At 34.6% G+C, this 57,671-nt stretch carries 55 protein-coding genes (2 of these 55 only partly in view); 3 read left to right on the top strand and 52 right to left on the bottom strand.

Annotated features, from left to right (window positions below; translation table 11 throughout):
- The 6 genes from OO013_RS16990 to OO013_RS17015 all read right to left on the bottom strand — a co-directional run.
- On the bottom strand, positions 1-427 hold the 5' portion of the coding sequence (locus tag OO013_RS16990) for a hypothetical protein (protein WP_266058178.1). 128 nt of this gene lie to the left of the window's left edge; only the first 427 of its 555 coding nucleotides appear in the window; its start codon is at positions 425-427; its stop codon lies beyond the left edge, outside the window.
- A gap of 332 nt (positions 428-759) precedes the next feature.
- Positions 760-1,491 (bottom strand): hypothetical protein, encoded by a 732-nt coding sequence (locus OO013_RS16995; protein WP_266058179.1) that lies wholly within the window; start codon positions 1,489-1,491, stop codon positions 760-762.
- 317 nt (positions 1,492-1,808) lie between these two features.
- Positions 1,809-2,312, bottom strand: a complete 504-nt coding sequence (locus OO013_RS17000; RefSeq protein WP_266058180.1) for a hypothetical protein — start codon at positions 2,310-2,312, stop codon at positions 1,809-1,811.
- Positions 2,313-2,407: 95 nt separating this feature from the next.
- Positions 2,408-3,304, bottom strand: a complete 897-nt coding sequence (locus OO013_RS17005) for an SRPBCC family protein (protein ID WP_266058181.1) — start codon at positions 3,302-3,304, stop codon at positions 2,408-2,410.
- Between the two features lie 274 nt (positions 3,305-3,578).
- Positions 3,579-3,887, bottom strand: a complete 309-nt coding sequence (locus tag OO013_RS17010; protein ID WP_266058182.1) for an EthD family reductase — start codon at positions 3,885-3,887, stop codon at positions 3,579-3,581.
- Between the two features lie 255 nt (positions 3,888-4,142).
- Entirely contained in the window at positions 4,143-5,156 is a 1,014-nt protein-coding gene (locus tag OO013_RS17015) for a glycosyltransferase family 2 protein (RefSeq protein ID WP_266058183.1), read from the bottom strand.
- Between the two features lie 350 nt (positions 5,157-5,506).
- Here OO013_RS17015 and OO013_RS17020 point away from each other — a divergent pair, with 350 nt between their 5' ends.
- Positions 5,507-6,535, top strand: a complete 1,029-nt coding sequence (locus tag OO013_RS17020; protein ID WP_266058184.1) for an AI-2E family transporter — start codon at positions 5,507-5,509, stop codon at positions 6,533-6,535.
- Positions 6,536-6,894: 359 nt separating this feature from the next.
- Here the strand turns inward: OO013_RS17020 and OO013_RS17025 are convergent, their stop codons facing one another.
- From OO013_RS17025 to OO013_RS17130, 22 genes are all read right to left on the bottom strand, one after another.
- Positions 6,895-7,767 (bottom strand): alpha/beta fold hydrolase, encoded by an 873-nt coding sequence (locus tag OO013_RS17025; protein WP_266058185.1) that lies wholly within the window; start codon positions 7,765-7,767, stop codon positions 6,895-6,897.
- 102 nt (positions 7,768-7,869) lie between these two features.
- Entirely contained in the window at positions 7,870-8,430 is a 561-nt protein-coding gene (locus OO013_RS17030) for a Crp/Fnr family transcriptional regulator (protein WP_266058186.1), read from the bottom strand.
- A gap of 125 nt (positions 8,431-8,555) precedes the next feature.
- The gene (locus OO013_RS17035) at positions 8,556-9,617 is read right to left on the bottom strand and encodes a serine hydrolase domain-containing protein (protein WP_266058187.1); all 1,062 of its coding nucleotides are present in this window, start codon (positions 9,615-9,617) and stop codon (positions 8,556-8,558) included.
- 163 nt (positions 9,618-9,780) lie between these two features.
- On the bottom strand, positions 9,781-10,212 hold the full coding sequence (locus tag OO013_RS17040) for an ester cyclase (protein WP_266058188.1): 432 nt from the start codon (positions 10,210-10,212) through the stop codon (positions 9,781-9,783).
- A gap of 4 nt (positions 10,213-10,216) precedes the next feature.
- Positions 10,217-10,390, bottom strand: a complete 174-nt coding sequence (locus tag OO013_RS17045; RefSeq protein ID WP_266058189.1) for a hypothetical protein — start codon at positions 10,388-10,390, stop codon at positions 10,217-10,219.
- Positions 10,391-10,669: 279 nt separating this feature from the next.
- The gene (locus OO013_RS17050; protein ID WP_266058190.1) at positions 10,670-11,641 is read right to left on the bottom strand and encodes a hypothetical protein; all 972 of its coding nucleotides are present in this window, start codon (positions 11,639-11,641) and stop codon (positions 10,670-10,672) included.
- Positions 11,642-11,788: 147 nt separating this feature from the next.
- On the bottom strand, positions 11,789-12,199 hold the full coding sequence (locus OO013_RS17055) for a hypothetical protein (RefSeq protein ID WP_266058191.1): 411 nt from the start codon (positions 12,197-12,199) through the stop codon (positions 11,789-11,791).
- Positions 12,200-12,311: 112 nt separating this feature from the next.
- On the bottom strand, positions 12,312-13,523 hold the full coding sequence (locus OO013_RS17060) for a DUF6596 domain-containing protein (RefSeq protein WP_266058192.1): 1,212 nt from the start codon (positions 13,521-13,523) through the stop codon (positions 12,312-12,314).
- The gene (locus OO013_RS17065) at positions 13,507-13,869 is read right to left on the bottom strand and encodes a YciI family protein (protein WP_266058193.1); all 363 of its coding nucleotides are present in this window, start codon (positions 13,867-13,869) and stop codon (positions 13,507-13,509) included. The genes OO013_RS17060 and OO013_RS17065 overlap by 17 nt, the downstream gene beginning before the upstream one ends.
- A gap of 123 nt (positions 13,870-13,992) precedes the next feature.
- Complete coding sequence (locus OO013_RS17070) at positions 13,993-15,990, bottom strand: amidohydrolase family protein (protein ID WP_266058194.1); 1,998 nt, start codon at positions 15,988-15,990, stop codon at positions 13,993-13,995.
- A 621-nt stretch (positions 15,991-16,611) separates the two neighbouring features.
- Positions 16,612-18,219, bottom strand: coding sequence for a GAF domain-containing protein (locus OO013_RS17075; RefSeq protein ID WP_266058195.1), 1,608 nt, complete (start codon positions 18,217-18,219; stop codon positions 16,612-16,614).
- Between the two features lie 314 nt (positions 18,220-18,533).
- Positions 18,534-19,499: an NAD(P)-dependent alcohol dehydrogenase gene (locus OO013_RS17080; protein ID WP_266058196.1), complete on the bottom strand. Its 966-nt coding sequence runs from the start codon at positions 19,497-19,499 to the stop codon at positions 18,534-18,536.
- A gap of 412 nt (positions 19,500-19,911) precedes the next feature.
- Positions 19,912-20,439 (bottom strand): hypothetical protein, encoded by a 528-nt coding sequence (locus tag OO013_RS17085; RefSeq protein ID WP_266058197.1) that lies wholly within the window; start codon positions 20,437-20,439, stop codon positions 19,912-19,914.
- Positions 20,440-21,111: 672 nt separating this feature from the next.
- Positions 21,112-21,642: a DUF421 domain-containing protein gene (locus tag OO013_RS17090; protein WP_266058198.1), complete on the bottom strand. Its 531-nt coding sequence runs from the start codon at positions 21,640-21,642 to the stop codon at positions 21,112-21,114.
- Positions 21,643-21,983: 341 nt separating this feature from the next.
- Entirely contained in the window at positions 21,984-22,856 is an 873-nt protein-coding gene (locus OO013_RS17095; RefSeq protein WP_266058199.1) for an SGBP N-terminal domain-containing protein, read from the bottom strand.
- Positions 22,857-23,123: 267 nt separating this feature from the next.
- Positions 23,124-24,065: a hypothetical protein gene (locus OO013_RS17100; RefSeq protein ID WP_266058200.1), complete on the bottom strand. Its 942-nt coding sequence runs from the start codon at positions 24,063-24,065 to the stop codon at positions 23,124-23,126.
- Positions 24,066-24,312: 247 nt separating this feature from the next.
- Complete coding sequence (locus OO013_RS17105) at positions 24,313-25,182, bottom strand: sugar phosphate isomerase/epimerase family protein (protein ID WP_266058201.1); 870 nt, start codon at positions 25,180-25,182, stop codon at positions 24,313-24,315.
- A gap of 555 nt (positions 25,183-25,737) precedes the next feature.
- Positions 25,738-27,105, bottom strand: a complete 1,368-nt coding sequence (locus tag OO013_RS17110) for a hypothetical protein (RefSeq protein ID WP_266058202.1) — start codon at positions 27,103-27,105, stop codon at positions 25,738-25,740.
- 243 nt (positions 27,106-27,348) lie between these two features.
- On the bottom strand, positions 27,349-28,041 hold the full coding sequence (locus OO013_RS17115) for a DUF5995 family protein (RefSeq protein WP_266058203.1): 693 nt from the start codon (positions 28,039-28,041) through the stop codon (positions 27,349-27,351).
- Positions 28,042-28,143: 102 nt separating this feature from the next.
- Complete coding sequence (locus tag OO013_RS17120; RefSeq protein ID WP_266058204.1) at positions 28,144-29,472, bottom strand: cytochrome P450; 1,329 nt, start codon at positions 29,470-29,472, stop codon at positions 28,144-28,146.
- A gap of 268 nt (positions 29,473-29,740) precedes the next feature.
- Positions 29,741-30,757: a zinc-dependent alcohol dehydrogenase gene (locus OO013_RS17125; RefSeq protein ID WP_266058205.1), complete on the bottom strand. Its 1,017-nt coding sequence runs from the start codon at positions 30,755-30,757 to the stop codon at positions 29,741-29,743.
- A 130-nt stretch (positions 30,758-30,887) separates the two neighbouring features.
- Positions 30,888-32,621: an amidohydrolase gene (locus OO013_RS17130; RefSeq protein WP_266058206.1), complete on the bottom strand. Its 1,734-nt coding sequence runs from the start codon at positions 32,619-32,621 to the stop codon at positions 30,888-30,890.
- Positions 32,622-32,805: 184 nt separating this feature from the next.
- Here OO013_RS17130 and OO013_RS17135 point away from each other — a divergent pair, with 184 nt between their 5' ends.
- Positions 32,806-32,940 carry a hypothetical protein gene (locus OO013_RS17135; protein WP_266058207.1) on the top strand — a complete coding sequence of 45 codons (135 nt, stop codon included), beginning with the start codon at positions 32,806-32,808 and terminating at the stop codon, positions 32,938-32,940.
- A gap of 4 nt (positions 32,941-32,944) precedes the next feature.
- On the opposite strand, the gene OO013_RS17140 is transcribed toward OO013_RS17135, so the two are convergent.
- The 8 genes from OO013_RS17140 to OO013_RS17175 all read right to left on the bottom strand — a co-directional run bounded on the left by OO013_RS17140 (position 32,945) and on the right by OO013_RS17175 (position 38,852).
- Positions 32,945-33,874, bottom strand: a complete 930-nt coding sequence (locus OO013_RS17140) for an alpha/beta hydrolase (protein ID WP_266058208.1) — start codon at positions 33,872-33,874, stop codon at positions 32,945-32,947.
- Positions 33,875-34,011: 137 nt separating this feature from the next.
- The gene (locus tag OO013_RS17145) at positions 34,012-34,470 is read right to left on the bottom strand and encodes a DUF4440 domain-containing protein (RefSeq protein WP_266058209.1); all 459 of its coding nucleotides are present in this window, start codon (positions 34,468-34,470) and stop codon (positions 34,012-34,014) included.
- Positions 34,471-34,497: 27 nt separating this feature from the next.
- Positions 34,498-35,226 (bottom strand): hypothetical protein, encoded by a 729-nt coding sequence (locus OO013_RS17150; protein WP_266058210.1) that lies wholly within the window; start codon positions 35,224-35,226, stop codon positions 34,498-34,500.
- Between the two features lie 109 nt (positions 35,227-35,335).
- A complete protein-coding gene (locus OO013_RS17155; protein ID WP_266058211.1) occupies positions 35,336-35,794 on the bottom strand; it encodes a DoxX family protein in 459 nt (152 codons plus the stop codon).
- 64 nt (positions 35,795-35,858) lie between these two features.
- Complete coding sequence (locus OO013_RS17160) at positions 35,859-36,425, bottom strand: Crp/Fnr family transcriptional regulator (protein ID WP_266058212.1); 567 nt, start codon at positions 36,423-36,425, stop codon at positions 35,859-35,861.
- 190 nt (positions 36,426-36,615) lie between these two features.
- On the bottom strand, positions 36,616-37,518 hold the full coding sequence (locus OO013_RS17165; RefSeq protein WP_266058213.1) for a sterol desaturase family protein: 903 nt from the start codon (positions 37,516-37,518) through the stop codon (positions 36,616-36,618).
- 46 nt (positions 37,519-37,564) lie between these two features.
- Positions 37,565-38,146: a sigma factor-like helix-turn-helix DNA-binding protein gene (locus tag OO013_RS17170; RefSeq protein ID WP_266058214.1), complete on the bottom strand. Its 582-nt coding sequence runs from the start codon at positions 38,144-38,146 to the stop codon at positions 37,565-37,567.
- Between the two features lie 97 nt (positions 38,147-38,243).
- A complete protein-coding gene (locus OO013_RS17175; protein ID WP_266058215.1) occupies positions 38,244-38,852 on the bottom strand; it encodes a DUF998 domain-containing protein in 609 nt (202 codons plus the stop codon).
- Positions 38,853-39,163: 311 nt separating this feature from the next.
- Between OO013_RS17175 and OO013_RS17180 the strand changes: the two genes are divergently transcribed.
- Positions 39,164-41,422 (top strand): DUF748 domain-containing protein, encoded by a 2,259-nt coding sequence (locus tag OO013_RS17180; RefSeq protein WP_266058216.1) that lies wholly within the window; start codon positions 39,164-39,166, stop codon positions 41,420-41,422.
- 11 nt (positions 41,423-41,433) lie between these two features.
- Here OO013_RS17180 and OO013_RS17185 read toward each other — a convergent pair whose 3' ends face one another.
- The 16 genes from OO013_RS17185 to OO013_RS17260 all read right to left on the bottom strand — a co-directional run.
- A complete protein-coding gene (locus OO013_RS17185; protein ID WP_266058217.1) occupies positions 41,434-42,162 on the bottom strand; it encodes a hypothetical protein in 729 nt (242 codons plus the stop codon).
- A 73-nt stretch (positions 42,163-42,235) separates the two neighbouring features.
- Positions 42,236-42,892, bottom strand: a complete 657-nt coding sequence (locus OO013_RS17190) for a hypothetical protein (protein ID WP_266058218.1) — start codon at positions 42,890-42,892, stop codon at positions 42,236-42,238.
- A 133-nt stretch (positions 42,893-43,025) separates the two neighbouring features.
- Positions 43,026-43,493: a GNAT family N-acetyltransferase gene (locus OO013_RS17195; RefSeq protein WP_266058219.1), complete on the bottom strand. Its 468-nt coding sequence runs from the start codon at positions 43,491-43,493 to the stop codon at positions 43,026-43,028.
- A 521-nt stretch (positions 43,494-44,014) separates the two neighbouring features.
- Positions 44,015-47,197: a S8 family serine peptidase gene (locus OO013_RS17200; protein ID WP_266058220.1), complete on the bottom strand. Its 3,183-nt coding sequence runs from the start codon at positions 47,195-47,197 to the stop codon at positions 44,015-44,017.
- Positions 47,198-48,458: 1,261 nt separating this feature from the next.
- The gene (locus OO013_RS17205; RefSeq protein ID WP_266058221.1) at positions 48,459-48,863 is read right to left on the bottom strand and encodes a hypothetical protein; all 405 of its coding nucleotides are present in this window, start codon (positions 48,861-48,863) and stop codon (positions 48,459-48,461) included.
- Between the two features lie 94 nt (positions 48,864-48,957).
- Positions 48,958-49,242 (bottom strand): addiction module antidote protein, encoded by a 285-nt coding sequence (locus tag OO013_RS17210; protein ID WP_137091705.1) that lies wholly within the window; start codon positions 49,240-49,242, stop codon positions 48,958-48,960.
- Positions 49,243-49,548 (bottom strand): type II toxin-antitoxin system RelE/ParE family toxin, encoded by a 306-nt coding sequence (locus tag OO013_RS17215; protein ID WP_266058223.1) that lies wholly within the window; start codon positions 49,546-49,548, stop codon positions 49,243-49,245.
- Positions 49,549-49,967: 419 nt separating this feature from the next.
- Positions 49,968-50,837 (bottom strand): hypothetical protein, encoded by an 870-nt coding sequence (locus OO013_RS17220; RefSeq protein ID WP_266058224.1) that lies wholly within the window; start codon positions 50,835-50,837, stop codon positions 49,968-49,970.
- Positions 50,834-51,553: a hypothetical protein gene (locus tag OO013_RS17225; protein ID WP_266058225.1), complete on the bottom strand. Its 720-nt coding sequence runs from the start codon at positions 51,551-51,553 to the stop codon at positions 50,834-50,836. Before OO013_RS17225 ends, OO013_RS17220 begins: the two co-directional genes overlap by 4 nt.
- Before the next feature lie 807 nt (positions 51,554-52,360).
- Positions 52,361-53,026, bottom strand: coding sequence for a helix-turn-helix domain-containing protein (locus tag OO013_RS17230; RefSeq protein WP_266058226.1), 666 nt, complete (start codon positions 53,024-53,026; stop codon positions 52,361-52,363).
- Positions 53,027-53,238: 212 nt separating this feature from the next.
- Positions 53,239-53,775: a hypothetical protein gene (locus tag OO013_RS17235; RefSeq protein WP_266058227.1), complete on the bottom strand. Its 537-nt coding sequence runs from the start codon at positions 53,773-53,775 to the stop codon at positions 53,239-53,241.
- 224 nt (positions 53,776-53,999) lie between these two features.
- Positions 54,000-54,590, bottom strand: a complete 591-nt coding sequence (locus OO013_RS17240) for a hypothetical protein (RefSeq protein WP_266058228.1) — start codon at positions 54,588-54,590, stop codon at positions 54,000-54,002.
- A 186-nt stretch (positions 54,591-54,776) separates the two neighbouring features.
- On the bottom strand, positions 54,777-55,916 hold the full coding sequence (locus tag OO013_RS17245; RefSeq protein WP_266058229.1) for a serine hydrolase domain-containing protein: 1,140 nt from the start codon (positions 55,914-55,916) through the stop codon (positions 54,777-54,779).
- Positions 55,917-55,988: 72 nt separating this feature from the next.
- A complete protein-coding gene (locus tag OO013_RS17250; protein WP_266058230.1) occupies positions 55,989-56,438 on the bottom strand; it encodes a hypothetical protein in 450 nt (149 codons plus the stop codon).
- Between the two features lie 67 nt (positions 56,439-56,505).
- Entirely contained in the window at positions 56,506-57,498 is a 993-nt protein-coding gene (locus OO013_RS17255; RefSeq protein ID WP_266058231.1) for an alpha/beta fold hydrolase, read from the bottom strand.
- Positions 57,428-57,671, bottom strand: partial view of a WG repeat-containing protein gene (locus tag OO013_RS17260; RefSeq protein ID WP_266058232.1) — the final stretch only. Its footprint extends 353 nt past the window's final position; the window shows 244 of its 597 coding nt (coding positions 354-597); the start codon falls outside the window, past its right edge — the gene reads right to left on this strand; the stop codon is at positions 57,428-57,430. The genes OO013_RS17255 and OO013_RS17260 overlap by 71 nt, the downstream gene beginning before the upstream one ends.

Below are 57,671 nucleotides of genomic sequence, written 5' to 3' on the forward strand. Positions count from 1 at the left end.
CTTTTATAGTTAAAAAAATCAGGCCTGTTAGTAAAATTGAAAGGATTGAGAATTGCCTCTTGTTTATTTTCGATATTACGACCAGGTATGAAATCGCATAAATAATTTGAAAGCTCAGCCAGCATGAGAGCATAACTTTATTTGAATAATAAGCATAAAAGTTTCTTAAATAGAACATTATAGCAATAGTTCCAACTATTGTGATTAAACCGGAAATCACAAGGTATCTATTTTCAGTGGTTTGTTTTGTGTTTTCTATGCCAGCAGCTGAATGCATCAACCCTGAAAGAATTGCACTAACTCCCAATATGTAAACAAAGTAATTGTAACCGGTGCGATTATACTTATAAATAATAAATGCAATAAGGAAAAGTCCTATACTTTTAATGAGATTATATTTATACTTTTTGATTATAATGCTATTCATTTCTTTAAACTGTTCAATAATTTAATCATCTTCTGCAAACCACTTGCTTCAATGGCAAAGTCCTTAAGTTTTAAATGGTTTGTAACGATGTACTTTAAAAAATTTAATTTATATACCTTTTGATAGTTGTTTGTAACCAGGTAAATCGTGCGTTATTAAATAGCATTAAACCAAATGACGTACCATTATTGATTGGAATTTGAGATGAATTAGGATTTATATTATCCATTGATCCCTTTTGTTTTATAGATCTTAGTACTGATGATAAATATTATCATTTTCAATTTAGGCTAAAAGCACATGCCTCAGCTTTTCTAATAAAAGGACAAGCATTATTTACTATTATTTACCTTTTGCTTTAACTCGTTTAGAACCTCATCCAAATAGGCATTAAAATTGGAATTACCTGCTGATGTCATTGTAGTATCCATATAAAACATTGAAAGCGCCATGTGGATATCTACTAGTGCGGCACTATCTTGTTGTGTGAAATGTTTCATTGAGCTGGTAATAAGTAACAATTCCTTTTTTCTATAAACATTGGATGGTATAGCCGCTAAGCTATCAGCTATTGACAGGGCTTTTAACCGTTCGGTTTCTGCCGCTTTGGTATTACCTTCTGCATCATAGTGATAAGCTTTTATTCTGTGAAATTTGCACCAGAAATCGGGATCATCGTTGTATAACTGATAAATTAATTCTGCAGATTCCAGCTTTGTCGTCATCTTATCATTATAACTTGAAGCGGACAATTTTAATTTTGGTAATTCATTTTTTATGATTTCCAGAGTATCCTTTCCAAAAGTCTTTTTAAAGTCCCACATAAATGCCGAGTAATTACATTTTTTGCAGGTATATAGACTATATGTTTCAGTAGTCGGCCAATATATATATTCTAATTTTTCAGGCCAGTCATAAATATAATTACCGTAACTACTTATCACTTGAAACTTATTCTTTTTATTACATATTTGACATTTGATTTTCTCTGTACGCCATGTAGTTGCGAGTAAAACTCCCAGTGTCAATCCAATAAAGGCAAAAATTAGTAATCCTTTTTTCATAATGATAATTTGACCTCGACTTTTATTCTTGTATGGTGAAGTAAAAAAAGTCCTTTTAATTGTTAAATTCCTTAAAATTTAAAAGTAGCTACATCAATCTCAATTTCAAATTTTTTCTTATGCTTTAGCTGTTGATAAAGGTGTTTCCCTATAATAAATTACGCTGTTAAGTTAAGTTTAACCAGTCAGGGGCATGATGAATAATATTTAAATTATCCAATGTTCCGATCTTCTTGTAAATCTTAATGTCATCCTTTCAATTCAAACTAAAAGTACAAGAGTAATCTTGATCTGGTGTAACAGACTTTCTGTTATAATCATTTACTATTCAATCTATTAAATAAGCCAGATATTGCTTTTAGGTTTGATATCATCAAAAATCCGATCAGAATATTTATAAATCTCATAATCAAATGGACATAATCTCCTCTTTCTTGTTCTATTCCAATGATGTCATATCTAAATGCCTTATATGCCAGAGTTATCAATGCAGAGGCATTTTCTATAATTAAAAGTCCACCTAGTATAAAAACTGATAATTTCAAAATCAATTCTGCATCTAATGAATTGAGATCTATTCTGTCATCTTCAAAATGTTTATCAAGTTTTAACAGGTCTACTATTTTATTTGCTTTGAAGGTAATTAAATAAAAAAATAGTACAACTACACCAGCAGATAGCAACCCCATAAATATTGTTGCAATATCACCTTGATATAGAACTAAAGAAAGAACTGATGTCACTGTAGAAAATACAGTTGATATTAAAATATACAGGCCAAATATCTTGATGATTAAGATAAAAAAATCTCTTTTTGTCATATTAAATTTGATTTTTGTGATTGTATTAATTTGTTTTTTAACGCAATTTTTCAATCATAAAATGAACAAGATCGAGCATGTACTTAAGTGATGAATTACCCACCGTATCTATTTTTTAAGTCTTTTTTCAAATTGCTGAATACGTATTCATGCTCCTGTTCAATTCCGATTTTTTCTAATGGTTTCCAATAAAATCTCGGATATAGTTCGGAAGTATAAGTTGTGATTCTTGTCATTTTTGTCTGGCCATTTTCTAACTCGTCAAAATAATAAATTGCTTCATTAAAGCCGAGCCATTTTCTGCCGGTTAGCTGATAGTCAATAACATCCATTTTCAAAATCTTACCTTTTTCAAGCTCGGTAATCTTTTCAACTATTAGACCACCCTCAAAATAGCAGGTTCTAATTCCGCCAACTTTTTCTTCTTCAAGAATACACTTTTGTGGTATTGGCAGATCAAGTTTCATCAGAAAAGGTTTTTCTGCATCAAGGGTATCCACAGATTTTATTGTCTCATAGACTTGAATGGGAGAGTAGGGGAGAATAATCTCTGATTTAACTTCTATTACGAACTGATCATTTTTTGTCAATTCTGTTTCAATAAATGCTAAAGTAAGGAAGAGACAAAACGGTAAAATTGAACTTTTAATTAAGTTGTCTTGTTTGTCCTTGTTCCGATACCGCTTAATCCCATGCTTTACCACTGCGCCAATGGCGATAGCAATTAATATCAAAGGCATTGACATTAATACACATACCATTCCTTCAAGATTTCCACCTAAAAGTAGAATAAAGAATATGGCAAGAGAAATAGTCAGTCCCCACAAGCTCATTGATTTAAGTGTCGATTTACCTAAAATAAATCCCAATGTAAAAGGTAAGAACACAAAAAAAGACAATCCATATCCAATTAATTCGAAGTGAAGTAATATGAAGCCTAAAGACAAAAATGTAAGACTTATTATTATTGATATAATAAATTCTTTTTTCATAAGACAGGTAAAAATTGCAAATAAGTCCCAATGCGATTGTTGTTCGCTAAAGAATTATAGCAGTTTATATAGTTAATAAATCCTAAGTTTGATACTGACGATGCATAAGCATGTCAGTATCTGTGGCAATAATAGCTGTTTCTCTCTCAAAATCAAATAGTGAATAAAATTCTTAGGGCAAATACTCCTTCTGACCAGGATTCAATTCCTTCATTTTATTATAGGTCCGAAGACAGGCTAACTCAAACTCCGGACCTTACTACCTGTAATTATTTTAATTTTGTTGCCCGATTAATATGGTTGGTGCACCACCTGTGGATATTCGATTGGCATCTGCAGCAACTTCCTGCATGCCTTGAGATGCCAAAGCCTGCTCAAGTGCATCTGCAGAATCAAAAGGCATAACAAACATTTTATAGTAAGGTGGATTTCCGCCTGGCCCAGGTAAAAATTTAGTTACGGTATATGGTTTTTCTTCATTTGGAATGCCCGTTTTCTCATGCAGTAGCTCAAGATGATCAGTATAATCAGACTCAAACTTTTCTACATCTGTAGGCTGGGGGTAAAGGACTATTAAATTCATAATTGTTCAATTTGTTTTATGCCTATTCTTTCAGGGTTGCGGCTTACCCGTTTTAACTAACAATTATACTTTCCGTTAATAAATCCTATGTTTTATGCTGAAGTTCTTAAATGTAAGTGCTTCTTTTATTAGTTTTTTTATAACTAATAATCGATATGATAATAAATATACTTGATGCCCGGGATATAATCCCTTAATTTTATAAAAAGTCAGAGTGTATGCTTTTGCTAAGCATCTTCTTAATTGATCTATTATTTAAGAAAAAAACCAGAAGTCATCGATTGGTTTTTTGTCCCATAATTTGAGTTGCTCTTCGATCTCCTTTTTTCCTGAAGGAGATGCAACAGCAATTAAGATTTGAGTGTTTTCCTTGGTAAGGACGTCCTCGTAATGTTCTATTCGAACGTCATAAATATCTTTTCCAATTTTACTCTCATTATCACATACCCAATGAAATTCCTCTCCGTAGCTTTGTAAAAGCTTGGCCATATCCTTACCATTTCTACCAGCACCCCACAACACCAATGGACGGCTTGAATCTCTGTCTAGTTCATAGAAAAAGCGCAGCTTAAGATCGAAGTATCTATTGTCCTCATATTCTTCCCAGGTACGTGAAATTCGGTCAGATCGATCTCTCCAGAAATGTAAAATCTTATCTATTCCAATTATGTTTAACCCCTGCTTGTAGAAGCGAAAGCACAGATCATAGTCTTCCGGATAAATGTTCGAATCAAATGCTCCCGCTGCATCAAAATCATCTTTATGTATGAGCCAACAGTGTGATGGGATGACACACTCTCGATAAATTTCCTGGTAGTGCAGACTGTTTTTAGCAACTTTATTAAGCCAGTTTTCATATTTAATGAATCCATCACCCACCTCGCCTTCATCAACAAAATGCTCAGTTCCGCCTGCTATAACTGTCCCTTTTCCATATTTTAACCACTCTTCAACAAGGACCTGTATTTTATAATCCGGCATTTTATCATCAGAATCCATTCTGTTGATCAGCGTTCCCTCCGCTTTTCGATAACCTTCCTGCAGGGTTGGAATTAATTTTCTTCGACTGCTATTATAAAATCTGATTCTTGAATCTTTTTCTGCATATTCCTTTAAGATTTTCGGGCTATCGTCTGACGAGTGATCATTTACAGCTATCAGCTCCCAGTTTTCATAAGTTTGTGCCAAAACGGAATCCAGACAAGTACGTAAATAGGGAGCAGTATCCTTTACTGCCATTATAATCGTCACAAGTGGTTGCTTTTTCATTTTTATCAAGTCTTTTTCCCGGAATACGGTATTTTATCTTTCAATTTGATTACCCATGATCCGGTTTTACAGCCCTTTAAATTGACAGGCTACTTTTCAATATCCTGCTTGAACTGTAAACTATTAAATTTTATATGGCTTTTCCATTTCTGACCAGGTAAATAAATGATTTGATTCATTTTCTACTAATCTCAATACTCAATTCAGGTCCTGGCACGCTACTGTTTTATATTTGATAGGTATCAGAAAAAGAAATATAATTAGTGCATGAACTAGTAATCCGATTTGTTTTATAACTTTATTATATCGATGCTAAACAAAATCAAATTATCAGATAAAGAATATGTCTTATGAGTGATTCTAAAATTGAGATTTCAGGGAGTTATTTGATCAAGACCTTGCTTATTGTGGGTGGGGTTACTGCTGTTTTATATATAGCTGCTGATCTTTTAATGCCTGTCTTGATTGCTGTCATTATTGCTATTTTATTAGATAAGCCTACCACTAAATTTAAGGAATGGGGAATGCCAGACTGGCTTGCTATAACTTTATCTGTTGTATTGATGATAATTATTTTTTCGCTTCTGACCTGGTTGATCGGCTGGCAAGTCAGTACCATTACTGATGATTGGCCAACGATAAAAGACAAGGCAACAGAAAAATTAAACCGTTTTACAGAATGGGCTAATCAGACGTTAAACTGGAATATTAAAGATTATTTTGAGAATAATAAACGTTTGGTTGACAAGCTGGAAAGCCTGGCGGGTGTTTTCCTGTCATCGTTTACAAGTTTATTGTCTCAATCACTCCTCGTACTTGTATACATTGTACTTTTTTTGATGCAGAAACAGACTTTTATCAGGTTTTTTATGAAAAGTTCTTCCAATGAAACTGCAATGAAGTCTCTTTTAAGTAACTCTTCAGGTACCATCAATAACTATTTGCTGGGTAAAAGCAAGGTTATGATCTTTCTGTTTGGTATTTACTATCTTGGTTTTACAATCGGTTCGGTTCCCTATGCATTATTTTTAGCTTTGTTTGCCGCTCTTTTTTCAATAATACCTTATGTAGGAAATATTATCGGTGGTGGTATCGCCGTAATTTTATCATTTTTATACTCTGGAACTACACCGGCACTGATTGTAATCGGAGTGATGACAGTTGCTCAATTATTTGAAAGTTATGTTCTTACGCCGTGGATTATCGGTGATGAAATTAATTTAAACCCATTTATAACTGTTTTTTGTATTGTTCTCTTTTCTATACTCTGGGGGATTGTAGGTGCAATTATTGCGCTTCCAGTCACAGGAGTGTTAAAAGTGATTTTTGAACACACAAAAGGCATGGAAGCGTATGCATACTTACTCGAAAAGAAGTAGAGGAATAGCAGAGAATTAATATCTTTTTAATCTTATAAAATTTTTTACCTCTTATTTCCCGTAAGCGATATCTTTTGTGAATCCCAATCATCATCAAAAACGAAAAGGGTTACTGCTTTTGCCTCTTTATATATAATTCCATTGTTTTCGTTAATTACAACATTTATTTAAGCGCCGATATATCCTGACTTGTTTATAATATCGTCAAACCTAAAATCAAAAACTTTGTCAATCATCTCCCACATTTTCTTTCCTTTTCATCACATGCTAATCCATCGACAAATCTTCCAGCTTCATCGCCGGGACTATAATTTCTCTCTTTGTGTTTTTTAAACCGGATGTTTCATTTTTTTATAATCCTAAGTCATAAAGTTATCAATTGCTATCATTGATTCTTCCGGTTTTTCTTCCTGAATAAAATGACCGCTATCTACCTCGATTGTTTTTGCATCAGGAATTCTGTCTTGCCATTTTCTTAAATATTTGCTGGTAATAAACTGGTCTCGTATTCCCCAAATAATCAGCCATTGCTTGTTTGCTAACAGGTTAATCTGCCCCCATTGCTCTTCGTACCACTTTGAAGACCCGGCCAATGCTTTGGCAAGGTTTAACAGAGACATTCTCGATTTTTTTGTTGGAAAAGGTTTGATATACTGTTGATGGATATTTTTTGGTAGAAACTGCTTGTTTTCAAATCCTTTCTTTAGAAGAACTCTGGGTGAAAAATTTAAGTTGAGATATAAAAACCTACCTAGCCAACTGTTGACTATTTTGTCAATTCTTTGGATTTCTTTCTCCTGATCAGTAGCCCACAGCCATGAGTTATACAAGACCACTCTTTTAATTCTATCAGGGGCATTTATACCTGCAGACAATCCTATTGGTCCACCAAAGTCATGAACGACTAAGGTTATATCCTTAAGATCTAATCTTTTGATAAATTCACTAAGATTATTTGAGTGCCACTCGGGCGTTCCTGGGAAGGATGCTGATTTTTCCGATAAACCAAATCCCAAATGATCAATAGCTATGCAGCGATATTTATTCGATAGCTTTTTAATTAAATCCCTGTATAGGAAAGACCATGTGGGGGTGCCGTGAACAAAGAGGATGGTTTCTCCTTTTCCTTCATCAATATAATGCATAGTGCCGGATGCTAATTGCAGGAACTTATTGTCAAAGGGATAAGCTGTAGTATCTAACCATGGTTTTGAAAGAGAAATTGTTTTCATAATTACGAAGATTTAAATGTTAATTACCTGTTATATTTATTTCTTAATTTGAAACAAAGTTCAGGTACTTATACCAAATTATTTTTGGTATAAACCAACATCCTAAATCTTGATTGTATTATACAACTTGCTAAAGTTGGTTGAGTCGATGCGTAAATAGGAGGCGATGTCTCTGTGAGGAATTAAACTAAATAAGTGAGGGCTTCTTTTAGCAAATGATTTAAATCTTTCAGAAATATCAAAAGCCATTAATTCGTAGTGGCGCTGTACCATCCCTATTAAAAAATACTCCGCAGCTTTTCTGAACAAGGTTTCTATTTCGCGATGATCATCCATCAGTTGCTGGTGCTTTTCAAATGAAATCCTAAGAAATGAACTATCGGTAATAGTTTCAAGGTAGTACTTTGATGGTGTTTGGGTCAAAAATGATTCAGGAATCCCGCTAAACGAAGGGGGATATGTGAATGCGATAATGTGTTGTTTGTTTTTATTAAGGTAATAAGACTTTTGGACCCCTTCGAGAACAAAATACATAAATCGCTCTGTTTCACCCGGAGCTGTCATTATTGTTTTCTTAGATACATCAAATTCAGTCCAATGTGAAATGTATTTGTCGAGAATATCCTGATCTATCGGGTGTATTTTATTTAAAAAGTCTTTCATTTCTCTGGTTAAAACCAATGGGCAAATATATGGATTTTAGTTATTTAATGAGATATTTATCACTCTTGCTGACATTATTATAAACAGAGGATAGTGGTTTGGGTTTTTATCTAACAAGCCAGGCATTATGACAGAATATTTAAGTGGTTGGTGTCCAGGTGGTCGAGTAATCTTTCATCTTTCATACCCGAACTATTTAGCATAATAACACTTCCACAATTCAATGAAGGATAAAGCCGAATCTCGGAATAATAGCCTGCACCACCGCCTGCGTGACAATAGTATTCTATATCTTTTATTTTCCCCTTAAACCAACCCAGGCACATGTTGGTGCTTTTGCCTCTCGATGTTAGTTGTTCCGTTAACATTTCACCTGTTTTTTTTCTTGATAGTAATACTCCATTCTCGTTAAGTAATGCCTGACAATAGGACATGAGAGCCTTTGGAGTACTAATTAATCCTCCGTAAGATGCACCATTAATAAAAAAGGGATTAAAACCATTCCAATCATGATTTGCTTTGTACATCATTTTCTTTTTATTAATTAAAAGCCCAAGCAATAAATTTTGAATCCAGGAATTTGCATGATATCCCGTGGCGTGATTCACCTCAGGTAGATCAAAACCTATGTATTCATCCGTATTCAGATGATCCAATATATTTCTTGAGATATATTCATTATATGTGAGGCCACTAACCTCTTCAATCAATCTGCCCAAAACAAGATAATTAAGATTGGAGTAACTATACTTCCTGCCTGGTGAGAACTTTAGGTTTAAGTTGTTTAAGATAAGTGTATCTGAAAATACCCTGTAATTAAAGTTTTGATGCTCATTTTCCAAATGTGTCCATTTAAGGGGGATAGGATTTTTAATTCCGGATTGATGACATAATAGATGCCGGATCGTTACTGGTTCTGAAAAGTCAAATGCTGGAATATATTTGGTTATGATGTCATTTAGATTTATCAGGTTATTTTCAACCAGTTGTAAAATAGCTACTGTAGTAAATGTTTTGGTAGTAGAAAAAGCATGAAAAGATGAATTGTCATTTAAAGGATACATTTTTTCTATGTTTTGATACCCGAAAGTAATATCATTAATTATAGAATTGGAGTTAAAAAAGATGTAGTGAAATGCAGGTGCAGAGTGTTTATCCTTTGTGATTTCTATTAATGTATTATTCATTATGAGGACTGAAGATATTTACTGGTTATAATTCACCTGGAATAGTTTTTAAGGTCAACATTTCCAAATAAGTTAATTGTTTTTAAATGCTTTTTAATAATCGCCGGATATTTTTTTAGCCCTGGCTTACAATTGGCTTGCTGGCTATGGAGCTAAACACCTCTTATTTTTTAACGATTTGTATTGCACCACTTTTGATCAATGGTTCAAGAAGATTTGCTGCTCCACAATGTTCTACTATCTTATTATTAATAACCTTATCAAGATTGATACCATAGATCATAATTTTTTCATTTGTGGGTTTAATATTCATCCACTCACCTTGATGAGTGCCATTCATAATATAATAGGTCGCTACCCAATTCCCCTCGCATATCTGTTTCTCAATCTTTAATTTCAAATCAGGGTAGGTTTCACGAACTCCTTCGACATGCTTAATAGCCCCGCTAATTCCCAGAACATATCGTTGTCCATTATATTCTTCTGTATAATCTTGTGAAATAAATTCAGTGATATTCTGTATTTGGCCTGTATTAATGACATGTTCTATGTAATCCTGAACTAATTTCTTTTTTGAATTTGATTCTTCATTCATCTCTTTATTTATTGTTGTATGTTAATTTAGAATCCAAATCTGTGTGGGTAATGGTTTTTAAAGGGAATAAATATCCTGACATTCCATCATAGCTTATTTTATTAACCATTTGCTCAGGTTCTGATTCAGGAACTCTAGGATCATTTGAATTTTGTAATACAAATAAGCGTTTTATCATTTTTTTAACATCCGTTGTATGTGAAATTGTTAATAGATAGAATGAGAAGAGCTTTCATAGATTTAATTTTTTTTAGACTAGAAAACACAGTTAAATCGGTTATTAGCTACGGTTTTAATGAAGGGCCTTCAATAAATCTCACAGTTAATAAATTATTAAAAATTTATATTAATTCAAATAGGAATAATATATACCATTTTGATAAATCTTGAAGTTTGAGGGAATCTGAGGCCTGTTTATTTTATACAGTTTTTATTGAGTTTTAACCTAAATTGAGTTTTAATTTTCGATTATTATTTTTCCATTGACCCAATCGGGTAAAAAGAAATTCATTCCGGTTTCTGATTCGATATCGACTAGTTTATTTCTTAACTCAACACTTCTCAGACCAATTAACTGGCGAAGTTGATTGGTCTTTGCTAGGCTTATTCTTTTCGGAGAATTAAGAAAGCCATATGAGGGAGCGGATCGATTTGATATTACAGCCTTATGCCAATCATCGATCAAAGCAAATTCATAGGGTGAGATGTTCCCTTTTTTAATTTCTTCTTGTAATTTTGGTCTTATGAAATGATAAAGAGTGTCCTGTTTGACATATTCTTGAGTAATTGAATTGTGGTGGCTGGTAATTGTAGACATCCAGTAATTATTCCCAATTAACCGCTCTCCGGGGTATCCATTTTTATCCAGGATTTTAATCAACATTTGCATTTGTTTTTCGCTATGGGGAGCAAACTTTCTGATCGCATATCGTTCTTGTGCTCCATCGCCAATTCTAAGTAATGCTCCAAATGCTTTAGCCTGGTCTTTCTTAAACATTTTGTGTGTAATCTCTCTTGTCGTTTGATCAATCCTTTCCAGGTATTTTTTGTGATGTTCCGGGTATGAATTTTCTAATGACTTCCAGATCACATCATCTTTAAGATCGGATAAGAAAGGATTTTTTTTAATTTCTTTCAGGGTCCATCCGGCTTCCATTCCTTTTCTAATATATTGCTCTAACCCGACTCTGTCGTTTAGAAAATAGGCTAACTGTGAAGAGATCTTATATTCTCTTAGAAATACAAAATCATAAGTTTGAAATAGATTGTTGTAGATTTCTAATGCTTCAGAAAATCTCCTATCACTAATCAGAGTTTCTGCAAGAATTGTCTGATTATGATAGTAAGAATAATCTTGCTTTAGATTGCTTCCTGAAATTAAATGTAAAGAGAGAAAGATCGTTAAAATTGAATGAATGCCTGGTTTCATTAATTTGATTAATTAAAATTTCAACACAATGTAAATAGTTCAAATCTTAATGCTCTGTTTAAAGCAGGTAAAAATTGTTAAAGGGTATTAATGAAAGTAAAGAGGGGGGATATTAATTACCATCTTATTGGTGAAAAGTCTGGATTTTTACGGTTTTATACCATTTCTTTCAGTAACATACAATTTAAATTCGTCTGTGTTTTTAAATGTTTTTCCGGGAAGACCCTGTTCGTAAAACTGAACTTCACAACAATGTAATCCACTGCAAAATTGTCTTTCGCCATTTGGGTATTCATAAATAGTGCCGCCAATATCAGAGGTTAAATGATGAGTTACAAACCAGAATTTTATCTGTTCACCATTTTGAAGATGAATCAGTCCATACTGAATATTCTCTTGTAAATCAGCACTGATGCTATCGTTTCCCATTTTCAACCGGGTAAAATCGAATTCTTCATTTTCGACCTTTGCAATAAGTATTCGCTCCGATTCAGATGTGCAGGAACTAAAAAATCCTAATAAGCACACAACTAATATGTATAGGTATTTTGATTTCATTTTAAGTGTTATCAATTCAATTTTAAATCTTTTCAATTAATAATACTTGATTTTAACTAAATAATGCCGGAAAAATTAAAGAGGAGAGGAGTATAGAAGCCACGATAAAGTTTTATGGTGTGATATACCCTTTTTCCAATAAGTATTCTTTCCTGATATTTTGCTCCATTTTATCAATGACAGAAGCCATTATTTTGCCGGATTTTTCAGGTTCTGTATCTTTTGAAAGTTCAGCTTTCACCAAAGAAAAATATATGTGCCCTGATGGTATTACATTTTCAATTTGACCCATTAGTTCTAATGCTTCTTCTTTTCTCTGTGCTTTATACAAACTATAACAAAGATTCAATTTTATAATCTGGGAGTTATGATGCTCAATGAGTAATTTGTAAAGTTTGACAATTTCCTGCCAGTGTTCGTTATCATAAGACTGAGCTGTCATATATTTAGCAGCTATTAAAGCCTCAATATAGAAACGGTTTAATTTTTCAGGCTTCTGTAAATAGCTGAATCCTAATTCTATAAGTCTTTTATCCCATTTAGCCTGATTCTGTTCTAAAAAAGAAACAAGTTTTCCATTAATGACTTTTGCAGGTATTCTTGCAATGTGGAAACAGAAAAGAGCAAGCAGGCTTCTTGTAGTTGCCTGTTGGTGTTCTCGAAGTAATAATTTGGTAAGAGCTAAAGCTTCCAGACACAGGTCTTCATTTATAATGGATTTGATTTTATCATCGAAAGAGTCGAAACCTATATTAAAGACAGCATATAAGATTTCTTCAACGGTGTCAATTTCGTTTTTTCCTGCCTGGTTAGTGATTGAATGTAGTTGTTTGTTCTCGAATTCAATTTGCAGGTTTTTCTTAGCTCTATTAATACTTTTGTATATCGCATCCTGACTTAGTAAAGTGTTTTCACTAATCTCACGGATGTTAAGACCAAAAACATTTTTTAAAATGAATATTATTTTTGCTTGCGAAGAAGCTGTTTTTGAAGCAGAAAGAAACAAAATGGTTTGAAGTCTTAAATCATTTTCTTCTGTTATATTTTCTTCCTCTTCATTTAAAAGAATTCCTGAACTTGACTTGTTTCTTCTTTTAATCTGATTTATGACATCATTTTTAGCTACTATGAAAAGCCAATTCTCTTGTTTATCAGGGATCTTGTTTGTCTGCCAGGTCTTTAAAGCCTTATAGAAGGAATTTTGAATGGCATCTTCAATCTCGTTGACATAGTTCACGCCAAACTTGCTGATAAGGGCAGAGAACAGCTTTCCATATAGTGCCCTGTAGTTGGATTCAATTGATGAATTAACTTTCTTGTTCATAATCTTCCATATCCATAATTGGACGAATTTCGGTCGTTCCTCCCCAGAGGTGACAAGGACATTCTTTGGCTATTTCAACTACAGTATTCAGATCATCTGCCTGTAGAAGGTAATAGCCTCCAATCAGTTCTTTGGATTCTAAATACGGACCATCTTTGATAACACATTCTTTTCCGGTGATGAGTACGCCATTCTCATTCAAACCATCTCCGGAAATTAAATGTTCTGTTTCAGCAAGTTTAGTGGCCCAGGCCATATGAGCATTTGTTAATTCTTCCATTTCCCTTGGTGACAAGTCACTCATTTTTTGAATATCTTCGTGCAGTAGTAATAAGAATTTTTTCATTGTGTCTAGTTTGTTATTTAATTAAAGACATTAGCCATTATTGATTTTGGACATTATTTCATTTTTTTATTTTGAACTACTGCAATTGTGTTGTCCACTTCGAAACATACATCCGACCAATTCCTAATTAAAGTGCTTTACCCCAATAGATTTATACATCTTTTCAGGGTTATAGATTTTTCCATCTTTAATGGTAAGTACAACTCGTCTTATATCGCTTATATTTTCTAGCGGATTGCCCTCCACAAGTATTAGATCTGCCAGCTTGCCTTCTTCAATTGAACCTAATTGATCACCATATCCAGTTACTTCAGCTGATCTGATCGTAGCCATTTTGAGTACTTCTGATTCTGGAATACCAGCCCTGACGTAGTTTTCCAGTTCTTTATGTAACGCAAAACCAGACATCGCATCCGTTCCCGGAACAATAGTTACTCCTCCATCATAAAGAGCTTTGATCATTTCTAATAACTTATCGTAGGATTGTTTGTATTGCAACTCTTTCTCTTCAGGTATCGGTAGTCCTCCGGAATAAAATCCTCTTCTAATCTGTATAGGTAATCGATCAAGTATCTCTACAAATTGTGGATTAGGCTCTCCGACTTTACTAGTCAGCATTCTTTCAAAAATTCCAACTGTCGGATCAACTACGATATTTTTTGTTTTGAGTAGAGATATGAATGATTGAAATTCTTCACCCTCGGTATCAATCGTATGCGCCAGTTCCCCAATCATAGAAAACCGGAGTGGAGTTCTGGTATCAATTGTATCTGGCATGAAATTAAGCGCAATCATATTTATGTGCTGGATTTCATTGTACCCGTCTAAAACAGCCTGTTCTGCATGCATATAGGCTGGAATGTGTCCTGAAACTCGCAAACCTAATTCATGTGCTCTGTCTGCAAGAGGCTTTACCCATGTCGGATCTATTGAACTATAGAGTTTGATTTGATGATAGTTATTTTCTTTATAGTAATCAATTGCTTCGAGTCCTTCTTCCAGTGAACTGACTATTTTACCACTCGGTCCTGCATATGGTCCTGCCTGATCTATAAAGCCACTCATTATCAGGATCCTTGGGCCTAAGACGGTGTTTTGATTAAAATCATTTTTTACTTCGGGTAATTCGAAAGAATTGGCAAGATCTCGAACTGATGTGACACCAGCTGCCAGGTTCAGAATTCCCTCAGACCGATCCAGATGAGTATGCATGTCAAAAAGCCCGGGCATTAAGGTGTGATTGGCACCTTCAATGATTTGAGATACTTCAGGTAGTTCCTGAGAACCATCCAGAATTTGTTCAATTTTATTCCCATTAAAAATGATATGCTGATCCTTTATTATTTCTCCTGTATTTGAATCGAAAATATTGGTGTGTGTAATTGCTACTCTTCCATTGGGAGTTTGTGTGTTTTCCTGTGCCGTTTTCAGATAGTACTCTTTCTCCTTTTTTGTTTGCAGATTATAGAGTTGGGGAGAAAGAGATTCATATCCGTTTCGGATCATCGAAAGCCAGGAAGATGGTGCTGCAAAAAGTCGATTGTCAGTATCAAACCAGAGATAATATGGAGAGAATGAAAACCCGGTTACTTCTATCAACTGAAGGTTAAGCGTATCATTAATTGTTATTTTTTCAATATCAGATATTGTTACCTTCCCACTAGGATACAGATCTATAGTTTTTTTAGAATTATTCAACATATTTCTAATTAGCAATTCCGTATTTCCAAATGTGCTGTTTACTCCAACATAATATGCAGGCTGGTCAATTTCCTTATTTTCATTTTCAGATCTGCTTTGCCATTTAGCGACTTTCCCATTAGATGAGAATACCTCACTCACGGTATCTTTCAAATAATTATGACCTAGAATCTGAATTGATCGAGGAAATCCATTTTCATCTAATAGGATTGTTTCTTCCAGATAAGGCCCTCTACCGCGATCGGTATATTCAAAAATGAATTGGTATGAGCCATCTGTTAATTGGGAACTCGTTAGATATCCGGCTTTTTTCTCTCCAAAATACAAGCTGTAATCAATAGTCTTAAAATTATTTGGTTCTTTTTTTGAACATGAAATTATGACTATTAGGGTAAGAAGCGTAGTAATAAGGTGTTTCATAGGAGGTTGGTAATTAAGTAAATAGGAGGAATAAGTGTGTGATCCTACTGCTCTTTATTCATAAATGGTTTCGGTGATTAATAATTAACAGTTTTATGACGATTTCACACTTGTCAGGGTAATTACATGACAAATCAAAAACTGTTCGAACTAAAATAGAAGTTTTCCCGGCTAAATCAAATGCTTTCTTTTAATAATACAGTTTTCAGAGGCGGTAAAGTAGATTGCAATCAACAATAAATTTTGAAAACAATTGATTAAGAGTAGTGGTGAAATATTTTTTGCCAGAAATTAGCCCGCATTAATGGGAGCCTATTCGTATTTGCCTGATATCAAATAGTTTTCAAATAAAAGAATTATTTGACACTCGTTCTATTATAACTTTTGATACAAGTGCCTGGTAACAAGCACTTGTTTCAAATTGTTCATAATTGTTATTGTCTGTTTGCAATCAGATGGAAGACAAGATGTCAATTTTATTGCAATAACATGTTACTGCTTGACATATGAAATTTACACACTAAATCAATCTTTATGTTTTGCAATCTGAACTATAAAGATTATCAGCAAGTAAATTGGGACTGTAATAAAGAATGTTTAATTAAGCCTCAATTACAGCATTTACTTTTGAGCCAGCTTTTCCTCAAGAATTGCAATTTTATCCAGCAATTCTTTTTTCTGTCGTTCTAGTTCTTCCTGTGTAGCCTGTAGCTCTTCCATATTTTGTCGCATTTCCTCTTCCTGCGATCGCATTATTTCTTCATTTTCCTTGCTTGCTTGCAGCAGTTTTTTAGTTAAAACATTTGTTTTGCTCGAGGCTACTTCTGAGCCTAATGTTAAAGAAATCCGTTCTAAAAATTCTATGTGGTGCTCTTCATAGAGTTCAAAAGAGGCCATCTCAAGAGCTCCCAATTTTTTTTCATCAGTTTTTATGGGTACAATAATCAAATTTCTTGGCAGTGCCTCACCAAGACCAGAGGTGATATTAATATAATTGTCAGGGATATCTTTATATAAAGCTATTTCACCTTCTCTGAATGCCTCCCCAATTAACCCAACACCTATTGGTATCCGCTGATTTTCAAACTTTTGTTTGTCATACGCATACAGGCTTGTTAATTCTAAAAAATCTTCGTCTTCGGTATCATTTAAAATATAAAGTCCTCCCTGATTGGAATTAGTATATTTTACTAAGAAGGAAATTACTTTTTTTGAAAGTGTATCAAAGTCTTCTTTATATTCCCGAACCAGGTCGGAAAAATTTGCAACACCCTCGGTTATCCATTGACGTTTTTCTTCCGCTTTTTTTACTTCAATGAGTTGGTCTCTCATTTGGAGAAGCTGACCTGCTATAGTGCCGGAGTTTTCAGCACGAGCCTGTTCGTCCATGCCTTCCCATTTTACATCAAGATTACCTTTGGTGATATTCTGAATAAATGAAGAAGCCTTTTTTAGATTAGCTACGATCTTTTCTATTATTAATCCCTGTTTAAGAATGTTTTTACTGCTTTTAGAGGTGCCATTTTCTTTATAGATATAGCGTTGATTACTTTCTTTAAGATTCTTAAACAATTTCAAAATCCTTCTTTCCTGACGAATTATTCTTATCAGAGCGATAATTAAAACTGGTATACCCAAGGCAACAGTAAAAATCTGTGATGCCGTAGTATACCCTTTGATACGATTGTAGCGTGCGGTTGCTTCAACATTCATATTGGTAATATACCCCTCAATACTTTCAATAATTGGACGGGAAGAAGTGTATAGCTCGAAGCCCGGATCTGATTCAAATAACCTGACAGCCTCTTCATATTGTTCACTTTTGACATAATTGATGCCACGGGTTATTAAGCCGGCATATCTTTCGGTCTGTTCCTTAAGGGTTTCAACCTGATCCATATGTGGATAATCAAGTTCCTGAAGTTTATTTTCCAGAGAAATGAAATTGTCTTCATATTGCTCCATAGCAATATCGTAAGGCTCAGCGAAGTTTTCTTTTTTCATCATATAAATACCCCTTAAGCCTAAATCCATGAGGTTGATGAAAAGGGTACTGGCATCAAGCATTTCATTAACCTCGCGGTATGCCTGTTCAGTTTCATGTTTCTTCTTTAAGGCCTGTTCACCGTAAAAAGTCATTAAAGCGTTCTGGACAATCAAAAGAGCCACAATTACTATACTTACTGTGAAAGCATATCGAATAAAAAATATCCTTATTGATTTAAACATCGAATTATACTTGTGGTTAAGGTATTTATAATTTTAAAAATATGACAATTTAGCGAATAATCTGAAAGTTCATAGATTATGCTCAGTGAAAAGTTTGGTGCTGTAATAAAATTCCCCAACTTCCTGAATTTTCTATCTTCAAATACAATCAGGGAGGATTGCTTAAAAATATTTATTTCCTGCCAGTTTTAATACTGATTATTTAACTAAGATATAATTCCTAAAAAGTTGAGTGATAAAAAATATTTGAATAATTCATCGAGATTGATGTCCGGGCCTGTAGGTAGAAAATGATTGAGCTATGGAAGAAGATTTTATATTTCGACTACAATCTTTCCTTTATGTTTCCCCTCACCTAATAATTGAATCAAATCCGGGATTTCATCAAATTGATATGGCCCGTCAATTACAGGCTTTATTTTCCCCTCTTCCACTAGCCTGGAAATCTGGTCTAATCCTTTATTTGGTATTAGGCTAAGAACACTTAATTGTTTGTCTGAAAATATGGAAATGATTGATCCAAACAATTGTATTTCAAATAGTCTGTTTAACATTCCACCAACAGTAATGTAACTGCCATTTTTATTTAGAGAACGCGCATATTTAAATGCAGATCTATTCGATTTTGTATCAAGTATATAATCATATTTTTTTCCGGTTTTGGTGAAATCAACTTTCTTGTAATCTATTACGTGATCAAAGCCCACTGATTTCATCATGTCGAGTTTTTCTCCGGTATCTACTCCTGTTACTTCTACTTCAAATTGCTTTAACATTTGGATTGCTAAAGTCCCAACTCCTCCTCCGGCTCCATTTATCAAAATTTTCTGACCAGCCCTTAGCTTACCTTTATTCATAATTCCCTGATAGGCAAGTAAACCTGCATGTGGAATCGCTGCGGATTCATTAAAGCTTAGATTAACAGGTTTTTTTGTGATAGATTTTTCCGGGATACAAACGTATTGAGCGAATCCTCCAAAACCACTGTCCGAAAGGTCACAGTATACTTCATCACCAATGCTAAAGGAACGTACTTTATTGCCGATAGATTCGATTTTCCCGGCAATGTCCACACCAGGAATTTTTATTTTTGGATTTCGTAAGCCGTATAAAAGGCGAATAATAAATGGTTTGCCTCTGACTAGGCCCCAATCCCAATCATTTATGGATGCTGAATGAATTCTAACCAGTACTTCGCTGTCTTTTGGATTGGGAACTGAAACTTCCTCTATCTTTAGATTATTCGGTAAGCCATACTTTTTTAATATAATCGCTTTCATGAAATTAGATTTCGAATTTTTATAATGAATTATGATTAATGAATTAGCGAAATGCTTTTGCTTCTATTATTAATAAATGGTTTACCCGGTTGTATAAATTCATTTCACCTGCATGTCAGGGATAGAAATAAGTAAAAGACCATCAGATCTAAAATAAATGTTATAATCCCTAAATCAAACTTTTTCTACCTATATACTTAGTGAAAGGCAACCGAAAATTGATTTGTATTTAATTTATATTATTTGTTCAGGATTGTTTTTATGCTATTCTATTCATGAACCTTTAAAATAGCAAAGGAGAGATTAATTTTCCGGTAATTGAATTTTTGGAGGTCTCTACCAGGGAGATGAAACGAGCGTGCAATATTAATTTTATGCACGCTCGAACAAAAAAGGTGATTTTTTAATATTTCTACTGCTCTTCAGCGAATGATAAAAAAGTATTATAATAATCCTGACTGAAATGCTTTTGAAGCTGAGGCAATACACCGGCCTTTGCGTCATCAAAGGATTGGTATTTTGTCGGAAGATATAAAAATCCCGATTCAGCATCCACTATTTTGCTTAATGGATTTTCAGCCAGCTTGATGACATAATTTCCTGCTGCTGTGGGTTGCTTTTCAAATACCAGGTAGACTGAAGTTTTTGAAGGATCGTATATAAATGGAATATTATTTGAAAATAATTTCAACATCTTAAAAACATCATTATCTAGTTCACTGATATCTCCAAATGGGAAATATGCGACTGGGTTTTCCTTTTTCCTTGTGAAGAATTCAATACTTGAAGCAGACAGATCCTTTGGTCCACTAAGATTTTGGGTTTCTAATAGAGCTCCGTTTGTATTAAAAGAAGTTGCAAATAAAGGATCTTCACTTTGGGCCTGACTATTAAATAAAACAGAAAAAAATAAGATAATACTTAATTGTAATCTCTTCATTCTTAAAAATTGTTTAGTTGATGATTTAAAAGATGCTAAGTTAATAACAGTAGGAATATCAGGATAGTTAAATACCTTGTTTTATATAAATAAAGGTTAATTATCTATAAACTGTTTTATAATGTGGATTAAGAAGGAGAAATAATGAAGATATAATTTTTATTGAATCCTCTGTTTATATATGAAGTGTATGTTCTTCTTCATTTTTGCCTTGACCCGTGACGAAGCAAAGCTTTTCATGAAAGGTGTCAGTATCCGAGAAACGAACCCATGACGAAAACTGTCAGGGCAGAACAAAAAGGTCAAGACAAAATTGATCCTTCTTGCACAAATAATCTTCCCACGGCCCGAATTTTATCATTCCTGCCGCGCCCTTCTAAGTGACATATTAATTGGATTTGACTATTGTTGTGCTATTTAATCTCGTGTCCTAACCAAATTGTATTATCAATTTTCTCTATGATCTCTGAGTTCCCATGACGACCTTCTATTGTCGGTGTCAGGGTTTTCAACTCTGTGGTGAAAATTAAACAGCTCGCTGTTTTTCTCTTGACAACTTTCAGTGTCAGGGTCTATCGATCTGCGGTGTGTTTTTGTTTTTTATACGAGTCAAGAACAATCCAATCATCTAATTATCTTTAAAATCTTAGTTCAGACAATTAAATAATTCAATTATACTTTTCTTTTTACGTCTCTGAGAAGGATTTCGTCAAATGGTTCATTTGAATCAGCTGAACTTTTATGGAGTACTGTAACTTCCCCGGTTGTTTCAAGGACTACTGCTCTTACCTGGTCAAGGTTCATCACATTCGCCTCCCTGAGCTTGGCCATTAAATGATTAATATGAATGCCCTCGTGCTCAAGGTTTTCATGTAAAATTTTGTTACCATCCATTAATAATATCGGATCATTAGCTACTGCCTTATTAAGAAAGTTGAATTTTCTCTGGAGCTTAGACGTGATCAAGGTCAGAATTAACAAACCGAAAATCGCTACAGTACCATGAACAAAAGAGGTTGAAGATGTGAGGATTGTTGCAATCAGGCTACCTACGGCAACTGTAAAGGCAAAATCATAACTAGTCATTCTTGAAAATGAAGTGAGACCTATGATCCTGGATACTATTATAATCATCACTAAGATCAGAATGCATAAAATTAAGGTTTCTAAAATCGGATCAGAGGTTGAATAAATCCATTCCATAAATAGAAAGTTTATAAGAATAATAATTACCGTCCACATATCGATTTGAACATCCTCCAAATAGAGGTAAAACAGATAGTGGATATAAATAAGTTACTCTATATATTTTCGGGTCTGATATTTTTATTGAGAAATATGTATTATTTGTTTTATTGGAGTGGTAGGGGAGTTATTTGTTTGGCTCCAGTAACAAGGAGAAACCTGCTTGTGTAAGGCAGTATTTAATATAGGATTCGAGTCAAATGCAATCCAGTAAATCCTTACTGACGATAAGTGTCAGCATTCTAAAGATTCAGACAATTTTCTGAGTGGAGATCATTTTCCAAGTCCAATGGTTTCTGCTATTCACAGGTCATCCCCACTCCAGTATAAATTGTAGTGCCATATTCTGTCGACATTGCACATATCTCACCCGGAATTATTGAAAACCCATTTCCATTGATAAACAGGTTTTGCAGATTAGATAGCTGACCTATTTCCCTGGGAATCGATGTTAACGATGGATTGTTGTCGATCCAAAGATTTTTAAGGCTTCTCAGCTGACCGATCTCCGGTGGTACGGAACTTAAGTAATTATTAATGCCTACACTTAAACGCTCAAGGTTTGTGAGTTTTCCAATTTCCGGTGGTAGCGATGCATTATTATTCATGTGTGTCATGAGCACCTTTAGATTTTTAAGATATCCAATTTCAGGCGGGATCACCTCAAGTAAGGAATTGTGAATTCTCAATTCAACAATTACTCCATCAAATAAAAAAACGCCATCCCATTGAGAAAGATCCGGCTCGTAAAGGTTCCAACCCAGATCGTTGGAAGAATTGGCTTCATAGATCGCCACTAAGGCATCGCGCTCGTTAACCACCCTTACCTCATATTCCTCTGAAGTTCCATCTTCTGCAGTGATAGTATAGGTCACCGGTACAGAAAAATCCTGCACGCCTATAGGTGTAACTGTAGCTCCAGTAGAGGAGATTACTGCTGGGACTAATGCTGTTTTAAGTGAATTGCCAGGCAGGACAGCAAATATGGTATTTGTTTCATGATCGATTTCTCCAATTACATTGGTGCTAATGGAATTTTGACTCATTAGGAATTGGAAGGATAGAATTTCTTTTTCCCGGTTCAAGGTCGGATCATCATCTGAACAGCCGGTAAATAATATTGAACCAATGAGGACAATAACCAACGGAAAGATTTTATTAGTAAGGGGCATAATAAAAAATGGTTTTGATTGAATTTTTATCCAAATAATAAAATAAAAGTGATTTTGTAAATAGTTAGAGCAGGTTTTTTAACTGGGGGGGAAGGATTTTTCACTGGCACGAGTAGCCCGTCATCATTTCGATCGCCTTACGCTGGTATGTGAGAGGCTCAGCGTCTAGGAGAAACCTGCTTGTGAATGCAGTATTTAATATTGGATTCGAGTCAAAGGCATTTCTGTTAATCCATAAATCCAATGAATCCTGATTCAGACAATTATTTATTCTACAATCCACGAAATAGAATTTTCAGACATTTTTCTGTAATTATGTCCTACGCTTCTAACGGTGTCAATTTCCCAGTTAAATGTCCAGTTGTGTCGATTGGTTAATTGCTGATTCATTTGATAGAAATTAGTTCCACGCTCTAATCTGTGCGCTCCTTGCTTCATTGCTAATTCAGTGGTTCTGAAAGTCCCTAAACTTGGATCATTATCTAGCTCACCTAATAAAACAATCAATTTCTTTTTAAATGATTTTTTCAGATCTTTTTCTAAACTGATTCCGGTATTTTTAATTCCATAAGGATATTCAAGGTTTTCATCAGGTAGAGTATAGAATCCGGCATTTGCAGCTACAGCCGTTTCTATTCTATTGTCGGGCATTAAGATGATCATTCTATGAACAAATTGTCCACCTGCTGAATGTCCAAAAATATCATAGTGCTCATTACTAATGTTGTTCGTCGATTTGATATGGTCGAATATATTTTCAACAACTGTATAAGCCCATTCACTTTCTGGATTGCTGGAGCCAAAAAAGGTGAACAAGTTCCCTTCCTGGTAATCGTTAGTTGTATAGTTAGAAAACTTATTTTCGAATTCTGGTGCTACTATCAGAAGATTATTTTCTTCAGCAATTGTTGTCCATGCATCCAGATAATCGTCTGCATTACGGCCTCCGCCATGCATTACAAAGACTATTTCATCCTGGTCTTTCCAGCTTTCTGGTTTGTAAGTCCACACTCTGATAGATTTCCTCGTGCTTTCTTTGTACGCATACATAACGAAGGAATCATTTCCTGTATCGATTTTATCTTCTTCTGTGATTTCAGGTCCCTTTGGAAGTATGTAAAGATAAACGTAACCTGTGATCGCAAGGATTAAAAAAACAGAGAGGGTAAATAGGATTACTTTCTTTAAAGTTGAAAAAGTCTTATTCATTGTGGAGTTCTTTTATTTTAAGTGGATATCAAAAACTAAAGCTAAATCAATCCTTTACTTTCTAACATATTTGAGTTTGGTTAAAAATAATTCCAGCTTTAGGTGACCAATCCATATTTGTGTTGATCTTCAATGCCTGGAATTGAAAGCGAAATTAACTTACTCTGGATAAATGGCAAACTTTTTTAAAGAAGAGGAGGGGGAGTTTTTTTAATGGCTTAAGTAGGTGTTTAATGGTTGATTAATTTTATTTATACCCAACGTTCTTTAGCTCTTTATGGCTTATTTCAATTGCTTTTAGTGGTGTCATACCTTCATAGGTCTCATCCTGTTCGACAAAATAGTATTTCATTCCGGCAATTTCTTTTTTAGATAGGTATCGGGCGAAATCTAACTGACCTTCTCCAACTGGAGCAAACCGTCCCTGATTATCCATGTCTTTTAGGTGCCAGGCCTTAAATCGACCGGGATATTTTTCGAAATATTTCACAGGATCGGCCCCTGCTTTTTCTGCCCAGTATAAATCAATTTCAAAATTCACTAAAGTTGAATCAGTATTTTCCAGTAAGTAATCCATCGGGATAATACCGTTATCATTTTCTTTAAATTCAAAGTCGTGATTATGATAAAGAAGTTTCAATCCGGCTTTATTACATTTTTCGCCGAATTCATTTAAAATTTGAGCTAAACTATCAACACCTCCAGTCATTCCCATTGTACCGGTTTCATTATCGACAGTAAAGCGTCCCATTGGAGGTATCGGAATGACCAAATATTTATATCCCACCGTTTTGACATCGGCAATGATCTGGTCAGCGTTATCAAAGGTAATACCACCCTGGTGGGAACTAACAGGAACTAACTTCAATTCATCCAGATATTCTTTAAACTCTAAAGGTGTCATCCCATAGAACTTACCATCAACATATCCGGCATCTTCTATATTTTGGTATCCAACAGCTTTTATATTCCTGAGAACTTCCTTTGGGTTAGACTTTAGTTCTTCTCTAAATGTATATAAACTAATTCCTCCAAAATTTTCTGATCCTTTTTGCTTACAAGTAGAAACGGAAATTATAATTATGACCGCTACTAAAATCTTAATTATAATTTTCATAATTTTTTTGATGTAGTTAAGAAAGATGGTTTGGTAATTGTGGATCAAAATCTACTGTTATTTAAAAACACACATAGCTCGCCCCAAAGATAGCAGTCATGCATTAAAATAAAAATAGAGTGGTATAGGTGTATGAATCGGGATAGACAAGGAATAATGTTGTCCTATTCTTTCCATTATTTTAGAAATCGCCACTGATCAGAGGTGTTAGCATTTCAAAATTCAGATATCTTTTATTGTGCCCGGGAAACAATCCCTTCATTTCATTAAAAGTCTGAAGTTACGCTGAAGCTAAACTCCAGACAGCGGGGGAAGGGTAATCTTTTAATTCTGTAAATCCCGATTCAGATAATTTTATTAATTATAGGGCACACGTTATGCTGAAAAAGCAATGCGCACCAGTGTAGCGAAGCTAAGGCTTGTCAGGGTCTAAGGATCTGTGATCCCGACGATCTCCTGACGTCGATGTCGGAGGTTATCGATTTGCGGGGTGTTTATGTTTTTTTCGAGTCAAGCGTCTTAATAACCTAATAACTAATAACCTAATAACTAACCTTACTCTTTACCATGCCAGTCTCTAAAATGATTTCGTTGCAGGTCTGATAACGCATCTGGTTTGTAAAAATGATCGTAGAATTCTGTGTCCACATGATTAACCTGAAAGCCAAGCAAAGTTCGTAACGGAGGTTGATATACTGGGAAGCGCTTGTATCTATCATAAAGGTAAGTACAATAAGCTATAGTCGATTCAACTGCTTTTTCACTGACATTTGGTGCTGAATTGCTGATTTTTGAATGGTTTTTCCACGCCCCAGTGGCTGCACCTTTATTAAATATTCCTTTCTTACCCCATTTTAACTCTACAACTGCATAAACAGCCTCCTTCATAGATGGGTAGTTTGGAGGGCAAAAGGGTTTAATCAACGAAGTGCCATCTTTGTCATCCAATCCTGTAACGAGTGGCACAGGTTGATCCTTATTCAATAGCTTTGCCATAATGCTATGAAACCATCCCATTCCGAGGTATTTGGTAGAATTCATTTCTTTCATTTTAAATCCAAGCACTTTAAACCAGCTATAATAGTGCGCTGCCCAATGTGGAAAGCCTCCCAGACCTAATGCCTGGGTCATCAGTCCCAGGTTTTGAATGATCATACCGGCTTCGGAGGTAACAAACTCGGTAACCATGGTTTCGAGTTGCTGTATTGTGATTGTGTGTTCCTTTTTTGGGTCGTCTACAAGATGACCACCCCGGCTTTTTGCAAACTTTTTAATACCTGCCGGTCGATAAGCTGCACGTTCATCTCTCACATAAATGCCATTATGCTCATTAAAAATTTCAAGCAGGGCGTTGATGTATAAAAGTGTGAAATCTTCAATAGGAAGAAAATAGGTAGCAGAAGGATCATAGAGAGACCATCGGTTACAATTAATATTGAAGAATGGTTCTAATGGAGGGTTTGATCTGCCGTCCCGGATTTTCACTCTTGTTCGCTGATATAACTCAAGATATTTTTCCTGTGCTGCCAAAGTAGCTAATTCAGAAACTATATCAGCCTTGAAGTCACCAGGCTTTTTGATATAATAGCAAGCTTCTGGATTCATTACAATCAAAGATGAGGTTTGAATAGCATCTCCGCTTGGTATTGTACGACCTGCCAGTCCGGCCATAATTGTGCCGCCTTCTCCTTTATCATAAACCAGATCTCCCAGAGCAGGTCCGGTTATACCACAGGCAGCGAAAGTTAATAAAGCTTCTTCTTTTTCTGAAAGCGGTAAACCCTGATGACGGCTTTTGTAAGCCATCGGGCCTGTTCTCATCTCCATTCCCAGGCCAAATCTTCTGGAACGCCGTTCACGAAGAATATTATATAACACCTTCCAGGGCGGTGACTCGTTTGGGGTTTGGCTGGTACCGCTCATAGTATATTTTTGTTAAATTCTAATTCTGAATTGCTGAGCCTTCTTATAGAAAGAAAGCATAGGTTGTTTTTAGTTGTCTGATTCAATATAACTTTAGATGTTTTAAATCACAAAATTAGACATATCGTAAAATCATTTTTTTGACAGGGGTGGAGCTTAAAAGATTAATATATTTCTGTGGAGTAAAGTGTAATTAGCTATTTATTTATAATAACCTATTGGATTAGAGTTAGTTGTATTCTTTTAAATTACTTTAATTATTTGTCGGTTTCTATTCAGAACCTTAGCTTCCTGTTGTAGCCGAATTATTTCTCTGTTGACAGGGGTGTTTGCCTGTAGTAAATTTTGGGTGACATCCCAGACTTCACTACGCCATCCCGTTAATAATTTGCTTAACAACCATTCGTCCATACGACCTAAAAGTATATCGAAAAGAGCTGAGGCAGGTGATAATGGAGCAATTATATCATCTTGTACATCATCTATCGTATTGGCTATAATTAAATTAACCAATTCATAATCGTGCTTTCTGCTTTCCCTCGAATCTTCATTTAATGATGGCCATTCTTTTTGCAAACAATCATATAATGCCAATGGGAGATCGTAATTGATATGTGTATTTACACCTATTAACAAATTTTGCAGGACGTGAAGATTTTTATGAGTAGTGCTATCGTGTACTTGTCTCCAGACTTCCGGGGTGTTTGGAGATAATTCTTCATACTTTTCAAGTGCCTCAAAGTAGTATTCTGAGAATCTAACAATCAAATGAGCGATCCAATTTGCATCGTAAAAATCTCCCCGCAGGACTCCGTTTTTCATATTCACACTCATCATAGTATAACATCTCAAAAAGAGTTGTCTGCTGTCTGAAGTTTTTTCCCAGCATTCGATGTTATAATTCATACGATCAAGTAAATCTTCTACAGAGTGCATGTTATAAATATAAAAATATAATGTTTAAATAAGAAAATATTTATAAACATCCTGATTTAAAAGGTTATAAAAGCTTATTTCTTTTATGCTTTATAGAATTAATTATTTACGAGGACTAAATCTAAGTATAGCGTTTTTGGGCTTCAGTGTTATAAGGGGTTGGATTTGGATCTCTTTTTTTACTTCTGAGATTTGATATCTCGATACAAGTTCTGCTATTGTAATGACCATTTCATACATGGCGAAATTATTTCCTATGCATTTTCTGGGCCCCGCACCAAATGGATAGTAATTTTCTGTTCGTGATTCATTAAACCTTTCCGGATTAAAAGTTTCCGGATCAGTCCAATTGTCTTTATGCCGGTGAATTTCATAGAGAGAAATTAATATATTCGTTCCAGCCGGAAAAGATTTTCCCCGGAACTCATCATCTTCAATGTTTACCCTGTCGAGGAAATATGCCGGTGGATAAAGTCGCAATGCTTCCTTGATCACCTTCTGACTATAAGGGCATTTTGTGTACAACACCATGAGATCATCTTCAGCAAGATTTTTTGCCTGTCTTACTTCTTCAATAATTTTTTCCTGTATCTGATTATTTTTAGCAAGTAATTCACAGGTAAATGTCAGGGCATTAGAACTGGTTTCATAACCTGCGGTAAAAAGGACAAGTATTTCGTCAATCAACTGATCTTCAGTAATTTCAGAGCCATCTTCATATCGCGAATCCAATAACATGTCAAGTAGATCCTCGTGTTTCTCTTTGCTTTGTTTTCTTTCCCTGATCACTTTTTTTAAGATTTCCCTGGCTTCTTTTGTCATTTCCAGGTGTTCATTTATTTTTCCACTTAATTTAAAGTACCAGTTTAAGTAGGGCTGGCGAAGTTCTTTGGCCAGCATTCGTTGAGCTGAATCTGTTGTGTTTTGTAATTTGTTGATCTCCGGTTGTCCAATGGCACTGCTAAAAAGTGATTTTACTACAGTTTGGAATGCCAGGTCATTGAATACAGGTAAAATGTCTATTGGTTTTCCAGGTTCTATCTTATCCAGCTCAGCAAGTATAGCGTCCTTAATTTTATATAATATTCCTTCGAGTTGTTTTTTATTGAAGGTAGGTTGAATAAGTTTTCTTTGTTTTTTCCAAAGTTCTCCTTCAGAAGTCAATAATCCGTGCCCAAGGTATTTTGCTACTTCTTTGGTCTGAATATCTGATTTTTTAAAATTCTTTTGATTTTTTTGAAGTGCGTATTCTGCAAGTGCTGAATCTCTAGTGAAAACGATCTTTCTTCCAAATCCGAGGTTGAGAATGAAAGTATCTCCCAATTCCTCAAAGTTTTCATGGTGGAAAGGTAAGGGGTTTTCCAGAATTCTCCTGGCATTGGTATAAAACCGTAAGGGAGAAACTGTGGGTATGCCTTTAATGTCTTCCATCTGCGTGAGAGTTCATCTTAATTTTAAAAAGTGCTTATGGGATGAAGTTTACACAGAATGCTGAGTAATCAACGATGTTTGTGTTTAATGAAAGTATGGTTTTTTCTTTTTAAATCCAAAGTATTGAATCATTAGAATGCCTTAACGTATTGATGATAATAAATAATATACTAATGAAGAAATGTAAGGCTAAATCACCTTATTTAAACTTACTCTCCATATTATAGAATCTGGTGCCGATTAGATGTTCTGAGATTCCTTTAATTTATCAGATACTATCGACAATTACTTTTACCGATTTATTACTGTCTGCCTGTACCTCAAAAGCTTTTGGCAGTTCATTTAAAGGGAAATGATGAGAAACTATCGGACTGAGATCTACTTTACCAGATGCCATCAGGTCAATCGCCTCTTTAAAATCGTTTGGAGTATAAAATAACGATCCCTGGATATTCAGTCGTTTATAGACAATAAGATTAGGATCAAGAGGTAATTCTTTACCATAAATAGCTAGTATGGTTAATGATCCATCAGGAGCTAACAAACTGGCTGATTGATTGAAAACACCACCAACACCGGAGCATTCGAAAGCCGCATTCAGGTTTGGAAGTTCCCCTGCATAATTAAGTGAGCTGACAGTGCCAAAATTATTTACTATCAGGTCCTCCAGATTACCATCAGATGATGGATTGAATGTAAACTTAGCGCCCAGTTCTTTGGCTAATTCGAGTCTTTTGTCACTTATATCAGAAGCAATAATATTCTCAATGCCTTTACTTTTAAGTCCTGCAATAGTTACTAGTCCGATTGTACCACAGCCTGTTACTAATACTGAATCCTCTTTTTTCAAGTCAGTTTTGTTGATCCCTGCCAATCCAACAGCAAATGGTTCAACCAAGGCTCCTTTTTCACTGTTAACGCTGTCGGGTATGCTAAAGATGTTTAAATTTTTTTTAGCGTTATCAATTTTGACGTACCGGGCAAATCCTCCGGGACTCACACCCAGGCCGATTCCATTTTGCATCGGATTTATTACAACCCTGTCATCGATATTCAAGTCCTGAACTTTACTTCCTTTTTCTACTATTTTACCACAGAATTCATGTCCCAGAACTGATCCTTCAGGTACCAACCCTTCATGGTAAATATGCAGGTCTGTACCACAGATACCTGTCATCTCAACTTTTACAATTACACTATCTTCACTTATAGCCGGAGTTTCTTTTTCATCAACACGGATGTCGTGTATACCATGAAATACTCCCGAGGGGTTTGAATTATTCATATATACAAATTTCAGTTTATTGATTTCAGTTCCCAGAAAACCTGGGGGTTGATATAATTTAGTTAATTATAAACACATTAAAACCACTAAAAGTTTTAATTGATCTCTCATTAATTTCTTAATAATTTGTTCAGTAGATTTTAATTTTAGCTTCCATTTGTTTTTTGTAAACAGTGGAACCTTCTTTAATAGTTTCCAAAACAATAATATTTTTAATTTCTTTCTCAGGAACTTTTAACGGGTTTTTGTTTAGAATTACAATGTCGGCAAGCTTTCCTTCTTCCAGTGTGCCTTTATTTTCTTCCTCAAAATGTTGATAGGCTGACCAGCTTGTAATAGCCTGGAGTGCTTCATAAGGGGTTAATTTTTCTTCAGCGCCAATGATTTTGCCCGAACGTGATTTACGCTCAACGGAAATTCCGACCATGCGCATCAAATTGGGTAATGCAACTGGGGCATCGGTATGAATTGTCAGCTTCAACCCTTTGTTTAATGCAGTTCTGGTCGGGCTGATTTTGTTTCCGAGGCTATCTCCGATGATTTGCTTATGCCAGTCTCCCCAATAGAATGTATGTAAAGGAAATAATGAGGCAACAACATTGAGTTTTTTTAATGAATCGAGCTGATCATCTCTTATGTACTGACCGTGAATGAGCACATTTCTTCTATTATCATTTCCATATTTTTCAGCTGCAGGCTTCATTGTTCTGATCATTTGATCAATAGCAGCATCACCATTAGCGTGTGTCAGGATCTGCCAGTTGTTTTTAAAGGCTTTATCGTAAATAAGCATGACAGTAGTGTCATTGGGGATTGCCGGATAACCGCTATAATCTTCATTAGCTCCGTCCGGGGGAATTAAGTAAGGTTGAGTTCTCCACGCAGTTCTGCCTTGTGGAGAGCCGTCAAGTGTCAATTTCATTCCACCAATGCGGTAATGATCAATATATGTTTTACTGTTCCATTTAGAAGGTATATAATTATCAGCAAGAGCATAATCTATATAGCTGACGACATCCAATTTGAGTTTGCCATCTTCTGCGAGGTTAACCAGTTGTTCATGGTTTTGCATTGTCCTGCCTTCCTGAGCAGTTGTATATCCGTAAGAAAGAGCCATCTTTTGCCCTTCCTCAAAAAACCTGTCTCCGGCTTCTTTACTTTTAGGGGTAAGTGCTTTGGCATAATGAGGAATAGCTGCTAGTTCTTCCAGAACACCATTCGGTTCATTATTTCCCTCTCTTCTTATAATTCCTCCTTCTGGATCCTGAGTGTTTGCATCAATATTTAATACTTCAAGTCCTTTAGAATTAACTACAGCAAAATGTCCTGATATATGGATGATCATGATTGGAAATTCTGTGGATACCTGATCCAGATCGTGTTTGTCTGGAAAACGATTTTCTTCTAATACAGAATCATCAAACCCCATTCCAAAGACCCAGCCTGTTAATTCCCGGTTTTCAGGTGTATTCCATTCTTTTAAAATATTGATAAGGGCAGGAATGTCTTTTGCCCCGGCATCGGGTGGGGGAAGAATTTGGGCACCAATAGCCTGTGAAGAAAATGACGAAAAGTGAGCATGACCGTCAATAAATCCGGGTAACATAGTTTTACCTTCTAAATCAATCGATTTAAAATTATTACCTGCTTCTTTCTGAGCTTCGTTCAGACTTCCGGTAAAAATAATTTTATCGTTTTCAACTACCAGTGCTTCTACATAGTTTGGTGAATCACCTGCCATCGTTATGATGTCTCCACCGCTGTAAATGGTGGTATTACCAGGGTTTTCATCGGCTGGATCTGATTTGCATGAAATAAAAGCTATTATCACATTAATCAGTAGAAGAGATTGTAGTTTGCTCATAATTATATTAATTGGCTAATAAATAGGTGTCAAAGAGTATGAATTCCATGCCTGGTTGTTTGGTTTTATTTAATTGTTCTATTTGGGGCTATGAGTCACTGTACTTGTAAAATAATTACTCGTCCCTCAATTTCAAAGTATACCTGGCAGGTTTTATTTGATTTTATTTTGAACTATCCGGGGTATGTGGAAAAGCAAAAGTTTTTGTTACCTACTTAACCAGATGGTATTTAAAAGCTTTCTTTATCTTGCTGTTGGAAGTGCAGACAGGCAATTAAATAAAAGAATCGAAGCAGAAGGAAACATAAAAATGGTTTAAACGATTAGTTTATTTCGTTTAAGCCACCAGTTGCCTGAGCATCATAATTATTAAATAAAATTCGTAAACCATTATTAACAGCAACAGGAAATACGGAGTAATGGGATTGATCAGAAAATATATGAGAATGGACCTGAAGTCCTTCATAGTTTCTTGATTTAAGTATTTGAACCATTTTAACCATTCCACCAACCATATAGTGTGATTCGTTTTCGCCTACCGATATGAATATTCGTGCATTAAGAGAATCATTATTGGCTGCATATTTTTCTTCATATTCAAAGAGATTGCCTTCGAATTTTCTTTCAGCTTCATACCAGTATCCCGGACTACTTAACAGGTATTGGTTAAACAGGCCAGGTTCATGAAATAAAATATAATGACCAAAATAAGCACCACCCGAAAACCCGATATAGGTTCTATGATCGGTTACTCGGTAATTGTCATGAAGATAGGTAAAAAGTTCATTTCGGATAAATTGTAGAAATTCCTTTGCTTTACCCATTTCCATTTCTTTAGCCCATTTAGGTTCCACACCATTAGGAAGTACAAATCTGTCTTGGGGAGTATAATCTCTTGTTCGAAGTTGCATTATTCTTCGGAATTTTTGAGGGCCGGTGTAACCAATACCCACAATTATTGCTTCAGGCATTTTTCCGTCATAAGCTAAGGCACGGGCGGATTCTACCGTACTCCCAAATATAAAGAATGGATCAGTCAGGTAGATGACAGGATAATCTTTGTTGTCGGATGAATAATTTTCCGGGAAGGCTATAGAAATTGAAAATGAGTCTTTCACAGCGGGTGAATACAATTTTATGCTTTTCGAATTAGGTATACCCACCTCGGACTGAGCTTCTGCAATGTTTAAAATAAAAATGAATAATACGATTAAAGGAATATTGAATTTAATAATGTAACTAAAGGATTTCATATAGTAAATATTGAAAACTTATATAACCAGACTATTTATGAAAAAAGAATATAGTGATTTATGAACTTTCAACAAAAAAAGAATACCAGATTATTATTGTAAAATACCATTAAAGAATCTTAAAGTAAGAATTAGTATTATTCCACTTTACCCCTTGTAGAATGTAGCATATCGAGTTTCCAGCCGTCTTCTGTTAATACGGCAGTAGCACTTTCAAGCCAATTAATTTTTTTCACTATCTTCTGATCTATGAGAAACTCAGCATGATTGTGATAGGCAATCCAGGCTGTTTTATCGGTTATTTTGATCTCGATAACATCAATTTTGTTGATTCTTTCGGGAATTACTTCCTGCGTTATTGCTTTATCTAAATAGTTTGTGATTATATCATTGGTCCATACCTCACCATTCTCTAAAAGGAGGAAATCTTCAGTATAGTATTTCTTAATATTTTCAGAGTCTAGTTCAGACCAGATTTCATCGAAAGATTCTACAATGAGATTATAAATTTCAGCTTCTTTGGCAACTTCCTGGCTTTGGCCGAATGAGAGAGTTGATACAAATAGAAGTAAAGATAAGGTCAATTTGATTTTCATGGTTTAAAGATTATGTATGACGTTTAATTACGCGCTAATATAGCTTGATTTTTCTATTGCTTTATATAAAGGCTTAGCACTTAATAAGCCGGCGAAGAATCCAATCAAAGTAAAATAAGGTAATATAAATGCAAGCCAACTTAACAATACATAAATGAGGGCTGAAAAATTTTGTTTGACAAATTCATTTAAAAAGAACTCATAGATAAAAATAAATAGGGCACTGGATAGGATTCCTATAATAATACCTAAGACCCACCATCCGACCCATTTGCCATTTTTGATCCCCACAGAGCGAAGATACAGATATTGCAAAATAGCAATAAAGCTTCCGCCTCCTAATCCGATCAATAAGGGTTCAAGGGGGCCTGGCGCACCTCCAGTTGACAAACCGGTATAAACGAGGTCGCCCAGTAATATAACCTCTAACCCAGCAATCGTCAGTATTATCCATACAAATTTATTGCGAATATGTTCTTTTAGTACATTATACTGTAAAACTGCCAATACAGCCCCGACGATAAGGTAATGAATAAAATGACCCGCCTGGAGGATAATGTAAAAGGATTTGCCATAAGCAAAAGGGCTGGTTGTGGAAGCTTGTTGCAGAATCTCTGCGATCGTTAGTCCTTCGAGTGCGGGCGGTCGAAAAAATGTTAATATGATCAAGCTGTTGGGAATCATCAAAAGAAATACCATATAGCCAAATGTTGTGGCTTTTATCCATGACTTGCGGAATTCTTTAAATTCGGGCATTTGATTTGTTTTTAATCTATGGAAATGGCGTTAAGAATGAATGCTGATATGATAGTTTCTGCCTGATCCCTATCTAAAAATAATAATTTTCGATCCAAAGTCAAACTATTCACAAAGAGTTTTTTACAGTGCTTAAATAGGTCCAGAGTATGAAAAACATTTGTAGGGGAATTCTAAACCAAAGGTATGATAATCCTTTGCCATCAAGCGTAGCTGTTTGGAAATTCACATTATTCATTGAAGCATAGATATTAGCCGGTAAAACCAATAAAAGGAAAATTATAAATGCCCATCCTGATATTTCTTTAAACCCGGGTATTAGAAATCCAAGTGCAAGCAGTATTTCGATTATACCTGTCAGGATAACTACGCTTTTTTTAAAAGGAATGAATGAAGGGATCATCATAGACATTCCTTTTGTAAAAGCAAAATGCCCGATTGCAGTGAAAATAAGCATTAGAGCCATTGCGATCCGCGCAGAAAGTATGAAGTTAAATTCTTTTGTTATTACTTTAATGACAAATAGGGATATCGTAAAGCTGGATAATAAGACAATTAATGGTTTCATTTTCTACCTTTTTTATTGAAAGGTAAAGTTCAATAATCACTGAAGTCAAATCAATGAACCCAGGTTAAGTAATTCGTTTTCTTATTCTACTTAATGCCTGAGGTGTAACCCCAATGTACGAAGCAATATATTTTAATGGAATTTGGCTTATCAAATTTGGCCTTTCAGAGAATAAATCCAGATATCGCTCTTCTGCGGTTTTATTTAAAAAAGATAGCTCTCTTTTAGATTTTATTAAAAACATATTTTCAGCCATTCTCCTTCCAATAATATTCCCGCTATTTGTATTTAGATAGACTTCCTGAAGGTCTTCATTAGAAATTCTAAATAAGTTCGTTTCAGTTAATGTTTCTATTTGGTAGTCTGAAGGAGATTGCGTTATAAATGAATCATAAGCGGTGGCAAATTCATTTTCGAATATAAAACCGAAAGTAAGATCGTATTCATCTTTTGGAATGTAAAGCCGGACTATTCCTTTTAATATAAAATAAAGGTAATTTTCAACATCTCCTGCTTTTAATAATGGAGTGTGTTTTTTTACTTTTACTTGTTCCAGTTTAGAGGCAAAAAAATCAAAATCAGAGTCACTTATCGGTGTGATGTTAGTAATGAATTTTCTGATTTGCTCCATAATAATCTGGTTGATGTTTTCTGTTTATCGCATTCATGACGGTTTGATTGCCTGTAAAGTGCACGAAACTAATAGATCTGGTTATTATATCAAATTTTTGAGATATACTTCTCTTTGAAGCCGGGGTTTTAAAGCGACGACTACTAAGATCAGTATTAATGAAGATATTTTTCCCGCTTTTTAATTCTCTTTATTCTTTTTTCGATAAGCAACAATTTTTTGGAGTGTAAAACGGAAATATCTGTTGAGTTAAAAATGATCTATGAGGCGGATAATTATAGGTTGCTTTTGATACACCAACTTTTTTAACAACATGCTTTTTGATATAAAAGGTGCCAAAAATCAGATCCCATAAAGGTAATATATTACCAAAGTTTTGTGCTTCATCTAAATTCTTACTGTGGTGAAATTGATGAACTTTTGGAGTGACAATTATATAATCCAACACACCGGTTTTAACATCAATATTAGCATGAGATAAATAAGCAATAACTACATGGGTGACACCTACAGCAAAAATAATTTCTTCATTAAAACCGAGAAACATAAGAATGCCATATTTTAAAAAAGTATTGGTAACCATATTCATTGGATGCATCCAGTTGGTCTTAAACCAGTTCAATGACACTGGCAGATGATGAATGGAATGTACTTTCCACAGAAATAAGCTGAAGAACGAATTTTCATTTCCTACATGACTAAGCCTGTGGTAAAGATAGGGGAGAAGCTCTCCAATAATATTTGCAATTATAAAAGAGAATATGAACGGAATTTTAGTCCATAAATCAGTAGTAGGATGTACCTGTTGAATTAAAAGGATGAACCACAATGAGGCTGTTTTTCCCAATGAATCAAATAGAGTAACCGACAAAAGATATTTGATTTCTGTAAGGATGTCCTGTCTTTGAGTTTTCCATTCCTTTTTTAATGGAATAATATGCTCAAGAAATAATAGATAACCTGAAGCAAATAAGAACATACCCAGGGCAGCATATTCATAATTGTAGTTTAAGTGAATTGTGAAATATGCAGTAAAAAAGGTGGACAGTAATAAAAACGGAACAGATAGGTACTTTAATGATGTTTTTAACATAATCGTTTTTCCTTATAGTCGGAAAAACAGGGTGAAAAGACGCAAATTATATGGATAAATTTAATCTTTCTATTTCATTAAGTAGATCCCGGGGTAAATCACATCCTTTTTTCAGATCAAAACCGGTAATACTACCATCTTGTCTATAGGTGATATCAATACAGGTTTCTATTCGCTCCTTTAGCAGAATTCTAGCTCTTTGTATCCGGCTTTTCGCTGCAGTTAAACTTAAGTTCATTTTAGCAGCTATTTCTTTATGTGGAACTTTCTCAATGTCCGCCATATAGAGTGGATTCCCATATTTTTCAGGAAGATAATTTTTGATCACGAATCCTGATAAATCACAATAGCATGTAGAGGAATTATTATTGTCAATAATTTCAGGTATTTCGTGATAGGAGAAGGCCTGGTTTTTTGATGTTTTGCGGTAATGATCGGCTATTGTGTTTCGAGCTACCTGAAATAACCAGGACTCGGGATTTTTTATTATTCTGCTTTCCAGGGCTCTATTAAATTTAATTGCAATCTCCTGAAGAATATCCTCTGCAATTTCATTTGTATCAACCTGATCTTTTATAAAATTAAAAAGGTAGTCACTCTGATTATTCCAAATAGTATTGAATTTCATCTTCGCTAATTTCTGATGGAAATTATTTCAATTTTAAATTAAAAATGGTGAAAAATGCTTAATTAATTTATAATATATTTAGTTAGTCCTTATTCTGCTAAACTGCGAAATCAGTGTTATTTATTAATTGGTAGGATACAACAATTGGCCATGCCACAAGTAACGTACAGATCAGTCTTTCATAAGCGCCATCAAAATTATCCGGTATTAAAGGTAATAAAGGGGCAAAAATCAACCATAGACCTGCGATCCACCATGAAAACTTTTTAAGGAACGGTTTCAAGTATTTCAGGTCAAAACTACTCAGGACAGTTAAAAATAGAAATAATCCAGCCAATGTAAATACTAACTTGCGATGGATAGCATGACCAGTATGACCGGGTCTTCCGGCATATTGGTTGTGTTCAGCTATTAATACAACTGTAGCACTCATTAAGATTAAGATAATCATGCTGATTATCCATTTAGTACCTTTCCTTTTCCATAAAAGTAAGCCTGCAGCAAGAGCAAAATACCCTAATGCAAGTAAATCTAATCCGATGTCTTGTATCCAGCCATATTTGCCTATTGCCAGCATACTTATAGTATCACTGATCGGGTCGTGCTTTTCATGTAAAATTATCCCGACAACATCAGCAGCTATGACCGCTATGCAACCACTAATTCCAATTATACCGCAAGTTTTAATTATCGTTCGTTTTTCCAATTAAATTTAATTTTAAGTCACAAGGCAATAACCAGAAGGTAATCAATTTCTATTGTTAATAAGTCTGATAATTGATAAATCTAATGGGTTCTTTCAGAATCTGTTTAGTAAAATTTAGGGTTAGTTGTTACTTACAACCGCCAAGCATTTGCATTGTAAATATTGTTTGGAATTCTTAACTTAATTAATGTGAGCTATTGACTAATGTGAATTTTTGATTCAGAAACTTAAAACATTAGCATTATCTATCGGTTTTAGTCTTCATAGCTTATCAATTTAATTTTATTGTATAAATGTAGCCTTGTCTTGCTATGATCAAAAGAATAATGCTTTACTCCCTGGCAGTAACTTTATCGGTTATTCTGCTAGTTTTAATTTTGTTTCCTTTTGTTGTTCCGGGTATTGTAGAAAAAAACAGTAAGGAATGGATAGGTAGAAAAATAACCCTGGACAAAATGCGGGTGAATTATTTCACCGGGACCGTTAGGCTCTATGATTTTGATTTATATGAAAAGGATGATTCAACTGTTTTTGTAGGGTTTGATACACTAATTGTTAATACGGAGCCTTATCGGTTATTCAGCAATACTTTTGTTGTTGAGCAGTTTTACCTGCAGGGTTTATTTGTTGATGTTATTATGTATGACTCAGCATTTAATTTTGACGATTTAATGGAATTGGGAAATGATACAACTGCAGTGGTAGAGGAGGAGTCAACGGATGAAGATCCTATGAAATTTGAGCTTTCGGACATGGAGCTGAAAGATGCGATGTTTATTATTCAGGATGCAGAAATACAAGATAGTATAGAAATAAAAAATTTTGATTTTTTTCTTCCGCATTTGGTATGGAATCAAGAAGAAGAAGACAGTAAAGCGGATATACGTTTTGATTTTAAGAATGAAGGTTATTTTGAATCCATCGTAGATTTTAATTCCGGGAGTGGAAATTTTAAGATAGATTTTATTTTGGGTAATTATGATATTTCAGGTTACCAGGAATTTGCTGCAAAATATGTAGAAATCGGGAAATTTAAAGGTATAGTGGATCTTCAGATGGTACTGGAGGGAAATATTGATCTACCCCTTCAAACTTCCGTAACAAGTAAATTTACGCTGAGTGACCTGGCTCTGTATGATGATAAAGATAATGTTATGTTGGGCACAGATCGTTTTCTTATCGATGTTAAAGAAGCGAGTCTTTATGAAAAAAGGATAATAATTGATTCAATTTATTTTTTACAGCCTTCACTGTATTTCGAGGCCTATGATTCCACAAGCAATATTGCTCAATTTATGAACCGTGTTATGCCACCTGAAGAACAGGATTCGGTACAACAAAATGAAGAGGAACTAATTGCTGAAAATGTTTCTAAGGAAGAAGAAATGAAAGAAGACTCTATTTCAAATAATTCTACTCAACAATTCTATATCAGTATCAATACATTTTTACTGGAGAAAGGAAAAATTGATGTGGTTGACCGCACCCATGAAAATACTTTTGAATATGACATATCTGATATTCAGGTACAAGCTGATTCGCTGAGTAATAATGATCCTACTCTTGATGTGGACTTGAGGATGGATCTTAGTGATCGGGGAAAGATGGTTAGTGATATACTGGTCGACCTGGCTAATCCCGGAGAGATGAGTCTGGATTTTACGATATCAAGTTTGATGCTGGAAGATTTTGATGTGTTTAGCAGGGAAGCCACAGGGTATCCACTGTTGTATGGTGATATGTATATGAAATCTGAAACAGTTGTTCGGAATGACTCAATAAAAAGTCAGAACGAAATAGTAATTCACAACATAAAATTCGGTCATCGACAGCAAATGATTGGTCCGCCTGTAAAATTTGCTATGTTTCTTTTAAAAGATAAGGACAAGGTGGTCAATATCGAAATGCCTATTGAAGGACCGGTAGGAGAGTCTGCAACAGAGATAGGTGATATGATATGGGATACCTTTAGTGGGTTATTGGTAAAAGTTGCTTCCACACCATTTAAATTTATTGGCTCAGTATTGAATGTATTTGATACAGATATTAAGCGGATCAAATACGACTATATGGATACCACTCTTACTGATCATAAACAAAGACAATTAAATAATATATTAAAGCTGGAGGATCATGAGGAGGAATTAAAGATCGACTTGGTATATTATAAAGATTCAATTCTTGAACGTCAGGAAATTGCTAAATATATAGTTGCGGAACAAATGGGTATTAAGGAAAAGAAGAATCATGAAAAATATGAAAAGAGGTTAAAAAACCGCGTCAATAAGCAATTAAAAACCGATACCCTTACGCTAGAAGCAGCTTGTCTTCGTTTGGCAGACCGTGGTAGGGTAGATGCTGTTTCGGCGATGCTGGATAGCGCACGTTTCCAGAGTTTACGAAAGTATTTATTAAGTCAGCGCGATACCACAGATATTAAATTATATATGTCGAAATCCTCTGCCCCGAATAACGAAGATAATAACCCTAGATTTGAAGTGAAATTGGGTATGAAGGATGATTTTATAGAAGAAAAATACATAAATAAAGGTAAGGATTATAATAAATAGTTAAGCCTTAATTATTCATTTTGAGCTAAATGCCATTCGACCAAATTGGTCAGGTCTTTAAAATAATTTTTATCAATAAAACTTAGCTTTTTAGGATGCCCTAGGGAATAAACTCTGCCTTTTGCTTCGCTTAAACTACTTATATAATTATCAAGCAATTGTTTTGCTTCTTTATCACCATTGATTGCACATACAGAAAGATTAATTGCATGTTCCCAAAAATACAGCCTGGATTCAGGATCAATTTTAACCTTTTCTAAATCTTTTAAAAATCTCGTTTTTAAATTATGAATTGTTTTTTCGTCTAAATTTTTATCTATTTCCATGGGATCCCATCTAACCAGGGTTCCATTCTTTTGAATTTCATGATGGTCAAAAGCTCTTGGAAAAAATTCTCTTCCTGCAGGATTATCAATTTTAAGTTGTGGGATTTGTAGAATTTTTCTGATAACAGCGTTTTCGTTCTTAATATAAATTTCTGTTTTATAGAAGGATGAATGAAAGGGGAATTTTTTATTGTTAACAACATCCAGCAAGACTCCTTCTGTAGATGAATAATAGTAGATCCCATTTCTACTATAGCTGTCATTGTCTTTAAAACATAATTTAAATTGATCATTTCTATTCGCTGAATAATCTATCATATCCAATTTAACTGGCATGTCTTTAGGACAATCGCAATCCTGGGCGAAAATTGAAAGAGTAATAATTTGTAATAGAATAAATATAAAAAACCTCATCGTTGTTTTATTCAAAAAGTCTACGTAAAAATGATTGTTCATTATTCCCGGATACACCGTGAAGTTCAGATAATTACAGTTCGTTTTTTTTCGGTTTCAAAAAGGTTCCATCATTCCATATAAGCTCAATCCTCCATGTAAGGCTATATTTTTCATATTCTGCAGGCAGACCTAATTCATTGTATTGAGATTCAACAATTAAATTTTTACCCTTTTGAGGTAAAATGAAATCCAAATCATAACTATAAAATGATTGAATTATATCTTCAACATTGATTCCATCACTGATCATTTTATCGATATCAATAAAATCACGTATTGTAATGGTAGGTAAAACGTTGAATAATTTTTGACGAATCAGGCTCTTTTTATTGCGAATAAAAAATTCAAGACGTACATCACAAACAGGGCCGCAGCTTTGAGAATAATTAGCAACGAGCTGTCCTCCGTTTGATAAATTCCAATAAACTACTGAACTAAACCCTTCATAGCTGCCTCCATATGATAAATATCCATTTTTTGGTTGATAATCATAAAGGTATATATTTCGATCTCCAACTTCTTTATCCGCAACTTCCTTACCGGTTAAAAAATTGCTTATCATCATTTCTTTATCTTCCCTGGGTATCCCATCATAATTTGATAATTGCAGATATATATCCTTTAATTTTTGAGCTGGAGAATAATTATAACTGATTATGACAAAAAAAATAAATAATAATTTCTTCATAGTTGATTTCAAGTGATTTATAGCGATCAGCTAAGCTCCGAAGGCTTAACCTTTCAAATTTCTTTAAAAATAACTTCTTCCGTATACCTTTGCAAACAGCTCACTAGCCGAATGAACTTAGTGGTTGTTAGCCTTATTTGTTAGTAGGATTAAATTTTTTCCTTTCTAACTTCATTGGAGTAATATTTTCAGAAAAGAAATGTGTTGTTTTCCCACAAATCGTCCCACCAAACTTCTCAATAAGAGCAATTGTTGCCTCTCTGGCCTCAATAGTTACATATTCTATGTCAAGTTCAAACGTTTCAATCAGGGATACCATTGCCAATTTTCTTCCAAGACCCCTTCCTCTAATTTTAGGATGTATGGAAAACCTACCCCAATGCCAGTTGTCCTTTTCCAACCAGGTAGCAGCCACTCCAAGAATTTCCTGGTTAAGTCCGATAATTCCCCACCAGTAAATTTTGTTCGAATTAATAGGGATCATTTCGACCGGAATATTTTGTTCAACATTAAAAATGGATGACAGGAATGTGTGGATTTTTTTTTGATGAATTGGTGATAGCCTTGCTAACTTTAGATCATTTAGTCCTGAGGTTAACATATAAATAATGGATAAACTTGGGTCATTAAGCCTAACGAAGTAATATAATGCACTCAGTTGCCCTTATACTACCCGTTTACATAGTTGGTTATTCCGTTTAAAATGGAAATTATTAGTTTCCGATCAATAAACAAAGTATTTGTTCTGATTATCTATTAGTAATCGTTTATAAACGGTAGGCTATGGATACCTTTTATTATCTGTTTGCAGCCGTTTAATAACAATAACCTTTTGCTTTTATGAGGAGCCATTAAGTCATGTCAACTTCTTTTCTTTGTTTATATACGTTGGTTAAGCTTTGCCTTTTTGAAGTGTTCCTTAAATCATTATTACTGTTGGTATACAATCTCTTCTTTTGATTAAAAGCCTGAAGTTATGCGATCACTAAATTCCAGCCAGTAGTGGTGTCAGGTTTTTTAAATCTTATAAGCAAAAAGTCAAGTGAAACCAGGTTCACTTGACTTTTTATATTCAAAGAGATTACTCAATCGGAATCAATTTAATTCCAATAATTAGATTTCTTATTCTTTAATAATTTTATTAGAGACAGTTGACTTCCCATCGGTAGTTTTGATGATATACATGCCATCTGGTAAACTACTGATAGAAATTGTTTTTTGCGTTTTATTTATTTTGCCTCTGATCATTTCTTTTCCTGTGACATCAATAATGACAAAACTGGCTTCCGTAGCTCCAGTTAATTTAACATTAATTGAAGAAACCGCCGGGTTAGGGAATGTAACAACATTGAAATCTTCTAACTGAGAATTTGTTTTCAGGTTTTCTGAGAATAAACGAAAGTCTGAACTACTATTTATACAGAAGTTTTCTGTTGCCACAGAAGCAAATTCTCCACCAGTAGCGATAGTGCCACTGGCACTAGAAAGTGTATAAGAGCCATTCCCATATGCGCAGCAAATACCATCTCCATAAGAATCATTGATAGTAAATGTGTAACATCCTTCTGTTAAGTTAAATGTTTCGGTATAAGTCTGGTTATTGGAATAGCCATTACCAGAAGCAAGTGTGCTTCCTGCTTCATTGGTCAATGTCCAGGAAGTTTCTGAACCATAATCATCGGTAACAAGGGTGAGCGTAACCAGGGAGTTTCCTCCGTCAGAACCGGAACTAACAGATATGTTATCTATTGCAATATCAGAAGACCAACTAGAACCGGTAGTTCCAACAAACCTGAATTGTACTGTGTTGCCAACATAGCCGGATAAATCAATTGAAGCAGTTCTCCATGCATTACCTTGAGATCCTGAAATTGACCAGGTATTAGACCAGGAGCTACCGTTATCGGTGCTTGCCTGTAATTCTAAAGACCCCATTGATGTACCGTTCATATGATAGTCGAATGTAAAGATTGCTGAAGATTCACTTGACAAGTCAAAACAAGGAGAGTTAAAGAAACTAACCTTATTTGGGTAGTTAGGATTCGAGGCTTCCACATACATATAAAATGATCCATCGGAACCGCTAGAGGGACCTGTCCCACTGGAAGGTGTCCCATTGGCGTCTCTTGTCCAGTTTAAATCATCTCCAGACCCTTGAGACCATGCGCCTATTCCACTTTCAAAACTCTCAAAGTAAGGATAAGATGCGATCTCTCCGGTACAACCAACACCTGGCTGATCAGGCGTAATGACAGAAATCTCTGAAGAATAAGCTGAAGAACCACCTGAGCAGTTAGATCTCACTCTTACTGCATATGTAGTGTTTGCTGATAAACCTGTAAGATTCACAGAAGTGGTGTTAGAATTGTCTACAACTATTGATCCATTCAATTCAACATCATATGAATCCGCACCAGTAACAGCATTCCAGGAAACCGTAAAACTATTATACGTTACATCGGAAGAAGCAACTCCTGTCGGTACATCACATGCTGGTCCTCCAGCACCAATAGTGAAATTTTTACTTTCAGTAGAAGCGAACTCCCCTCCGGAAATTAAAGTATTGTTGCCATCGGTAATAGCATAGGAACCATTGCCATAAGAACAACAGATACCATCACCATAGGAGTCATTGATGGTGAATGTATATTCCCCATCGGCTAAGCAGAATGTTTCTGTATACGTTTGATTGTTGCCATAACCACTACCGGAACCGATTGTAGCACCTGATGCGTCAGTTAATGTCCACGAAGTTTCTGAACCGTAATCGTCAGTTGTTAATACGAGTGTTACCTCTGTGTCCTCACAAGTTGGTGGGTCAACTGTACCACCAAGTGCAGCATAAGCATCCAACATGCCCGAACCTAACCGGCCATCATATGAGCTTGAATTCGCATTATAAAGCAGGTCAAAGTTCGCAGTGTTTTCTAAGATGCTTCTAAGCTCACTAGCAGTTAAAGGGTTGCCTTCTCTCCATGCTTTGGATGCCACCAATGCTGCCACTCCGGAAACATGTGGGCAGGCCATGGAAGTTCCTGATATCGTATTATAACTACCTTGTGAAACGGGATAAGTGCTCAAAATACTTGAACCCGGAGCAGAAATATCAACCCAGGAACCATAATTTGAGAAACTCGATTTAGTTCCACTGTAAGTAGTAGAGGCTACCGCCATAACCGGAGCATATCTCCCTGGATAAGATCCGGAAGTTTGGCTATTGCTATTACCAGCGGCAAAAACTACTAAACCACCATTTAACGGTTGTCCTGGACCACCCGCATTAGCAATGAAATAGTCAATCGCATTTTCCAGAACAGATGATTGTGATCCACCACCCCAGGAGTTTTGAGAGATAACAGCTCCATTATCTGCAGCATAAACAAAAGCTTCGTCAAAACCGCCTTGAGAATTATTTCCAAAAACAGATAAAGACATCAGCCTGACACCATCATCGCTACCAGAGCCACCAGCAACTCCAGAAACACCAATGCCATTGTTGGTTTCTGCTGAAACGGTCCCGCCTACATGTGTGCCGTGAAAATCAATCGCAATATCACCGTTGTCATTTCCGAAATTATAGCCATAATAGTCATCGACATACCCATTGTTATCATCATCAATACCATTGTTTGGTGTTTCATCGGAATTAATCCACATGTGTCCTTGTAAGTCTGGATGAGTATAGTCTACTCCCTGATCTTCAATAGCAACAACTACATCAGATGAGCCTGTTTCAATTCCCCAGGCATCCAATGCCCTGATGAGGTCATAGTGGTTAGCTTGAGTTGAGTACTGTGGATCATTTGGCGGGCCAGAAAGAGTATTTAACGACATTTCATACCGAGGCTCTGCAATAGCAATATCAGAAATACTTTTATAAGCTTCTAATACCCTGTTTAAATCAGCTGTATCATCAAATTCAAGTTCGTACCATAGATGAAGCCCCCATTTCTGGTGTCTCGCTTCATATTTTCCGGCAGGACGAAATACACGCTTCATTTTTACGGTGTTAAACTCCCTGTTTTTAGCAGTAACTTCCGGAAATTGCGTAAGGCTTACATAAGCTTTGGAATCTCTACTGATCATACCATTTTTGTTGGCATCTGTCAGTTGTTCTAGTTTTTGTTGAACATCTTTTGTGTTTTTAAACTTGATCCTGACAACTCCTTGTATAACACTTTTTCCTTTGAATTGAGTGGTTTTGGCATTGTGTTTTGGTGTTGTAGTAATTTGGTCTTGTGCGAATGAGGTGCTGGTACCAAGAATGATAGAGGCTAAAAATAGCATTCTAAAACTTGTTTCCATTGCCCTCTTGCATTGGGAAAGATAAGTCATGGATTTTTGATTTGGTTAAAGATATATATAATATCATCATTATATTTTATTAATGCAAAAATATTACATGTTAATAAGTCAACGTTGGTATAAGTACTTATTTCTGTGTGATATTGTATTAATACAAGAATAATGTATTAATTGATGTTTATAGTTTTGATTATTCTTATAATTAGTTAGTTTAATAAAAAATATATTGCTGAATAATATTATAATGAATCTTTGTTAAAGACTATTTATAATAAGTATTTAATCGTAAATCTTTTAAATATTACATTAGGTTTGGTTTTAGTAGTTATTTCAAATTTAAAATAGGTTTCTGTATCACCATACAGCTTTATACTTCAAGGGAAAATTGACTGGTTCCAATTAATATATCGTTAAAAAACAATTATAATATTCGGGTATTAATTGCAAGGTATATAAATGCTTATTTAATGTATGAGTCTAAAGTGGAGGTGATAGTTGGTATATGTTTAACAGTTAACAATTGAATGAAATGAGGTTTGTATTTTCGGTTTAATCAGGGGGTAACTTTAACCAATGATTTCCATTAGAACTAATACCCAACCGTCCAGGAACCATCTTAAATCATAACCTGGGCGATGGAGCTTAATCTGCAAATTTCACACAAGTAAATGCTAGCACGAGAGGAGTGGTGTTCAGAAAGATCCAGTGATGCTTCAGCGGTATGAAGAGTTGCTACAAAACCATAGCCGGAAACGGGCGATCCTGATAATCACCAGAAAACTAGTGTCAAGAGTATATCGAGTATTTAAGACAAAGGAGGAATATGTGATGGGAGTAGAAAAATAGGATAGGAGAAAGGAATACTTAAAAATAAATCCGGACTTATATATTGCGCTCGAACTCCTAATACTAATTGTGGCGTCTGGAAACAGTGACCACCTCTTCATAGCATGGGGCGGGCGCCCTTTAACAAACTAATCGAAAACTGTGACGTCCGGAAACCGGTGATCACCAATGGAAGCATGGTTTTGTTTTTATAATTCTTAAGATCTCAAATGCTTAGATAGCCCTCAAGGCTATACGTAGCGGACCTATCAATCCGCCTGGGATTGCTATGCCCGGCCTTGACCGCTATCACTCATTTGAAAAAGAGAAAGAAGGATAAAAACAAAAAGAAAAGGTGATGATTATCAGTGATTTATATTTAATTTAAAGGGAAGGGATTATTCATGGAACATACTGTTGTATGCTGGCTTATTGTTTATTCTGTATGATTTTTAACTAGTTTTCTTAATCTTAATTCAATTATTAACTGAAATAAAAGAAGTATAAAAGAGAATATGAAAAAATAGTTTTCATATTCTCTTTTATATCCTGCATTTATATGAAAAACATCCAATAATGAACTTAGTCCATTTTCATTAATTGCATGAACACCATCCGGTCTAATAAGAGAAAATATCAAGAGGTTGAATGTTGATATAAATATTGCAATTTTATATTTCTCAATTTTTTTAAGTTTTAAACCATTGCTTACATGCATAATAAGAACAGGAACAATAATTATACTCATAGCAATCAATCCAAGGCCAAAATTTAATGGAAGGATTACAATTGAAATTAAAAATGTCAACCAATAAATAATATTGATACTTTTGAAACTCATTGTTTGTTTATTTGCATACAACGTCTGCACTATAGCGCGTTTTTATGTCCCTCGTGGCGTAAAAATGCGGTTATAGTGAGTGTTGTGAAGTGTATTAATTTGTTGAAATATTCAATTTTAGATTACTTCCAATAGCTCTTATTACCTTCAAAATAGTATCAAATTGAGGTTTTGAATTTTCTGATAGAGCTTTATACAGACTAGGTCTACTCAATCCAGTTTGTTCTGCGATTTTTGACATCCCAATTGCTTTTGCGATGTGACCCAAAGCAACAACAATATCTCTTGAATCCCCCTCTTCTAAAACCGTATTTAAATACTCCTGAATCATCTCGTCATCTTCAAGATAATTAGCAATTTCGAATCTTGTAGTTTTCATTTAAATCTTGTTTTTATACTGCTCCCAAAGTTCTTTTGCTTTTTTAATGTCTTTACTTTGGGTTGATTTATCTCCTCCAATTAATAGCAATACAAGTGTATCTCCATGTTCTTTAAAATATACCCGATACCCTTTCGCATAATGTATCCGTAATTCGGAAAGACCTTCGCCAATTGGTTGGCAATCGCCATAATTACCTTGGTCCTCTATTCTCTGTAGACAGAGCAAAATTTTAGCTTTTGCTTTTCTGTCTTTTAACTTTCGAAACCACTTTTCAAATTCAGTGGTTTGTTCAATTATATACATACGTAAATGTATTCACTTGGATACAATAAAACAAGATTTTTAATTTGGAATAGTAATTTTATGCTTCACAACGAATGGCTAAGCGCCACTTTGTGACTCTTATTCCATATATAGTTATCGTTGTTTCTCTTGTTAATAAATCCTTTTTCCTGGCCAAAATAGCCGTTTTCTCTTCAAACTCAAACTTTATTACTATTAAATACCCGTTAATAAACGTTTGTAACCGACTGTAATCGGGAATTTTTTATATCCGTTTGTAACCGTTGACTAATGGATACTTTAAAGGTTGATTGTGATTGGTAGTTGTAATTATTGTTATATAAAATGTAAGAACCCGCTAAGGTACAACGGTGTCTTTAAGATAATTTAATAAAGATTTCTTAATCATTACGGATGGTAGTTGAAGCATCTGTCACCGATTATCCTGATTCACCTTTAGGAGCAATTTCATAATTAAACCTCAGGACATTCAGACCCCATAAACTGAGAGTCTGTTCTGCAAAAATCTTATTCTTTCGGGAAAATACGGTGAGTTCATCATGAAACGAACTTATATATTGTGCCCAGAAGTTTTTCTTTGAATCGTTGAGTAAAAAATAGAATCCAGGGTCACCAAAATTCTTCCCTGCAGATTTCAGCTGAAGTTCTCCCTTAGGACCTACATGGGGAGACATGATTACCGTAGCATTACCTTTTGGTAAAGGAAATATGGCCTTAACACAAGCTTTTCCGGAGGGTAGAATACAGGTAGTGTAAACGCCTGAGTAAAGAACCTGACCGGAAGATTTGAAGGTGCGGTACCAGAATGTATATACAATATCTCCTGTATGCGGATTTGATAGGGTTATGATTTCACTATTTATTTGTTCAGATGCTCCTACATTGCCAGTGGGAATGTTTAATTGATTAATTCTATTGCTGAATAATATATTTACGAGACTTCCGAAAATCTTAAATGCCGGGTTCCATTTAACTGAAAAATTCAGGTGGTAATTTCCTGTATTTTGATAAAAGTCAATGACTTTTGCAGAAAGCTTTTTAAGGTCTTTTTCAGATAAGTTAAGCTTTTCGATAGAAGGAATGAGTCCCTGAGAAGTTGTGTTTCTCTGTATTGTTAATCCTCCATCTTCCGCTAGTTGATTAATGAAATCTTCGCCGGTTGAGTCTGTTTTACCAAATGGCCCTATCAGCCATGTAAAAGACTCGGGTTTTATTTTTCTACCCCATACTATCGCCCATTGTTGGGTAAACCAATCTTGAAATTTTTGAAACGGATCAGCGAGGCTCATTTATTTTGTGATCGGTTAATGTTGGGGATTATTTCAGAACGACCATTCCACTGCCCATATTCAGCAATGGGCTTAAATCGAAGTGTTGTGAATTGAAAATGAAAATCTTTTCTTTCTCTTTCTTTCATTGCATCTGCATGACGTTTGGGACGCGGGACATTACTATGCCCCTGAACCATATTGATCATTTCTTTTTGTTTTTTCCATACTGAAAAAGTGGAGACTGTACGGGGTAGCCTGATCGATGCCAGAGCCAGGCTAATACCCGGATGGTCCCTGACTAACTTTTCCACAGGTCTTCCCCAGTTAATAAACCTGGGTACCTCTGGCAGCTTCATACGGGCAAGTGTCACAGCTACTACCGGTGACTCCGGGTCATCTGATTCAATACTTTCATCAGGTATTTTAAAGCCATTGATTTTACCCCATTGCCGGAGATAAATTAAGCGGGTGTGCCATCCTTTTGCTAAGGTTTTACCAAAATCATTCTGTTCTAAAAAATCATTTAATGCTGATTCATTTTCCCATTGAGCAAACACTGCCACTTGTCGAATCAACATCCTTGATGGAGAGAATATTTTAGAACCCAATGTCATGGCAGTCATGCATTCAATATGAATTAAACCTGGTGTCTTTTTGGGATCAGGAGGGAAGAGGTATGCTTTAAGAGCAGACAGGTAATTTGTTTTTACCAGATGGTAGGAAAATATGCTCATATTAAGCTTTTAATGATTAGCAATGGTTTATAACCGGCCAAGTTAACTAAAAATGTTTTTTAATATAAGTAATGAAATAATTGATTGAATTGAGTCAGTTATCCATTTTAAAGGTTGAAGAGAGAATTACATTAATTGTCTGGAGGTATTTTTACATTTGGTTATAAAAGCTATTTATCCACCGAAATCTCTGTCTGCTTAAAAAACGTATAGCTGATACCTCAAGATAGTAGCCGCGATTGAAAAACAAAACTGTGGTAAATAAGTGTTGTTATATAATGCATGAACCTAAGTCTAATGGAGTATCCGATATATAATAAAACCAATTCTCAACCGGTTTTTCACCATATTCTTTTCTCTCATTCCATTTTCTTTAAGCTGTTTTTCTGTTATTATAATATCCTCAGGAACGTATATTAGATGGTCATATGCTATTAAATATACCTGACAATTCAACCTATTCGAAGTTGACCATAAGTTAGTATACCGTAGTTATTTATTAATTTTCGCAAATGTCTAAAATAGTGAATTGGATCGTTTACAATTTCCAGTAAACTTTTACTTTCCAATGACTTGTATTGATTTTCCTTTGAGTCACTACAGGAGATCAAAATAAGCCCGATAATCAGAATAAGAATATGATTTTTCATTATGCATGTAGTCGATAACAAGGCTCTTACTAAATGGACAAAGCATGACAAATAAAGTACGGACCAGAAGGTCCGCCTTATAGTAACAAAAAGGATTGACATGTCTTTCCGATAGTAGCCCGTCATTGCATTTAGTTGATGTTGTAACCAGTTCTTTTTAGAAAGAGAATGACCGTTCTTGTTTTTTAATCTTTCGATCAATTATTATTCCTATTGCAATCAATAGTAGAGCAGCTGATAACATTCCAATTTTAGTGATTACATCTAAATTGTTCTGAAAGGCAATTCCAATGGCAAAGGCAATTCCAAAACTTGCTGTCCGAGTTGTGTAATAGTTTTTGGGTACAAAGCCTAATTTATTTTTTAAATATTTTTTGAACTTGGCTAGTTTTTGATTATAAATTTCCTTACTAAAGGAGGGTATTTTTTCAAGTTCTAAGTATTGAATGTAAGTTTCTATTCTTTCTAATTGCTCAGAAGTTATCTCTTTCTCTTTTAGCCTTTGCAATAATTCTATGAATTTTTCGAAAGTTTTAATTTCCGATTTTTCATGAGCCTTAGAAAGCTGTTTTTTGAGAAAAACTAGTGTAGCATCTAAATCATTTGTTTCATTTGCAAGATTTGAATCAATCAATTCATTTAACTTAACTCCTAATGCATTTGCTATCCTTTTAATTGTCTCTCCTGTTGGTTTGGATTCGTTGTTTTCAATTCGCTGAATTGTTCTTAAGCTAACTTGAGATTCATCAGCCAAATATTCTTGGCTCATTCCTCTTTTTACTCTTAAGTCCTTCAGTTTTTTTGCTAAATCTTGTGTTTCCATTTTGTTAATAATTAATTGTTTCAGCAAATGTATATTGGATTATCATAGATTAGTTGCGTCAAGTTGACGTCATCTTTATGACAATTGATTACGTCAAGGCTATTTGTCTGTCAAAACATATGGCTGCTTAAAAAACGCATAGCTGATTCTCAAAGATAATCGCCCCAATTGAAAAACAAAACTGTGGGCCATAGCCGTTGTTACTTGTAGTTTTAATGATTGATCATTAATTCAAAATTTGATTTACACCAGTTCATTATGTTTCCGAATTCATCAAATTCTATATGATAAATAATTGTTTTATATTTACTATGTCTTTCATAGATGTTGACATAAACTCTGCTGAAATTTTTATATTTTATGTGTGGAGCACTGATAAATAGTTTAGGATAACTTCCTCTTCCGGACTTTTTAATCTTAAAGGTCTGTTTATCTAGATTAGATAAGTCAAGTTTAAACCGATTTGATTTATAATTCAATTGGCTATCTCTATAATCTTTTAATGGGTGAAACCTATCCTTTTTATTATTATCAGAATTAGATAAACAATCACCTATGCTAAAGTGAATGTTACTTGACTGGAATTCATGAAAATACTTGTAAACCTTTATTCGCTTTTTAGTCTGAAATGACTTTATAATTTTAGTTCTGTAAAAGTCAAATGCTAATTGTTCATAAAAGATTGAATCAGATTGTGCAAATCCAATCATATTTATTGTAATAAATACTATAGCAAGTAGTTTTTTCAAATTACTGGTGAAGGTTTGAATATGCGAGGTGAGGGATTTCAAAATTCCAGCCTATCAAATCGCTATACAATTCAATAATAATTATTAGTTTCAAATTTATTGCATCACTCCGCATTACGTATATTTTTGTTAGTGTTTATTTTATATATTTCATCTACAGCTTTTTAAGCTAAAATTTTCAATATAAAATAGATACGTGATGTAAACTGATTTATAAAGATTTATTAAGGTTTTGAATATTCGATTAATTCCTCCAAATACAGAAAATCATCTTGCTTTTGAGTAAGCTTAATGAAGTTTTTAACTGTGGGAGCATACAGCCAAACCTCTTCCGAGGCTGCTTCATATCCTCTTGAATTTGTAATTCTACCTTTATATTGAATTGTGTAAGCCATAAAAGTTCCTGCTTCAACCGTCTCTTCTTTAAAAGATAAAACCTCAACGTCTTGACTTGTTTTTCCAGTTGTACCATCTTGACTTGTCCAACCTTGTTCATATTTCCACTTTTTACCTACTTCAAGAGGCCAGTCATACTTAGGCGTTTCACTTTTATCTGGCTTCACCATATCTGCTACAGCAATCGTATCATGTCCGATTGTTATACTTAATTCTCCATTAACATTTATTATTTCTCTTGTATCATTTCCTTCTGAGCGTATTTCTCCTTCCGTCGTTACTCCTTTAAACTTCCAAACCCATTTTTCGCCAACTTTATAATCAGTTAAAGTTGGTTGTTGGGTGACACCAGATTTTGTTGGGCCGTTACAAGCACTGAGCATTACTAAGGTAAAAAATATTACAATTTGACTTTTCATGTAAAAGTATATTTTGAATGTGCTTACTTCTCTTTAATGCCTTTTTTCAGCTTGTTCAGGCTATTTTTTTAAAATAAATGCTAACGCTAGGACTTTGAGTAGTTGCGTGGGTTAAACCTAAACTTCGCAAGTACATTCCAAGTTGGCAATTCCTGCGGAATGTCAAAAGATGGTGAGAACAAGAAATTACTTATAGCCATTGTTTGCAGTTGTTTTTAAATAATTATCGGTTAATTTATAGGTTTCATCAAGTAAGTTTGGTTCAGTTCTGAATAGACTATTAGAATTCATAAAAATGGCAATTGTTAGTGGTCGATTGAACTCATAAATAACAAACGAATGCCCTCCGAAAATTTCTCCTCCATGTACGGCCATTGTCTCATTTATTTCCCAACCCATTCCATAATAAGAACCAGATTTTTTCATTATATAGAAATCTCGTGCTGCAAGCCCATTTACTTTAACTACAGGTTGAAACAGAAGTGAATCAATTTCTGTTGTTAGTATTCTGTGTTCACGTAATGTGCTGGAATATTTCATGAAATCATTTAAGTTGGTATAAAGACCGCCATCTCCAACGACTGCATCAAGAAAATGACCTTCTACATTTTGCCAAACTCCTAAACTGTCCTTTTCATAACGATATGCCCTTTCTGGAATTAAGGTAGTTGTTGATAAATTATAGAATAGACTGGTCTCCATACCTGCTTTCTCGAGTACATTTTGATTTATATATTCTGAAAACTCTTGACCACTGATTTTTTCTACTAAGGAGGCAAGAAGAATATATGCTGCATTATTATATTCAAATTTTTCTCCTGGAAAGAATTCTTTACGGTCATGAATTCTGTACCAATCAATAATATCGTCATTGGTTACCGGCCTATTGAGTGTCCACTTATTCCAATATTCGGCAGCTGCATCAACTATTCCTGATGTATGCGTAAGCATTTGTTTAATAGTGACACCTTCCAGACTTTTAAAGGGATAGAAATTGTAAATGCTGTCATTAAGGTTAAGGTCACCCTTTTCAATAAGAGATAATATGGCTAGAGCAGTAAATTGTTTGCTTACCGAACCAATTCTGAAATTAGTTGATGTCGTGATTGGCTCTTTTGTGGTTAAATCCCTTAACCCATAGCCTTTAGAAAATAATATTGAATCATCGAGACTTATTAATACCCCAGCTCCAGGACCATTGTCGTTTATTGCAGAATTAAACAAAGAGTCTATTTGCTTCTGGAAATCAGATAAGCGCATAGTTTCCTTTTCTTCAGTTTTACATGAAAAGAACAATAAAAGAATTATTAAAGTCAGTACTCTCATTTTAAATAACGGTCTAATATTAGCGTTGTGCCAGATTATAAGCAAAACACTTTTAGTTTGTCGATATATATGCTAATGGTCAATTCGTTTAATTTTATCATTTTCGCCTGTATTGCGGTTATACAATGTTGTAAGGCGTTTTCCCTTTGTCACGATTAATAATATTGTTATCAATGTTGGTCCGACAAACATCAACCATTCATCAGGATCTTCAATCATTAATATCCATTTCCAGGCTTTTAATCCACCTTCAAAAGAATTAAATAATATAAACCCAACTATTCCGAGCAATAGAAATATAAAGTTTATTGATTCCGCTTTTAATTCTTTATTTTGTTTGAGATTCATTAGTAGTCCAACATATCCAAGTATTCCAAATATCAATGAAATCAATATTAACGTGTCGTTAAAATCAAAACTTGAAAGAATATTAAATGCTCCATAGATACTCACAAACAGAAAAAAGGTCATTGGCAACAAAGCCAATAAAGTCAAAGCAATATTTATCCTTTCTTTTTTCAATTTTAATTGCAATTTAAGTGTTCTGTCAAATGCCTTACATTCTGGCTAAACTGGGTTTCAATGCAGTTTAGGTTGTGTTGTGTTCTTTTATTGTTGTTTCAATAAAGTCAATACTTGGTTTGAAACATTCTATTCCATGTCCCACTTGTTCGAATATTTTTACCTCTTTTAGTTTTTTGCCTAAATGCTTTTTTGCATTACTAATAGACTTTTCATGAGGGAGTAAAATGTCCTTATCACCAACTAGCAGATAAGTATCAACAGATACTTCATTAAGCTGATTACTCATATAGTATGGTTTCTCAGTATTGTCTTTGTATTTTGAAATTGCAAGTAATTGGTATTCAATCAAAAGCTCTTCAGATTCTTTAGATAATGTATGATTCGGCTTATTAAAGACAACACCATCTAAAAATTTCTGAATATTTCTTCTAGAGGTTTTGACCAGCGGAAGTAGGTTGTAATACATATTCTTAAATCCGAAGGAAACCATTCTAAAACACCCAGGATTAAGTAAAAAAGCACTTTTTATCTTGTGAGGAATAACTAATGAAAGTTTCATACAAACAAGTCCACCAAATGATGCTCCTGCAATATATGCCGATTCAATATTGAGTTTTTCAAAAACTTCAGCACCCCATTTTCCATAATCTAAATTCTTAATGCTTGGAGAATTTCCTTCACTAAGGTTAGGCTGTCCATTCGTTTCAACAAGAAATATTCGAACATTTTTGGATAGGGAATTTAATCCCTTATCTAAATCCCAGATTAATGAAGTCGTTCTGAAACCTGGGAAAACTACAAGTGTTTCAACATCTGTACGATTGGTATTAAGACCGTAAATTTGAGTTCTACCTAAACTCGTCTCAATGGTATATCTATCATACCCATAGCCATTAGTTTCTTCAAGCTTCCCAACCCAAGAATTGAAGGCTTGAATGTCTTTCGCAGCATCTTTAAAGTATGAATGATTTTTCTTCACCTTTCGTTTATTTAATTTCCTTTCCATTTTTGTCAATATAAAACCATTCGTCAGATTCAATTCTAGTATGGTCATCATATTTGTCTCTAATTTCTCTTGCGTCAAAAGTTACTTTGGCTTTTCCGTCTTCGAACCACCAGGCAAAGTCATACTCACATGGAATAGAGATTTGACCGTATTTGTCAGCAAATCCCATTTTCCCATTTCTTTTTGCTCGAACTAGTCCTTCGTGAAAATAGTCAGGGCCGTTG

Source organism: Mangrovivirga halotolerans (assembly GCF_026241165.1).
Taxonomy (GTDB): domain Bacteria; phylum Bacteroidota; class Bacteroidia; order Cytophagales; family Cyclobacteriaceae; genus Mangrovivirga; species Mangrovivirga halotolerans.

What these genes read in the sequence shown, in the direction of transcription:
- OO013_RS16995 (WP_266058179.1), bottom strand. Translation starts at nt 1,491, where the DNA reads ATGAAAAAAGGATTACTAATTTTTGCCTTTATTGGATTGACACTGGGA.
- OO013_RS17000 (WP_266058180.1), bottom strand. Translation starts at nt 2,312, where the DNA reads ATGACAAAAAGAGATTTTTTTATCTTAATCATCAAGATATTTGGCCTG.
- OO013_RS17005 (WP_266058181.1), bottom strand. Translation starts at nt 3,304, where the DNA reads ATGAAAAAAGAATTTATTATATCAATAATAATAAGTCTTACATTTTTG.
- OO013_RS17010 (WP_266058182.1), bottom strand. Translation starts at nt 3,887, where the DNA reads ATGAATTTAATAGTCCTTTACCCCCAGCCTACAGATGTAGAAAAGTTT.
- OO013_RS17015 (WP_266058183.1), bottom strand. Translation starts at nt 5,156, where the DNA reads ATGAAAAAGCAACCACTTGTGACGATTATAATGGCAGTAAAGGATACT.
- OO013_RS17020 (WP_266058184.1), top strand. Translation starts at nt 5,507, where the DNA reads ATGAGTGATTCTAAAATTGAGATTTCAGGGAGTTATTTGATCAAGACC.
- OO013_RS17025 (WP_266058185.1), bottom strand. Translation starts at nt 7,767, where the DNA reads ATGAAAACAATTTCTCTTTCAAAACCATGGTTAGATACTACAGCTTAT.
- OO013_RS17030 (WP_266058186.1), bottom strand. Translation starts at nt 8,430, where the DNA reads ATGAAAGACTTTTTAAATAAAATACACCCGATAGATCAGGATATTCTC.
- OO013_RS17035 (WP_266058187.1), bottom strand. Translation starts at nt 9,617, where the DNA reads ATGAATAATACATTAATAGAAATCACAAAGGATAAACACTCTGCACCT.
- OO013_RS17040 (WP_266058188.1), bottom strand. Translation starts at nt 10,212, where the DNA reads ATGAATGAAGAATCAAATTCAAAAAAGAAATTAGTTCAGGATTACATA.
- OO013_RS17045 (WP_266058189.1), bottom strand. Translation starts at nt 10,390, where the DNA reads ATGATAAAACGCTTATTTGTATTACAAAATTCAAATGATCCTAGAGTT.
- OO013_RS17050 (WP_266058190.1), bottom strand. Translation starts at nt 11,641, where the DNA reads ATGAAACCAGGCATTCATTCAATTTTAACGATCTTTCTCTCTTTACAT.
- OO013_RS17055 (WP_266058191.1), bottom strand. Translation starts at nt 12,199, where the DNA reads ATGAAATCAAAATACCTATACATATTAGTTGTGTGCTTATTAGGATTT.
- OO013_RS17060 (WP_266058192.1), bottom strand. Translation starts at nt 13,523, where the DNA reads ATGAACAAGAAAGTTAATTCATCAATTGAATCCAACTACAGGGCACTA.
- OO013_RS17065 (WP_266058193.1), bottom strand. Translation starts at nt 13,869, where the DNA reads ATGAAAAAATTCTTATTACTACTGCACGAAGATATTCAAAAAATGAGT.
- OO013_RS17070 (WP_266058194.1), bottom strand. Translation starts at nt 15,990, where the DNA reads ATGAAACACCTTATTACTACGCTTCTTACCCTAATAGTCATAATTTCA.
- OO013_RS17075 (WP_266058195.1), bottom strand. Translation starts at nt 18,219, where the DNA reads ATGTTTAAATCAATAAGGATATTTTTTATTCGATATGCTTTCACAGTA.
- OO013_RS17080 (WP_266058196.1), bottom strand. Translation starts at nt 19,499, where the DNA reads ATGAAAGCGATTATATTAAAAAAGTATGGCTTACCGAATAATCTAAAG.
- OO013_RS17085 (WP_266058197.1), bottom strand. Translation starts at nt 20,439, where the DNA reads ATGAAGAGATTACAATTAAGTATTATCTTATTTTTTTCTGTTTTATTT.
- OO013_RS17090 (WP_266058198.1), bottom strand. Translation starts at nt 21,642, where the DNA reads ATGGAATGGATTTATTCAACCTCTGATCCGATTTTAGAAACCTTAATT.
- OO013_RS17095 (WP_266058199.1), bottom strand. Translation starts at nt 22,856, where the DNA reads ATGCCCCTTACTAATAAAATCTTTCCGTTGGTTATTGTCCTCATTGGT.
- OO013_RS17100 (WP_266058200.1), bottom strand. Translation starts at nt 24,065, where the DNA reads ATGAATAAGACTTTTTCAACTTTAAAGAAAGTAATCCTATTTACCCTC.
- OO013_RS17105 (WP_266058201.1), bottom strand. Translation starts at nt 25,182, where the DNA reads ATGAAAATTATAATTAAGATTTTAGTAGCGGTCATAATTATAATTTCC.
- OO013_RS17110 (WP_266058202.1), bottom strand. Translation starts at nt 27,105, where the DNA reads ATGAGCGGTACCAGCCAAACCCCAAACGAGTCACCGCCCTGGAAGGTG.
- OO013_RS17115 (WP_266058203.1), bottom strand. Translation starts at nt 28,041, where the DNA reads ATGCACTCTGTAGAAGATTTACTTGATCGTATGAATTATAACATCGAA.
- OO013_RS17120 (WP_266058204.1), bottom strand. Translation starts at nt 29,472, where the DNA reads ATGGAAGACATTAAAGGCATACCCACAGTTTCTCCCTTACGGTTTTAT.
- OO013_RS17125 (WP_266058205.1), bottom strand. Translation starts at nt 30,757, where the DNA reads ATGAATAATTCAAACCCCTCGGGAGTATTTCATGGTATACACGACATC.
- OO013_RS17130 (WP_266058206.1), bottom strand. Translation starts at nt 32,621, where the DNA reads ATGAGCAAACTACAATCTCTTCTACTGATTAATGTGATAATAGCTTTT.
- OO013_RS17135 (WP_266058207.1), top strand. Translation starts at nt 32,806, where the DNA reads ATGTGGAAAAGCAAAAGTTTTTGTTACCTACTTAACCAGATGGTATTT.
- OO013_RS17140 (WP_266058208.1), bottom strand. Translation starts at nt 33,874, where the DNA reads ATGAAATCCTTTAGTTACATTATTAAATTCAATATTCCTTTAATCGTA.
- OO013_RS17145 (WP_266058209.1), bottom strand. Translation starts at nt 34,470, where the DNA reads ATGAAAATCAAATTGACCTTATCTTTACTTCTATTTGTATCAACTCTC.
- OO013_RS17150 (WP_266058210.1), bottom strand. Translation starts at nt 35,226, where the DNA reads ATGCCCGAATTTAAAGAATTCCGCAAGTCATGGATAAAAGCCACAACA.
- OO013_RS17155 (WP_266058211.1), bottom strand. Translation starts at nt 35,794, where the DNA reads ATGAAACCATTAATTGTCTTATTATCCAGCTTTACGATATCCCTATTT.
- OO013_RS17160 (WP_266058212.1), bottom strand. Translation starts at nt 36,425, where the DNA reads ATGGAGCAAATCAGAAAATTCATTACTAACATCACACCGATAAGTGAC.
- OO013_RS17165 (WP_266058213.1), bottom strand. Translation starts at nt 37,518, where the DNA reads ATGTTAAAAACATCATTAAAGTACCTATCTGTTCCGTTTTTATTACTG.
- OO013_RS17170 (WP_266058214.1), bottom strand. Translation starts at nt 38,146, where the DNA reads ATGAAATTCAATACTATTTGGAATAATCAGAGTGACTACCTTTTTAAT.
- OO013_RS17180 (WP_266058216.1), top strand. Translation starts at nt 39,164, where the DNA reads ATGATCAAAAGAATAATGCTTTACTCCCTGGCAGTAACTTTATCGGTT.
- OO013_RS17185 (WP_266058217.1), bottom strand. Translation starts at nt 42,162, where the DNA reads ATGAGGTTTTTTATATTTATTCTATTACAAATTATTACTCTTTCAATT.
- OO013_RS17190 (WP_266058218.1), bottom strand. Translation starts at nt 42,892, where the DNA reads ATGAAGAAATTATTATTTATTTTTTTTGTCATAATCAGTTATAATTAT.
- OO013_RS17195 (WP_266058219.1), bottom strand. Translation starts at nt 43,493, where the DNA reads ATGTTAACCTCAGGACTAAATGATCTAAAGTTAGCAAGGCTATCACCA.
- OO013_RS17200 (WP_266058220.1), bottom strand. Translation starts at nt 47,197, where the DNA reads ATGGAAACAAGTTTTAGAATGCTATTTTTAGCCTCTATCATTCTTGGT.
- OO013_RS17205 (WP_266058221.1), bottom strand. Translation starts at nt 48,863, where the DNA reads ATGAGTTTCAAAAGTATCAATATTATTTATTGGTTGACATTTTTAATT.
- OO013_RS17210 (WP_137091705.1), bottom strand. Translation starts at nt 49,242, where the DNA reads ATGAAAACTACAAGATTCGAAATTGCTAATTATCTTGAAGATGACGAG.
- OO013_RS17215 (WP_266058223.1), bottom strand. Translation starts at nt 49,548, where the DNA reads ATGTATATAATTGAACAAACCACTGAATTTGAAAAGTGGTTTCGAAAG.
- OO013_RS17220 (WP_266058224.1), bottom strand. Translation starts at nt 50,837, where the DNA reads ATGAGCCTCGCTGATCCGTTTCAAAAATTTCAAGATTGGTTTACCCAA.
- OO013_RS17225 (WP_266058225.1), bottom strand. Translation starts at nt 51,553, where the DNA reads ATGAGCATATTTTCCTACCATCTGGTAAAAACAAATTACCTGTCTGCT.
- OO013_RS17230 (WP_266058226.1), bottom strand. Translation starts at nt 53,026, where the DNA reads ATGGAAACACAAGATTTAGCAAAAAAACTGAAGGACTTAAGAGTAAAA.
- OO013_RS17240 (WP_266058228.1), bottom strand. Translation starts at nt 54,590, where the DNA reads ATGAAAAGTCAAATTGTAATATTTTTTACCTTAGTAATGCTCAGTGCT.
- OO013_RS17245 (WP_266058229.1), bottom strand. Translation starts at nt 55,916, where the DNA reads ATGAGAGTACTGACTTTAATAATTCTTTTATTGTTCTTTTCATGTAAA.
- OO013_RS17255 (WP_266058231.1), bottom strand. Translation starts at nt 57,498, where the DNA reads ATGATGACCATACTAGAATTGAATCTGACGAATGGTTTTATATTGACA.